This is a genomic window from Ruegeria sp. CDSB013 (genome assembly GCF_059611165.1).
The window spans coordinates 112,361-155,985 of sequence record NZ_JBXWPA010000012.1; the positions used below are offsets into that span (position 1 = coordinate 112,361).

The following is a 43,625-nucleotide window of genomic DNA, read 5'->3' on the forward strand; positions in this document are numbered from 1 at the left end:
TACGAATGGGACCGAGATTGTCGTCTTTCTCGCCATTCTCGCGTTTTTCCTGACATTCGCTGAATACAACTCTGCCTTTCCCAGCTTTATCGAGTTCCGCGACGCGCCGCCCGTGAACCGTTTGCGCTTTGTCGGGCTGATGTCGATGGTCACCTTCCTGACGTTGATCTGCAAAAATGCGTATACGCCGACCGGCCTGACGACGACCTTCTATTCCTTTGGCTTGGGCGTCGCAAATGTGGTCGACTTTCCCTATTCGCCAGTACGGCTGATCATCCTAATGCTGCCGACTGATGCAAGCGCACCCTTGATCGAACTTGTCCGTATTTCTGCCAGCGTCGCGTATGTCGCTGCTTTGGTGACGATCGCCAGCTTTGCCTACGCGGTGAAAGTGCGCGGCTGGCCGACCGGAAACGGCGCCTTCAATGTCTGGACCAACCTTCCGCTGTTCGACCCCACCAAAGGCGGTGATGTGGTAACGCGCCTGCAGCGCGACGGACGACTGAACATTTGCATCGGCATTCTGCTGCCGTTCCTGATCCCGGCCCTGATCAAACTGCTGACTGACTATGCCGATCCGATCTCTCTGAGCAATCCTCAGACGCTGATCTGGACGCTCAGTGCTTGGGCTTTCCTGCCCGCCAGCATGATCATGCGTGGCATGGCGACCCTGCGCATCGCCAACTTGATCGTCGAAAAACGGCGCGCTTATTCCACAGCTGAGTCTACCCAGACCGCATGATCCGCATCCTGATCTTGCTGCTGTTGCCCGTTATGGCGCAGGCAGAGACGATCCGTATTGCCACGTACAACACAGAGCTCAGCCGCGATGGCCCGGGGTTGCTGTTGCGCGATATTCGCCGCGGTGATGATCAGGTGATGGCGGTTGCTGCGGTTCTAGCGGAAACCCGCCCCGATATCATTGCTTTGCAGGGGATCGATTGGGATTTTGAGGGGCTGGCGCTGGCGGCACTGGCAAATCGGCTGCGCGAGGCCGGATTGGACTATCCCCACACATTCACAGCCCAACCAAATTCCGGCCTGGAAACGGATCTTGATCTGGACGGAGATGGTCGAACCCACGGCCCCGGCGACGCGCAGGGTTGGGGTCGGTTCACCGGACAAGGTGGGCTGGCCGTGATGTCTCGTTACCCCATCACTTCGGATCAGGTTCAGGACCTGTCCAACGTGCCATGGCTGAAACTGCCCGGCGCTGAACTGCCCCAACATGACGCAGGCCCCTACCCGTCAGAACGGGCGCAGAACGTCCAGCGGCTCTCATCCGTGGCGCATTGGATTGTGCCCATTCAAACTCCGGCGGGGCAGCTGGATTTGATGACTTTTCATGCCTCACCCCCCGTGTTTGACGGACCCGAGGATCGCAACGGCCTGCGAAACCGGGATGAAATTCGCCTTTGGTCCGCAGTCATGGACGGGGAAGTCGGGCGCAAACCCGGTCGTCTGTTTGTTATCGCGGGTGACGCCAATCTGGACCCCGTGCGGGGTGATGGACGTAAAGAGGCGATCCAAGAGTTTTTGAACGACCCCCGCCTTCAGGACCCTTCACCCGAAGACCCCTCAGGCGACTTGGCCACGGTGGTCTGGAAAACCGTTGGTCCAATGCGGGTCGATTACGTCTTGCCATCCGCCCAATGGCAAGTGTTGGATTCCGGGGTGCACTGGCCCGCCGCAGGCACTGAAGAACGCAAAACCGTCGAACGCGCAAGCCGTCACCGGCTGATCTGGGTCGACCTGACACTGCCTCGCTAATACGGCCTTTTGCGCCATGATCTGGCCCGCAAAACAGACCTGACGCAATTTTCAGACGCTAACGGAAACAAACCTGTATTTTCCTTGCCCTCTGGCGGGATCGTCTCATTGACCCGATGCCGCACAGGCGCTAGGGCCTGTGCTGTAAAACGCAAGGAGATCCTTCATGTCCAACCCCTCGCTCCTCATCCTGCCCGGAGACGGAATTGGCCCCGAAGTCATGGCCGAAGTGCGCAGAGTCATCGACTGGTTTGGTGCGAAACGCGGCCTGGAATTCGACGTGAGCGAGGATCTGGTCGGCGGTGCAGCCTACGACGCGCATGGCAAGCCCCTGTCGGACGAGACCATGGCCAAAGCGCAAGAGGTCGACGCGGTTCTTCTGGGTGCCGTTGGCGGCCCGAAATATGACGATCTGGACTTTTCACTGAAGCCCGAGCGCGGCTTGCTGCGCCTGCGCAAAGAGATGGACCTGTATTCCAACCTGCGCCCGGCACAGTGCTTTGACGCGCTGGCCGATTTCTCGTCGCTGAAGAAAGACATCGTTTCCGGTCTCGATATCATGATCGTGCGCGAGTTGACCTCGGGCGTCTATTTCGGTGAGCCGCGGGGCATTTTTGAGGAAGGCAATGAGCGTGTTGGCATCAACACCCAGCGCTATACCGAATCTGAGATCGAGCGCGCCGCGCGCTCGGCATTTGAGCTGGCAATGCGCCGGAACAAAAAGGTCTGCTCGATGGAGAAGGCCAACGTCATGGAATCGGGCATCCTATGGCGCGAGGTCGTGGATCGCGTATCCAAAGACTACCCCGAGGTCGAGCTGAGCCACATGTATGCCGACAATGGCGCGATGCAGTTGGTGCGTGCGCCCAAACAGTTCGACGTCATCCTGACAGACAACCTGTTCGGCGACATCCTGTCGGATTGCGCGGCGATGCTAACCGGCTCGCTGGGTATGCTGCCGTCGGCAAGCTTGGGTGCCCCGATGGCGAATGGTCGCCCCAAAGCGATGTACGAACCGGTCCACGGTTCGGCCCCGGATATCACCGGTCAGGGCAAGGCGAACCCAATCGCCTGTATCCTCAGCTTTGCCATGGCGCTGCGCTACAGCTTTGATCAGCTTGAAGAAGCAGATCGTCTTGAAGCCGCGATCGAGAAAGTGCTGGCCGACGGTGTTCGCACAGGCGACCTGCTGGCCGATGAAGGCGTTACGCCAGTTTCGACCACAGAAATGGGTGATGCGATTTTGGGCGCCCTTGACGACAGCCTCTGATCAGGCGCTCTTTCAATTCAAAAGGCGGTGCCCAGCGCACCGCCTTTTTTAATTTCCACCGAAAATATTGTTCAGCAGGTTGTTGATAGCCCGGTCCAACCCGGTTTGGTTCTTACGGCGCTGTTGCTGCGGTTGCGCTGTTCTGACCGGTGGGTCCGGGGCGAGCATCGGCAGCGGCGTCGGCGTCATGCCTTCGGTCACGCGCAGCATGGTTTCTTTCCAGATTTCAGCCGGCAATCCGCCTCCGGTCACACCGGATAATGGGGTGTTGTCGTCATACCCCATCCAGATGCCCGTGACGTAATCTGCCGTGAAGCCGATGAACCAGGCATCCCGCGCAGCCTGCGTCGTGCCGGTTTTACCCGCCACCTGCCAACCGGGCAGTTGTGCACGCGCACCGGTGCCTTCGGACACCACACGCTCCATCATCCACGTCAGCTGCTTGGCAGCTTTGTCGTTGATGACCCGCTCACCAATGCCCGTTGTCGTCACCATGACCGGGGTTTGATCGCCCAACAGCTTCAATTCGGTCAGACCATAGGGTTCCACCGCCGAGCCACCGTTCAGGATGCCGGCGTAAGCCCCCGTCATCTCGATCAGCGTGCTTTCCGACGCGCCCAGCGCCAGAGCGGGGCCTTGCGCCAGATCACTATCGATGCCGAATTCGCTGGCGACCGTGCGGACATTGTCCAGCCCTGCGATCTCAGCCACCTTCACCGCCGGGATGTTTAGCGAGTTTTTCAATGCATCTGCCAGTGTGACGCGCCCGTAAAACTTGTTGGTGTAGTTCTTGGGACACCATTGGCCAGAGCCCGGAATGTTCACGCAGTACGGCTCATCCACCACCGTATCCAATGGCGAATAGCCAAGCTCAAGCGCGGTGGCATAAACGAAGGGTTTGAAGGAAGACCCCGTTTGCCGCAGCGCCTGCGTGGCACGGTTGAATGCACCGGACACGCGGGTCTTGCGCCCGCCAACCATGCCGCGCACAGCCCCGTCCGCCGACATCACCACGATCGCGGCCTGCGCCTTTGATCCTTCGCGGACCTTCTCCTGAAAGATGAACTGCAACGCCTCTTCGGCTGACTTTTGGATACGTTGATCCAGCGTGGTGCGGATCACCACATCTTCGGTCGTGTTGCGTGTAAAGAACTCGGGCCCGCTGGCCATCACCCAATCGGCGAAATAGCCCCCCGCCCGCGCAGCAGCGGCTTCGGACAGTTGCGCGGGATTGCTGCGCGCACTGCTTGCTTGTGCCGAGGTCAGATACCCCTGTGCCTCCATCAGGCCAACCACCAGCCGCGCTCGATCCTGCGAACGTTGAAGGTTATTCGTCGGTGCATAGCGCGTCGGTGCCACCAGCAGACCAGCCAGCATAGCAGCCTGCGACGGGCTGACCTCAGCCGCCGAAATCCCGAAATAGCGTTGGCTTGCGGCCTCGAACCCGCGCGCACCCGCGCCCAGGAAGGCCCGGTTCAGATAGATGGTCAGGATCTCGTCCTTGGAATACTTGACCTCCATCGCCATCGCATAGACCGCCTCTTTGGCCTTGCGCCAAAGCGAGCCTTGACGGCAATCGGACTCGTAGGCAGCTTCGGATTCCCATTCACTGGGCTCATAAGGCACACCCAGACACAACAGCTTGGCCGTCTGCTGCGTGATGGTCGACCCACCATGCCCCGACAGCGGTCCGCGCCCTTCGCTCAGGTTGATGCGCACAGCGCTTGCGACACCGCGCGGGCTGACGCCGAAATGGCGATAGAACCGCTTGTCCTCGGTCGCGACGACGGCGTTCTTCAGATGCGGCGAGACGGTATCGGCCGTGATCACCCCACCAAATTGGTCCCCACGCCAGGCAAAAACTTTGCCATCCCGATCCAACAGGGTCACCGACCCGCGCGCGCGACCGTCTAGCAAGGCATCGACGTCAGGCAGAGAGGAGTAGACAACCCCAACCGCCAAAGCCAACAGCATGGCAGCCACCGCGCCCACACGCCAGGTCACGCCCCAGATCAGTCGCCACAACCAACGGAAAAGACGTCGAAAGAAACCGCCGCCACCGCCGGACGTCTTGCGGGTTTTCTTCCGGGCGGCTTTGCGAGTCGACGTCTTGCGCGCCGTCGCCTTCTTGCCGTCGGGCTTTGTCGTCCGCTTTGTTGCAGCGGGTTTACGCCCCTTTGAAGGGTATCTTTTGTCTGCAACAAGCGATGTCTTGCGACGCCTGGACTCAGTCATGCTCAAACTCTGCCCGGTTATCATTTTGAGGCACCATACCCTGCCACCGGCGCGAAGTAGAGGTATGAAATTCCGCTAACCGGCCTCAATAGTTCGCCTGATTTTTGGGCATCAACGTTTTTTTGTGCAAAAATTGTGCACCTCACCCCCCTTTTCCCCTGCGTTCTCCCACCCTGACCGTTTCTTACTGCGGTCAGTCACGCTCTCTTTCTGCAGGTGCAAACAAACCGGTTCCGCCGGAAAGGAAGAGGGGACAGACGTGAAACTGATCATTGCGACAATCAAGCCGTTCAAGCTGGAGGAGGTGCGCGAGGCACTGACCGAGGCCGGCGTGCGCGGCATGATGGTGACCGAGATCAAGGGCTTCGGCTCGCAATCGGGCCACACCGAAATCTATCGTGGGGCCGAATACGCGGTGAATTTCGTGCCCAAGATCAAGCTTGAAATCGTGGTGCCCGCCACGATGGCCGACCAGATCGTCGAGACCATTACCAAAACCGCCAAGACCGGCAAGATCGGTGACGGCAAGATTTTCGTCCTTGATGTCGAGCAGGCGCTGCGCGTGCGGACCGGGGAAACGAACGAAGAGGCGCTGTAAGCGCCGCCACTCCAAAGCATTCGAGGACTGACAATGAACCTGATGAAATCTCTCATCCCAGCCGCCGCGCTAGTCGTGATGCCGCAGATGGGTCTGGCGCAAGAGGTCGCCGAGGGCGAAGCAGCGCTGCACACCCAGTATATTTTTACCACCCTGCTGTTCCTGATGGCAGGCTTCCTTGTCTTCTTCATGGCAGCAGGATTTGCCATGCTCGAGGGCGGTCTGGTGCGTTCCAAGAACGTTGCCATGCAGATGATCAAGAACATCGCGCTGTTTTCGATTGCCGCGATCATGTACTGGCTGGTCGGCTTCAACACGATGTATCCGGGCGACTTCAATGGTTTCTTTGCCCTTGGCGGTCCGACCGTACTTGATGCCGTGGGTGTTGCGCCCGCAGACGCGGCGTTAGACTACGCGTCTATCGGTTCGGACTTCTTCTTCCAGCTGGTCTTTGTAGCGGCAACCGCGTCCATCGTGTCCGGCGCCGTGGCCGAGCGCATAAAGCTGTGGCCCTTCCTAATATTCGTGATCGTTCTGACTGGTATCATGTACCCGATCTCCGGTTCCTGGAAATGGGGCGGCGGCTGGCTGGATGCCATGGGCTTTTCCGACTTCGCTGGTTCGACAGTTGTGCATTCGGTCGGTGGCTGGGCCGCTCTGGCGGGCTGCCTGATCCTTGGCCCCCGCATTGGCAAGTACAAAGACGGCAAAGTTCACCCGATGCCCGGCTCGAATCTGGCGCTGGCAACCCTGGGTACGTTCATCCTGTGGCTGGGCTGGTTTGGCTTCAACGGCGGCTCGCAACTGGCGATGGGCACCGTAGGTGACGTATCCGACGTGTCCCGCATCTTTGCCAACACCAACATGGCCGCCGCATCTGGTGCTATCGCAGCCCTGATCATGACGCAGGTGTTGTACAAGAAACCTGACCTGACCATGGTGCTGAACGGCGCGCTGGCCGGTCTGGTCTCGATCACCGCAGAACCGCTTGCCCCGACCTTGTTCGGAGCGCTGTGGATCGGCGCAGTTGGCGGCATCATCGTGGTCTTCGCGGTTCCGATGCTGGACAAGTTCAAGATCGACGACGTTGTCGGTGCCATCCCGGTTCACCTGTTCGCAGGCATCTGGGGCACCATCGCCGTGATCTTCTACGGCGAAGCAAACCTGATCACACAGCTGACCGGTATCGTAGCTTATGGTGTGTTCACATTTGTTGGCGCGTTGATCCTGTGGACAATTCTGAAGGCGACGGTCGGCATCCGCGTCAGCGAAGAAGACGAGATCAACGGCCTCGACATGGCAGAACTGGGTATGGAAGCTTATCCAGAGTTTTCGAAAGGCTAAGAGCCTGCCACTCGAAAACAAAAAAAACCCGGGCGTTCGCGCCCGGGTTTTCTGATTTATTGGCTTGAATCAGACACCGACGTCAATGATCGCCTTGGCCAGAATCGGAACTGTCGTCGCGTTCAAGCCGGCAATGTTCAACCGGCTGTCACCGACCATGTAGATGCCGTGGTCCGCGCGCAGCTTTTCGACCAGTTCCGGTGCCGCCCCCAGACGCGAGAACATGCCGCGGTGCTGGGCGACAAACCCAAAGCGATCGGACCCACTTTGGGCCTGCAGCTCGTCTGCCAGTTGTTGGCGCAAGCCCAGCATGGACAGGCGCACCTCTTCCAGCTCAGCCGCCCAGTCAGCGCGCAGGACTTCATCATTCAGGATCGTCGTCACCACCCGTGCGCCGTGATCCGGCGGGAACGAGTAGTTCTGACGGTTGAGGAATGCCAGCGTGGACTGGTTCAGAGCTGTCTGCGCCGGGTCATCACTGATGGCCATCAACAGGCCGGTCCGCTCGCGGTAGACACCGAAATTCTTCGAGCAGGACGCTGCAATCAGGCAGCGCTTGACCGACGAGGCCACCAGTCGGGTTGCCTGCGCATCCTCTTCCAGTCCGTCGCCAAAGCCCTGATAGGCGATATCGATCATTGCCACGAGGCCGCGCTCGTTAATCAGGTTCACGACCTCCTGCCACTGCACCATGTTCAGGTTGGCGCCTGTCGGGTTGTGACAGCAGCCGTGCAGCAGGACTACGTCGCCCGCATTCGCGGTTTTCAGGTCCTCGATCATTCCGTCGAAATCAACGCCACGGGTTTCGCCGTCGAAATACCGGTATTGGACCGTCTCCATCCCCAGATAGTTCAGGATCGACAGATGATTGGGCCATGTCGGGTTCGACACGAACACGCGGGCCGAGGGGTTGGCCATGCGGATCATCTCGAATGCCTGACGGCAGGCACCGGTTCCGCCGGGCGTCGCCACGGCAGCGATGTTGCCGCGTGGAACCGAGGTGCCTAGGATCAGGCCAATCATCGCATCGGCATAAGCCGGGTCGCCCGCCAATCCGGTGTAGGCCTTGCTTTCTTGCTCTTCCAGGATGCGCTTTTCGGCCGCTTTCACCGCACGCATCACCGGGGTCACGCCCTCGGCATTTTTGTAAACACCAACTCCCAGGTCGATCTTTTGATCGCGCGGGTCTTCGCGATACGCCTGCATCAGCGCCAGAATCTTGTCGGCAGGCTGCGGTTTGAGGTTTTCGAACATCAGTTCTCTCCGGTTGCGACGGGCAGGGTCGGGAAGGCACCCCATTCGGCCCAGGAGCCGTCATAAAGCGAGTGGTCTTTCTTGCCCATGCGCTCAAGCGCAAGGCTGAGGATTGCGGCGGTCACACCCGACCCGCAGGATGTGATAGCCGGTTTCGACAGGTCCACACCTGCGGACTTGAAGATGGCGCGGCATTCCTCGGGGGATTTCATCGTGCCATTCTTGTTCAGCAAAGTGCCAAAGGGCACGTTGCGCGATCCGGGAATGCGGCCCGTTCGCAGACCTTCACGCGGTTCTGTTCCGGTTCCGGCAAAACGGTCAGCAGAGCGTGCGTCGATGATCTCATGATCTCCCAGCTTGGCGGCGGCAGATACCTGCGTGACGTCACGGACCAGATGGTTCTGGACCCGGACGGTCATGTGGCGGTCGCGGATCACCGGCGGCAGATCTTCGATCTCATGCCCCTCGGCCTGCCATTTCGGCAGACCACCATCCAGAACGGCGATGTTTTCCTGCCCCATCAACCGGAACAACCACCAGACGCGGGCGGCAGACATCAAACCGGCCCCATCATAGACGACAACCTGATGGCCGTCGCCCACGCCCATCGCCCTCAGGCGGGACATGAACTTTTCGACCGGGGGCGCCATATGCGGCAGGTCCGAACGGTGGTCCGAAATATCATCGATGTCAAAGAACCGCGCGCCGGGGATATGAGCGGCGTCGTATTCGGCTTTTTCGTCGCGCCCTTGCTGCGGCAGATACCACGACCCGTCCAGCACCCGAAGATCCGGGTCCTTGAGATGGGCAGCAAGCCATTCGGTAGAAACGAGGGTTTTCGGATCGTCCTGCATAAAAGCCTCCCCTAAACGCGTTTGGTTTTTCCCTATACGCGCGCGCATGCGGGTTCAAGGCTGGATGGGATGATGACACTAACGGACGCCTCTGAACCTGCATGTGCGAATGATTGGGACTATGTTGGGCAAAACCAACTGACGCGAGCGCTCTCAGGAACCAGACCTGTGCGCGCACCCGTTTGACCACATGCATACTCTGGGTTGCAAACACCCCAAATAGTGATGCGTGTAAGACTAAAGCCCCGCTTATCGGGCTTATGTCCGTGTGTAATTTATCACTCCACCAAGGGTTGAACCCAAAAAAACGCACTTTCCGCCCCAAAAAGGTCGGTTTTCCCTACGTCAATGTACCCCGGAGTATCTGTGAAAGCGCCCGAACTCAGGCCGTGGAAACAGCCAATACAAATCGGCGCTGAAGCAAAGGAAACGGGCAATCAGGAAAAGAAAAAACGCTTTCCCCCGCAGTCTGTAAAATTTTGATCGGCGCGGAACATCTTTCCTACCATTTTGTAAGCGAAAGAAAAAACACAACGTCACTAGGGTGATAGAACAAAAAACCGGGACCCTGGTGCACGTTGAAAAAACTCACTCTACAGGAGAACGAAATGAACACCCCTGGAATTAAGTTTGGCCTCATGACCCTGGGTCTGGCTGCCTTGATCTCACCGATAAGTGCTGCGGCGCAGGTCGCGTGCGAATCGTACACAGTAGAAGCAGGCGAAACGCTGGCGACTATTTCCGAAACGGCATATGGCTCTCGGGATTACCAGATCATCTTCAACGCAAACAGAAACGTCATTGCCGGAAATCCGAACAATCTGACCCCTGGTACAATTCTGAACTTGCCATGCGCTGACGGCCGACTGACCGCCACATCGCAGTTCAACGAAGTTGTTGAGCGAGAGGAAGAAAAAGCCGCAAAAATTAAACCCAGAAACGTTTACGAGCCGCCGATTCGTCTTTTGGCCGGTAACGATTGGGCACCCTATACGGACGAAGGTCTTTCGGGTGGCGGCTTTTTGATGCGGTTGTCGACAACGGCCCTGCATCGTGCGGGCAACAAGCGCGAATACAACCAGGGTTGGGTGAACGATTTCAACTCGCATCTTTACACACTTCTGCCCGCCGGAGCGTATGACATCGCCGTTGCCTGGGTTGTGCCAGATTGCGCAAAAAACCCCGATGCCATGGGTGAAGACAGCCTTTATCGCTGTAACGGGTTCTACGCATCACAGCCATTGTATGAATCGGTCGTTGGGTATTTCACACTGCCCGACAGCAAATATGCTGGCGCAGCCTCCATCGAAGAGCTGGAAGGGGCCGTATTTTGTCGTATGGACGGGTTCTTTACCAATGACCTGGAAGAGGCCGGCCTGGTCGAACCCAAAATCACGCTTGTTCGCCCCCGCACCCCGGAAGAGTGCATCGAGGCGGTCATGAACGGAACCGCGGACGCCACCGGGATGGCTATTCAGCAAGCCAATGGGGCAATTGCGGCTTTGGGTATGGAAAACGAGGTGGTTCAGAATGAGAACTTCACCCATCTGTCCACCATTCGCCTGCTGGCCCATAAATCCAACCCATACGGGCTGCAGTATATCTCGATGCTGAACAATGGCCTGAACGAAATGCGGCAGTCGGGCGAGTGGTACGATATCGTTTCCAGCTCGCTGTCCGAGTACAGCTCTAAGCTGCAATCTGCGTCGAACTGATCGGTTCGTGCAAAAGAACCCGTACACAGCGCGACCCGCGCTGTGTGCCACCTCGACATAAAGTCATAGCTGTGTACTTGGGTCACATACTTGTTTCATGTCGCCCAACCTTTCCAGCGTGCGCGTTGCCTCAGGTGACTTCGGCTGGTTGTGCATAATGATGCATGTTCAAAAACGCAGCGCCATTCGTCCCCGCCCTGTAACCATGCGGCAGATCGGCTGCAAAGCGCAGGCCCTGCCCGGCCTGTAGCGGTACCCAGTCACCATCACGGAGAATCTCAAGCGATCCGTTCAGCACAAACACTTCTTCGGTCACCCCTGCGGCATGGGCTGCGGATTCGTGGCTTTGGTTTGGGGCAAGGTCGACGTGAAACGTTTCGGCGCCCAGCGCAGGATCGAAGGGAAAGACGATCTTGACCTCAATGCTGCCGGGAAAGGTCACCGTGTGAAACACGTCGGGCATGGCGGTATCCCGCAGGGCCGCCGTTCCGATCAACGCACTCAGCGGCAGTTGAAACCCTTTGGCGATTTTCCACAGCGTTGCGATGGTCGGGCTGGATTCGCCTCGTTCGATCTGACCCAGCATGGCTTTGCTGACACCCGTCATCTCGGCCACTTTGGACAGGCTCAACCCCGAGGCTGCCCGCACATCGCGTAGTTTTAACGTAATTTCGTCCGGTGCCATCTTGATCGTCTCTCGAATCCTCTTGTGCGTTATAGCGCACATGTGATACGTGCGCTATAACGTACGCATCCCGAATATCGCAACCGGGGCAAAAGGGAAACAGCATCATGCCAATGTACCGATCCAGAACCTCAACCCACGGCCGCAACATGGCCGGTGCCCGCGGCCTGTGGCGTGCCACCGGTATGGGCGACGACGATTTCGGCAAGCCGATCATCGCCATCGTCAACTCGTTCACCCAGTTCGTACCCGGCCACGTGCACCTGAAGGATCTGGGCCAGATGGTCGCGCGCGAGGTTGAGGCCGCTGGCGGTGTTGCGAAAGAGTTCAACACAATCGCGGTGGATGACGGTATCGCCATGGGCCATGACGGGATGCTGTATTCCCTGCCCTCGCGCGAAGTGATCGCGGATTCGGTCGAATATATGGTCAACGCCCACTGCGCTGATGCGATGGTCTGTATCTCGAACTGCGACAAGATCACTCCCGGCATGCTGATGGCCGCGATGCGCCTGAACATCCCGGCGATCTTTGTCTCGGGCGGTCCGATGGAGGCCGGCAAGATCGACATCGCCGATCTGGACGCCAAGAAGATCGACCTTGTGGATGCGATGGTCGCTGCCGCCGACGACAGATTCACCGACGAGCAGGTCCAGCACATCGAAGAAAACGCCTGCCCAACTTGTGGGTCATGTTCCGGTATGTTCACCGCAAACTCGATGAATTGTCTGGCCGAGGCGCTGGGTCTTGCTCTGCCGGGCAACGGCTCAACTTTGGCCACACACGCCGATCGTAAAGAGCTGTTTCTCGAAGCCGGGCGTCGGATCGTTGAGATCACCAAACGGCACTATGATCTGGACGAAAAAGGCTTCCTGCCCCGTGAAATCGCCACGTTCGACGCCTTTGAAAACGCGATGAGCCTGGATATCGCCATGGGCGGTTCGACCAACACGGTGTTGCACCTGCTGGCCATCGCGCATGAGGGCGAAGTGCATTTCACCATGACCGACATGGACCGCCTGAGCCGTCAGGTGCCGTGTCTGTGCAAGGTCGCGCCCAACACTGAGAATGTTCATATGGAGGACGTTCACCGCGCCGGTGGCATCTTCTCGATCCTTGGCGAGCTAAGCCGCGCCGGGCTGCTGCACGAAGATTGCAGCACCGTGCATTCGGCAACCATGGGCGAAGCGATTGCCAATTGGGACATCAAGGTCGCCAACAACCCCGCAGCGCAGGACCTGTTCAAGGCCGCGCCCGGCGGCGTACGCACGACGCAGGCGTTCAGCCAGTCGAACCGGTACAAGGAACTGGACACCGACCGCGAAGGCGGTGTGATCCGGTCCAAGGAACACGCGTTCAGTCAGGATGGCGGTCTGGCAGTCCTGTTCGGCAACATCGCGCGCGAAGGCTGTATCGTGAAAACGGCAGGCGTTGATCCCAACAGCCTGACATTCACCGGCTCTGCCTATGTCTGCGAAAGCCAGGATCAGGCCGTGAACGACATCCTAACCGGCAAGGTCAAAGAGGGCGACGTAGTGGTGATCCGCTATGAAGGCCCGCGCGGCGGTCCGGGGATGCAGGAAATGCTGTATCCGACATCCTATCTAAAATCCAAAGGTCTGGGCAAAGCCTGCGCCCTGCTGACTGATGGGCGTTTCTCGGGTGGCACCTCGGGCCTGTCGATTGGCCACGTTTCACCTGAGGCCGCTGAGGGTGGAGAAATCGGGCTAGTCAAGCAGGGCGACAAGATCGAGATCGACATCCCCAACCGGACCATTCATCTGGCCGTGTCTGACGAAGAACTGGCTGCCCGCCGCGAAGAGCAGGACGAAAAGGGATGGGTTCCGGCCGCACCGCGCAAGCGCAAGGTGTCAACCGCGCTAAAGGCCTATGCCAAGCTGGCGACAAGTGCCGCGAAAGGTGCCGTGCGCCAAGTCTGAAGAAGCGGTTTCCAAACCACCCAAACTGCAATAACTTCAAAGGTCTCGCTAGTTCGTTTAGCGAGACCTTTTTCTTTTGTATTCAACGACATCCATGGCCCAATCGGTGACAAGTATGACATTCTGGCGCCCGCATAACGGTATCCGTGTCAAAGCCATCGGCTTGCATTGGCGGTGGGACCGCCTTCTTGCTGCCGAAGTCCCAAATGACGACGGTCGCATCAAGGGTGTTCGCCCTTTGGGCGGATCGGTCGAATTCGGCGAAACATGGCGTGACGCGCTGAAACGTGAGTTCCGGGAAGAGCTCGATGTGACAGTTGAAGTCAGTGGGCAACCGCTGGTGATCGAGAACCTGTACCAGCATGAAGGGCATCAGGGACATGAGATCATCTTTGTGGCCGAGATTCAGTGCCCCGAGCTTTTGAATTGGCCCGACGCGCCCATTTCATTCACCGAAGACAATGGCCTGAATTGGACGGCAGGATGGTTCAGTCTGGATGCTCTGGATATCGGCGGTCCAGAGCTATACCCGACCGGCCTGAAAGAGCGCCTGATCGATCGCTGATCCGTTCGTCTAATCGCCCAGCTTGGCGTGAACTTCGTCCAGATCAATCTCACCGATTGGCATCTTGTTGCCCGGGTTTTCAAAATCGTATTTGAACAGCTCGAAATCGTGTTTGTAGATCTCGTAGACCAGGTGCATCGAAAGATCGTCAAAGTAGTCCTCGACCGGATGCGCACGTTTGGGCCCGTGGCCTTCGGATTCATTGAATCGCGGGATTTCGGACAAATTCACAGCGTGCGGTGTCTCTAACCGATCAAGGACACTTTGCATTCCTTCATTGAACTGCTCAGTCCAGAAAATCTGATCGTACTGCCCACCATTCACGATGAAGGTCGAGACATGGCCGGACATGGCCGACCAGTGAATGTCAGGGTCCATCGGACGGCGCCAGCGGATCGTATCACGTGCAAACAGCAAAAAACGGCGGAAACTGGCGATCTGATCGAACTCACCCTTGCCATCGTCGCCGCCAACTTCGATCCCGTAATTATAGATAAGCGTCGGCACCAGATTGCCCCGATACCGCTTGCCATTGCGCTGAATGCCGCAGATCTTGTCAAAGAATGAGCTTAGAATTCGGGTGTAGGGGTTGCGCACGCACGTAAAGGCCAGGGATTTGTGGTCCCGCACATTGCCCGAGATCTGATCCTGACTTGGGCCGAAGGCCCATTTGTGCATCCCGTCCTTCGCGTCATGGATATCACCGTCAAAAAACTGCCCGTGATCCGAATAAAACATGATCTGACCAATGGTCGAACAGGCGCATTTCGGCACCACACGGTAAACCATGCTCTCGCTTTCGGTCATCCATGTTCCGGGAAAACCCATCTGCTGTGCCTCCTTTGCTGATCTGGTCTCAATATTGACGCGCCAGCATTTGAAACCAAAAAACCAAAAATATTCTATTTATTCAATCGCTCATCCTCAGTATCACGGTTGGAAACGGGCAGAAACGGAAAACAATAGGCCAATATGGCAAGAATTGCCTACATTTTGCTATGTCACAAAGACCCTGACGCGATCATCGCGCAGGCAGAGCAATTGACCGCAGCCGGGGATTGCATGGCGATCCACTTTGACGCGCGGGCCAGTGCGACTGCTTACGCACGCATTCGCGAGGCTTTGAGAGACAATCCAAATGTCACCTTTGCCGCCAAGCGAATCAAATGCGGCTGGGGCGCGTGGTCACTGGTTCAGGCCACGCTGAATGCCCTGCAGGCCGCTGTGGATGCGTTTCCCCGCGCCACTCATTTCTACATGGTGTCGGGTGACTGCATGCCGATCAAATCGGCTGAGTACATCCACGACTTTCTGAACCAGCACGACGTTGATTTCGTCGAAAGCCATGATTTCCTGGAAAGCAACTGGATCAAGACCGGCATGGTTGAGGACCGGCTTATCTATCGGCACTATTTCAACGAACGGACACAGGCCAAGCTGTTTTACGGGTCGTACAATCTGCAAAAACGGTTTGGTCTGACGCGCGAGATTCCGTCAGACGTTCAGATAATGATCGGCAGCCAATGGTGGTGCCTGCGCCGCAGGACCATCGAAATGATTCTGGATTTTCTGCAAAAGCGCCCCGATGTAAAACGGTTTTTCTCGACCACCTGGATTCCGGACGAGACCTTTTTTCAGACTTTGGTGCGCCATCTGATCCCCAAGACTGAGATCGACAACCGCACGCCCACATTTCTGATGTTCTCGGATTATGGCATGCCTGTGACGTTCTACAACGATCACTATGACTTGCTGCTGTCCCAAGATTACTTGTTCGCCCGCAAGATCAGCCCCGAAGCCCATGAACTGAAGGACAGGTTGGGTCAGATGTACGCAACCGAAGGGATGACGTTTCACATCTCGGACGAAGGCCGCAATCTTTACAGCTTTCTGACCGGGCGCGGCCGGGTGGGGCGACGTTATGCGCAGCGGTTCTGGGAGGCGGGCAATTCCCTGGGCCCTGAGCGCGAAGTGTTTCTGATCGTGAGCAAGAAATGGCATGTTGCCAAACGGTTGGTGGACCAGATCGTCTCGGAAACCGACATTCCCTGCGTCGAATACCTGTTCAACGAAGAAGACACTTCTCTGCCTGATCTGGGTGGCATTGAATCGTCTCTGGCCAAGCGCACGCGGCACCGGCGCGCGGTGGCTCGCATGCTGTTTGAAAGCTTTGGTTCCAACAAGCTGGTCTTGTGCGTGGATCCCGCAGATCTGGATATCATTCAGGATTTCTGCTCGGTTCAGGCCCGCAGCCATGTTCTTGAAATCGAGTGCGAGTATTCCGACGACTATCTGATCGGTCACGCTCGCCGGGTTGGGTTGGCCGGGGACAGCAGTCCTCGGGAAACCGTGGCCCGTCTGATCCCGGCGCTGCGCAGTTCACTGGTGCACGAATCAGAATTGATCCGCGAGGCAGAGTTTGACGGATACCTGCGTATCCGCGAGACCAACTCAAATATTGAGAATGAGACCGCGATTGCCGAGTTTCTGGGCGTGTCGCTGGACAAGGCTCAAGCCATCATGAGCCTTGATTATCTTTTTGCCGATTAATCTGAAACGTCAAGCCGCGCTTTAAGGCGCCGCTGGATAACTGGTTCAGATGTCGAACTTGACGCCCTGCGCCAAGGGCAGCTCAGCCGAGTAATTCACAGTGTTCGTCTGACGACGCATGTAGGCTTTCCACGCGTCCGAGCCGCTTTCGCGCCCACCGCCAGTTTCCTTCTCACCGCCGAAGGCTCCGCCGATCTCGGCACCTGACGGGCCGATATTGACGTTGGCGATGCCGCAATCCGACCCGGCTGCGGTCAGGAACTGCTCGGCCTCGCGCATGTTCAAGGTAAAGACGCAAGAAGACAGGCCTTGCGGGACGTCATTCTGCAGCTCAATCGCATCATCAAAATCGTCATAGCCCATGACGTAGAGGATGGGCGCAAAGGTTTCGGTTTTTACCACCGCCGTCTGGCCTGGCATTTCGACAATGGCCGGTTCCATATAGACACCCGCAGGCACACCCTCGGTTACGCGACGTCCACCGTGCACGGTGCCACCTTCGGCCTTGGCAGCCTCAAGCGCTGCGGTCATGGCCCTGCCCGAGGCTTCGTCTACCAACGGGCCAATCAACGTGCCTTCGACCAGTGGGTTGCCGATGGGCAATCCCGCATAGGCCTTTTTCAAACGGCCCACTAACTCCTCGCGGATCGAGTTATGTACGATCAGGCGGCGCAGCGTGGTGCAGCGCTGACCGGCCGTACCGACGGCCGAGAACACAACCGCACGGACAGCCATTTCCAGATCGGCCGAGGGGCCAACGATCATCGCGTTGTTGCCACCCAGTTCTAGAATGCACTTGCCAAAGCGTTGCGCCACGATGGGCGCGACGGCGCGACCCATACGGGTGGACCCTGTGGCCGAGATAACCGGAACGTCTTCGCTTGCGACCAAAGCCTCGCCCAGCGCCGCACCACCGATCAGGGTTTGCAGCAGATTGTCCGGCGCATCGCCAAACCGGGCCAGCGCGCGTTCAAAAATCTTCTGACACGCCATCGCGGTCAGCGGAGATTTCTCGGACGGCTTCCAGATCACCGGGTCACCACAAACCAGCGCCAATGCCGCATTCCACGACCACACCGCAACCGGGAAGTTGAAAGCCGAGATCACGCCAACCGGACCTGCCGGATGCCACGTCTCCATCATTCGGTGCCCAGGACGCTCGGACGCAATGGTCAGGCCGTACAATTGACGCGAAAGACCAACGGCAAAGTCGCAGATGTCGATCATCTCTTGCACTTCACCCAAGCCTTCCGAGGTGATCTTGCCAGCCTCCCAGCTGACCAGAGCACCCAGATCGTCCTTGGCGGCGCGCAGTTCCTCTCCCAACAGGCGGATCAGCTCACCCCGGCGCGGGGCCGGTACTGTCCGCCATTCTTTGAACGCCGTTTTAGAACGGGCAAAGATGGCTTCCATGTCGGCAACGGGCGTCTCATGCACGTCGGCCAATACGCTGCCATCAATCGGAGACGTCACTTTGAGCGTGCCGCCGGTCAGTTCGGCCTCGGTCAGATCCAGATTGGCGAGGGTTGTTTGGGCTGTCATCACGATGTCTTTCATATCTCAGGCCGCCTTGTTCTGTTCGGTTACGTCGCCGGCGCGATAGAGCCGGCCAAATTCGGTGTTCAGGAAATCGGACAGGTTCACCTGTTCCTGCCGGACAAAGCCCTTCGCAGGCAGCGCGCCGGTCCGCATCAAATCAACCACACCCAGAACGCCTGCGGCTGTGGTGACCTGAATGGCGCTCCAGACCTGTCCGTTGATCGTGCGGGCAAAGCTCTTGTTGATCAGGGATTTCTCGCGCAGCGCGCCGTCGATCATGCCCTTTGCGGTGCAATAGACCAGCACCACATCCTGATCGGTGCGCGGCAGCGCGGTCTCAAAAATATCCTTCAGCAGATCGCGGCGATGTTCCAGGCCAAGGTCCTTGAGAAGCAGTTTCAGGATATCGCAATGGCCCGGATATCGGATTGAGCGGTAGGACACCCCCCGCGCCTTGCCGTCCAGTGTTTCGGGCAAAGTGCCCAAACCGCCTGAGGTGTTGAAACATTCGTACTCCACCCCGTCATGGCCAAGCAGCTCATAATCCTCCAACGGAGCGGTTTTGACTCGTTCACCATTCACAATGGCATCGCAAGGGTTGCAGTATTCGTTGATCAACCCGTCCGTGGACCAGGTCAGATTGTATTTCAATGCGTTGGTCGGATAGAGCGGCAGCGCCCCCACCCGCATATGCAGGCTGTCGATTTCATCGAACTCTGCTGCCAGCGATGCCCCTGCGATACCGACAAAACCCGGAGCCAGGCCACATTGCGGCATGAATGCAGTTTCACTGTCCTGCGCCAGTTCGCGCACGGCATTGGTGGCCGCGACATCTTCGGTCAGGTCAAAGTAATGCGCGCCAGCGGTCTTGGCCGCCTTGGCAATCTTCGGCGTCAGAAAGAACGGGGCCGCCGAGATCACGGCATCGAACTCACCCAGACCTTCGGTTAGTTGCGCTTCGTCGCTCACATCGATTTGCCGGGTCGAAATGCCCTGCTTGTTCAATGCTGATAACGCAGCCAAATCCCGATCCGCCACCGTGACCGAGTAGTTGGCCGATGACTTCAGCAAGGTCGCAATCATCTGACCGATCTTGCCTGCTCCGATGACACAAATGTTCCAGCTCAAAACGCGCCTCCTCTTTCATTTTTAAAAGTATGAGGCCGCTTCTGTCCGAAACGCAGGGGCAATCTTGACGAAATCGCGGTCATACCTGTCATATTGACGGAGATCTTGTCAATTTGCCGTGTTACCTGTGCGACCCTCCGCACTTGGCGGTACGATGAACGACGTGATCACCCCATGGCAGCAACGCAATTGGTCCAATCAACAACGTCAGTGATTTTTATATTCAGATATTATACAGTGCGCTCAATTGGACCCTTTTGTTCGCGCATATCAATGTGTTCAATCGGTCCGCCCAGCGCGGGAAATTACGTCAGGCCGGTTTTCTATTCTGTATGACCGATGGGTGCCTGACCCAAAAACAAGCTACTGCGTTGGGTCTTTGACAATTTTCACGCCGAAGTTCAGGGGGGACAAGACGTGCCTAAAGATCCAATTGAAAGCTCTCAATCATTCAATCCATCCCAAGACGATCTGAAATTGATAGATGAGGTCCTGCCATCCAAAGATCCATCAGTCATTCATTCGAAATTAGAATTCTACGAAGTATCCGAAGAAACGGTCCTGCCCTCAGAGGGTATGTTTGTGGTCCTTGGCGGCATGGTTCAGCTAAGGCAGGACAAAGCGGTTTTGGCGACCGCAGACAGCGGGGATTATTTTTACGAAGAACATCTCGAAATCGAGGACATTCCCGTCAGTCTTCAGGCGCTGGCCACCCCGGGCACCCGATTGGCCTATCTGCCCAAACACCAATGGAAGGCAATCCCGAAAAAGATCAAAGACGCCTGTGAAGATACGCTGTTTGGCGATCTGGTCAGTGTGCATCTGAAGAACTATCAACAGCCGATCAATTGCTGCAGCGTGACCGCCGCAGCCCTTAGCATGTCGGCGCTTGGATTCAGCTACGAAGTCAATGACATCTTTCGCGAATGCGGCTTGCCGACCTCGTTTGTCGTGAACGACGGAATATCGCTGGGCGAGCTATTCGATGTCGCCTGCACATTCATCCATACCCAGGACCTGCGCGATGTCATTCAGGTGCAGGCCTATTTCATGGATGAGGCCACGACATCCGTGGATCTGTTGCTTGAGGCAATAGACGAATCCAATCGGCTGGGGGGGAAAAACGATATCCTTGTGGCGAACTTTCAAGTCGGTGTCGCACATGGCAAGGAAAATATGCCGGGCGGCCATTTTGCCATTATCGCAAAGTGCAACCCCAGCACCGGCCTTGTGCATATGATGGACGTTCACCCGGAAAAGTACGGCAAGCTATGGGTGACAACCATCGATCGGTTGTGGGCCGGGATGACGGACCGCGATGGGACCTCGATGCGATCACGGGGGATGCTGCGGTTTTCGGCACGGGACGCTGTCAAAACATACCTGCAAACCCTGAAGCAGGACTGCAATTATGTCGACAGTACGGAATACCTGGCCAAGGACCCCAAAAAGCGGCGTAACCTGTTCCGACGGGCCAGCCCGAACATGAACTCGATGGGCGTTCTTGCCGAAAGTCTGGCCATCCTTGGGGATGAACAGGTTGACGAGGATAAACTGCTGAGGGCAACGCAAACCGATCTGGCCGAGGCGCTTAGCCGCGTGTCAACAGCCCGGCAAATGCACGCGATGGCGCAACGGTACCTCAGCCAGGAACCGGACGTGCATCTGGGCAGCACTTTCCGCAGCTACGCCAATCGTTCGGACAAAAGCATCAAATCACCCGAAGACTGGTTCCGCCACCAATTGCTAAGCCTGAACGATGACAAAGGTCGTCACCTGATGATCAATATCGATTTCAACAAGGTACTGGGGTCTGAGGTCATTCGCCCCCCGAAGAATGCGTTCCGCGAAACGGCCCTGTTGGAGGAGTTCTGGTGCCTGTGTATCGCATATAAAGAGGCCACCGATATGGTGACGGTTGTGGACATGAGCCCCGCGACCTCACAAGTCTGGCAAGCGCCACGCGGACATTTGTTCCGCGGTCTTCGGGACATTACGAAACCTGCGTTGCTGGTAATCGAAGAACGTGAAGCCCCAAAAGATCCGTCCGACGTAGACCATATCACCGAAAAAAACCCGCTTGTTCTGTTCTATGCGGATGAAGACCCCTGGTCCTACATGCTGCGCAGTATTCTGGCCAATATCGGCATCACCGACATCAAGCTGGTTGATGTCGAGGGGCACGGGGCAAATGTCATGAAAATGCGCAGGCAATTGATCGCTAGAACCGGCAAGGAAACGGTTCCATATCTGTTTTTCCAGAATGTGTTTCAGGGCACGCGCAAGGACATCGTAGACAGAATTCTTAATGGTCAATTTCAAAAAGACATCAAGAAGGCCGGATTGCCGGTTCTGCTGCGCAATGAATCTCCCAGCCTGGACAAGAACATCTTTGGCTATCCCAAGGGTGGGCTGACCGATGCCCCCAGCGAAAAACGCAACGTATTGCTGTGTGCCTGCGGGTCTTCTGCCGCAGACAAGGTGCCGCAACTGGTAAAGAAAATTACCTCCGCTGGCCACAACGTGAAACTGATCCCGTCGGTTTCCGCTGAGAAGTTCTTTCGCGATATCGAGATCGAAAAGGGCGTCGAGATTGAACGGGGGTACGAGCCGGAAAAGGTCGAGGACTATATCTCGCACAACGACTATTACCGCGACGACGACGAATGGAACTTTCGATACACCAAGTTCGGCATGCCGCTGCGCGCCTCGCACCTTGCGTTGTGTGACTGGGCCGATTGCGTGATCGTGGCGCCCGTGACCTGCAATACAATGGGTAAGATCGCCAATGGGATTGCCGACAACCTTCTGACCTCGGTCTTTGTTGCCTGGCAGTACCGGAACAAACCGGCGATCCTTTGCCCGGCGTGTAACACCAACATGTGGAACAACGTCACAACCCAAAGGAATGTCGAAAAGCTGCGTGATCTGGGTGTTGATCTGGTGGGTCCCCGCAAAGGGCGTCTGTCAAATGGCATGATGGGGATCGGCATGATGGCGACCCCGGACCAGATCATGGAGGTTCTGGACGAAGCGTTCGAAGAACTGGCCGATCAGGAACACAACATCTGCAAATGGGCGCAAGAAGCCGCCGCATCGGATGAGTTCGAACAATGGAATCGTGTGTTCGAGGCGATCGACAATGGCATGGCCGGGATCGACATCGTGGATGACCACAATGGCGACACGCTGTTGCACTACGCAGCAGGCGGCGAAGGCGAGCTGAACGAAAACGGGCAGGACCTGGGCAAACCTGATCTGGAGGCTGCACAAGAGCTGATACGGCGCGGTATCAACGTGAATGCGACCAACGACCATGGGTTTACCAGCCTGCACGTGGCGGTGATGAACAACTCGGTCGAAATGGTCAAAACTCTGCTGGCAGCGGATGGCATTGATGCCAGCGCTTGCATCCATTTCCTGCAAAACGCCCATGACATCGAAGACGCCAAAATATCAAAAGACGTGCTGGCCATGCTGGATGACTGGGCCAACAGCCACACGCTGACCGAGATTGAGGAAGAGGGCGAAGACGATGTGGTTGATGACCGTGAGCGCACCTATCTCTACTTTACCTATGGTTCGTTGAAGAAAGGCTTCCCGAACCACGAAGCCCACGCCGATGTGCTGGATGATTTTGTTGGCAAGGCCGTGACGCGACAGCGAATGCCTCTGATCGTGCCGCATGAGCCGCATTGCGACAATCCGAACTGTGGCTTCCTGCACAGGATGGCCACGCTGGTCGACCAGAAAGGGCGCGGCCATCCAATATGCGGAGAAGTGTATCGGGTGACCTCATCGGGCCTGAAACAGCTAGACCAGCTCGAAGGTTACCACGGACCCGGATCACCCGAGAATGTCTATGTCCGCAAGCGGATCAATGTGCTGATCGACGGTGTGAAAAAACCCGCCTATGCCTACGTGATCGCGCAGCCCACCAAGTATCTGGACCAGTTGGATCAGGGCGTAGCCGGGGTTGTCGGGGAATACACGCTGGACATGGCGACAGGCACACAAAAACCCGGGTGGCAGCCGCCCGCCTAGTTTTGAACCTGTATCCCGGCCTCATCCTTAGGGATGTCCTTGAGGCTGAGGTTATAGGCCGTGATGATCACCATGCACGACAGGACAAAGGGCCAGAAGCAGGCCTTGGGAATCAGGTTGTCTTTATAGTGGATGAACCACAGGGACGGCACGGCCTCGGCCGCAAAGAAGTAGGTGTTTACCGACACCGCCAGCAGCAGGAAATACATCAGGAAAAAGAACGATTCCATGTAGATCACAGGCGATCCGGCAAACCCTTCGCGCAGTTGTACATGCGCCAGCAGGATCACGAAAAACAGGACCGAGCAAGTGCCGATAACACTGGACGTACTGAAATCGTGCCGTTCCACCAGATTGGGGCGTCGCGTGACCGTCATGACGGCCCCGAACAGCAGCATCGTCACAACAATCAGGGGGATCATGTGGACGATAAAAGCATTCGCAAAGTTCCGTTTGATGACGAAATTATAGTGCAGCTCAGGCAGGTTGGTCTGATATTCGTTCTTGCCGATGCCAAGGGTCGTATCCAGATCGGACAGCCGGTAGTCGAAATAGGTGTTTTCACGCTCCCACGTTCCCATGACGATCCGGTTGTCGATGCCAAAGATATCGTTCGGCCCCGTGGCCGGATAGGCCGAAAAGTCAGGGATTAGAGCCACATTTACGTCAAACTCGCCCGGCCAGAAACGGACCCAGACGGTTTTGTGGTCAAACGGATAATTGGTATAGTCAAAGGCCTGGCGCAAGGTCTGTTCAAAATACCAGCCGATCAACTCGGACCCGCCCTGATCTATCCTGTAGGCTTCTTCAATCAGGCCACTCGCTGCCTCGGCAGCTTCCGGCAGGATGAACCCCACTTCGCCTTCGGCTGGTTTGATGGCGTCATGCACACCGTCTTCATAATGCTGCCAGATATAGCCGCTGACATGCACATCACTGGCACCGGTAAAACTGAAGGATTTGATAAATATGCCAGTTTTGACCTGATAGCTTGGCAAATTTGGAAGGTCTTGCAAGTAAGCGTCGACCGACGCCTGATCTGGCAATTGCGTCGGGTCCTCGTCGAAATGGTTCAGTTCAATCCAGAGTTTGAACAGAACAAGGGCCAGACCCAGCGTAACAAAACCCGAGATCAGCCAGACTTTCTTTTCTATGCTCATTCAGCCCCTCACCTGATTAGTCCAGCGGCCCGACCAGCGATTGTTTGATGCCCAGGTTCTGAAACCGCGCCTTCAATTCATCGAAACCCTCATGTGCCGTCAAAGGAATTCCCCAACCCCCACATTCAGCCAGTGTTCGAGCCTGCAGGATCGACAGATCGACCATCGGCAAGGGCTCATCCGCTGTGAAATCGGCCAGGGCATCTGCGTACCGTGTGGCTTCGTCCCACTGCTTGCGCGCCAGCATGACGGCAGCGGCGTCGGTATAGAAATGCAGGTGGCTATGGCCAACACAGCCTTCGGCGATGATCTTCTCGCCAAGCTTTAGGTTTTCATCCTGCGCAGTTGGGTCCTCTTCGGCCATGGCCAAAGCTGACAGCGCTTTTGGTCCGACAAAATTCCGACCGTGCTCAAGGGCAATGTCGACCGCGCGGCGACCGGTTTCGCGCGCCTGTTCCAGCTGCCCGGCATAGACGTGTGTGCGGGCAAGATGTTCAAGCGCCTGCGCCTCGAGGCGTTTTGCACCAACACGGTTTGCGATCTCGGCAGACAGGGTGAAGGCGTCCAGCGCCTGATCTATTTCTCCTAAAAAGGTGTGCGCAACGCCCAAACAGGTCTGCGCAACGCATTCCGGAACAAAGGCAAAATACTTCTGTGACACCTCAATGGCTTCCTGCGCATCCAGCTTTCCTTGCGCTATTTCGCCGGTATAACTACGCGCGACGCTCAGATTGTGCAGGTTTGCGGCCAAGTCACGGACCAAACCCTTTTCCCGCGCCCGTTCGACCGCCTGCGTGTAGAACCCCGTTGCGGTCTGCATCGTGGCATTCATGAAATTGGCGTCGCCAAATCCACTGAGCGCGCCAACTTCAAGTCGTGCGGATTCAAGCTTTCTGGCCAGTGTTAGAGCCTTTTCATTACTCTCAAGCGCCTTTGTCACCTGCCCCAGCGGGAAATATACATTGCCGCGCACATAGTTGATCTGGGCAATGTCGCGGTCAGACCCGCAGCGTTCCGCAGCTGCCTCGGCAATGTCCAGACTTTCCAGTGCTTCCTGGTACAGGCTGGCCTGCCGCGCAGCCTGCGCCAGGCCGATTTGTGCGCGGCAGATTTGTTCATCCGTTTCGGCCAGTTCTGCGGCCTCTTTGAATTCACGCAGGGCATCATTGGACAGACCTTGCAGCCGGTGCGTCTCACCCCGGGCGCAGAACAGATCAAAGCGAACCCCTGCGGGTGCTGGCAGTTCCAGCCCCCGTTCGATCAACGGGCTGGCATCGTCGAACTGAAAAACCTGTATCAGCTTGTCCGCGGCTTCCAGATAAGCCTGGGCTGCATGAGTTGCACCCGCGCGATCCAGATGTTGTGCCCGCAGGGTGGCGTCGCGGTCCTCAAACCAACTCGCGGCCTGACGATGCAGGCGCGCGCGTTCGGATTTCACCAAAGTTGCATAAGATCCGTCGCGGATCAGCGCGTGGGCAAACATCAGATCGGCCTCAGCCTCGCGGATCAGGGCCGAGCGGATCAGGGTCGAGGTATCCAGATGCCCTTCACCCAGAACAAAATTCAAAACTTCGGGCGAGAACCGCTGCCCAAGCACGGATGCCGCCTGAATCGACGTCCGGCTGGTTCGGTCCAGCGAATCCAGACGGGACTGAACAATGCCCTGAATGCTGCCGGGAACGGATTCCTGTTTCAGCACATCGATATTGCGCAATAACTGTTCAAGAAACAGCGGATTGCCTCCGGCGCGTTTCACGCAGGCGTCCAACAGTTCCGGGTCGATCCCGGTGAACTCTTCGACCAGTTGTCGGGCTTGTTCGTCCCCCATCGGCGCCAGTTCCAGCTTGGATATCAGGGCACCATCCGTCGCAAGTTGCCATTCGCGGTCGATCGGATCGCCTTCCACGCGGCTGGTCATTAGCAACACGCAGGGCAGATTGCGCGTCATCGCCGCGATATGGGCGCAAGCTGTCAGGATCTCGGGTGAAGCCCAGTGGATATCCTCGATATGGATCAACAAAGGCGTTTTTTGGCTGCGGGCCGAAATCAGGTCGTCTATAACCTGACGACGCCCCCGCAGACGGGTTGCATTGTCCATCACCGCATAGACCTCGGCCAGACCGGGGTCTTGTTCAAGCTCTAGCAGGGCATTCAGGTGCGCGGCATTCGCCGCTGTTACCCAACCCTTGCTAATTGCATCCTTCGCGACAGATGCACAGGTTTCCGTATCATCCGTCGGCTCCAGCCCAAGAATACTGCGTGTCACGGATTGGATGGCTGAATGCCCCTCGCGCGCGCCGAAATCCATGACCACGCCATTGTGGATGGAATAAGACAGGCTGTCGGCCAGCTCAGCCACCTGTTCCGACAGGTGCGTTTTGCCAATACCCGGCTCGCCCAGTACGATATGGACTTCACCCTTACCGTGCCGCTGGCATCGATCGAACGTTGCCGAAAACAGGGACAGCTCTCGCTCGCGGCCCACAAAGCGATGCCTGCGCGACCGGATGTTGCGCGCCATCCGGTCCAGCCGCCACAACTCAACCGGATCACCAAGGCCTTTGATTGCCTTTTCGCCCATCGACTCACCAACAAAAAGCGGCCCTAACGCACGCTGAATGTCATGTGAAACCAAAGTTTCCCCCGGCGCCGCCATGTCAGTGATGCGCGAGGCCAGGTTCACACCATCACCGGTCACGGTGTATTCCGTATGCGCCTGACTGCCTGTTGTACTGGCAATAACCTGCCCTGATGCAATCCCGATATGGCAGGTCAGCGGAGGGTTCAGGCCAGGCAGAACCGTGTGAATTTCCAGTGCTGCCCGCGCGGCCCGTTCGGTATCATTCGTGTGCGAGATCGGCGCGCCGAACACTGCCATGACCGCATCGCCAATATGCTTGTCGATCCGGCCACCGTATTTTTCGACGACCTTGTCCACCCTGGTGAAAAACGCGTTGAGCAGCGCGTGCATGTCTTCGGCATCCAGTTCGCTGGTCAAACGAGTAAATCCGGTCAGATCGGCGAACATGACCGTTACCTGCCGTTTCGCAGGCTCCAGGGATTCCTGAGGCTGAAATGGCGGGGCAGTTTCGAACGTCTCAAGCTCGGCAATCGCGCGCAAAAGCCGCCGACGGTCGCCGACAGCAGTGACTCCGATTTCGATCAGGTCTTCACCCGTCAAATCGGGTAAAATTCCAAAATCAATTTTGTTATCCAAAAAGGCTTGCGCGTAGTCAGATAATCCAAGTGCGCTTAGCCAGTCCCTAAGGTCCTGAGACATTTCGCCCCTCTGAAGCCCCCAACTCCAAAGACAGACGTAGCACAACAAACCCGGATGAGTCTGCAAAGTTTGAATATTTTAATGTATATGCACACCCAATTGCCCGAGTGACGGGCAATTGGGTCTTTGGAATTAGGTCTCGGCCTCTAGCCCATCCGTCGACAGATCGTCGAGTTTCGGCATCAACCGCAGCAGCTCGCTTGCATATTCGGTCTGCGGGTTGGCGAAGAGTTCGTTGGTTTCCTGCAACTCAACCACCTTGCCCTGCTTCATCACGGCCACCCGGTCGCACATTTGACGTACCACCGGCAGGTCGTGGCTGATAAACAGCAGCGTCAAGCCCAGATGTTCCTGTAGGTCTTTCAGGATGTTCAGGATCTGCGCCTGAATGGACACGTCCAGGGCGCTGGTTGGTTCGTCACAGATCAAGAACCGCGGCTGTGTCGCCAAAGCACGGGCAATCGAAATACGCTGCCGTTGACCGCCTGAGAATTCGTGCGGGAATTTCAGCCCGGCCTCATGGCCCAGTCCCACCTGATCCAGCAATTCGTCCACGCGGCGTTTTACATCGGACCCTTCCATCAGCTTGTGATGACGGATTGGTTCGGCCACGATATCGTCAACCCGCATCCGGGGGTTCAGCGACGAATACGGATCCTGAAAGATCATCTGAATGTTCTTGCGATACGCATCCAACGCGGCCTTGTTGGTCAGATCACTAACCACCTGCCCCTCAAAGGTGATCGTACCGCCATCAACCGGGTACAGCCCCGCGATCATCCGCGCGATGGTAGACTTGCCAGAGCCGGATTCACCCACCACCCCGAATACCTCACCCGCACGAATGTCAAAGCTGACATCGTCAACGGCAGTGAAATAAGTGCGGTCCCACGGCAGCAGGCCTTTGCGCTGCAGGAACTTCTTGGTCAGATTGCGAATCTCGAACACCGGTTTGCTGGTGTCATTGTCCACCTTGGGCCAGTGCCGGGCCATATCGTCGATGGCAAAACGGGTCTCACGCCCGCCATAGCTGATCTGCGGAAAGCGGTGCAGTTTCAACGTGGGGCGCGGGACAGCGGCGATCAGCGACTTGGTGTATTCGTGCGTGGGCTGACCCATGACTTGAGACGTCGGGCCGGTTTCCACCACCTTACCCGCATACATAACCGTCACCTTGTCCGTGGTATCCGCGATCACGCCCATGTCGTGGGTGATCAGGATAACGCCGACCTGCCGTTCTTGCGCCAGTTCCTTGATCAAGTCCAGGATCTGCGCCTGAACGGACACGTCCAGCGCCGTGGTCGGTTCATCCGCGATAATCACGTCCGGCTCGGTGCACAGCGCAAGAGCGATCACAACACGCTGCCGCATCCCGCCTGAGAACTGGTGCGGATATTGGTCCAACCGCGTGTCCGGGTCAGGAATGCCCACCCGGTCGATCAGATCACGGGCACGCTTGTTCGCCTCGGCATCCGTTCCGCCCAGATGGGCCTGGATCGTCTCGGTCAGCTGTTCGCGCACGGTGAACAGCGGGTTCAACGAGGTCAGAGGATCCTGGAAGATCATCGAGATTTTCTTGCCGCGCAGGCCGCGCATTGCGACTGCATCCAGGCCGCTGATCTGGTCACCGCTCAGCTTGATGGTGCCGCTGGCAATCCGGCCAGGCCGGTCCAGCAAACCCATGATGGCCGCTCCGATTGTGGATTTGCCCGCACCGGATTCGCCGACCAGACCGTGGATTTCGCCGGGTTCAACGGACAGGTCCACGTGGTCCACAGCGGTGAACAGTTGGCGGCGCGTCGGGAATTCGACCGTCAGGTCGTTGATCGTCAGAAGGCTCATGTAATCACCGCAGCTTGGGGTTCAGCGCGTCGCGCAGCCAGTCGCCCAGCAGGTTGACAGACAGGGCCAGCGCCAGAAGGGTGCAGGCCGGGAAGAACAGGATCCACCACTCACCCGAGAACAGGAAGCCCTGCCCGATACGGATCAGTGTTCCCAGCGACGGCTGGGTCGGCGGTGCACCCACGCCCAGAAAGCTGAGCGTCGCCTCGGCGATAATCGCCAGCGCCAGCGAAATCGTGGCAATAACCAGAACCGGGCTGAGGACATTGGGCAGTATATGCCGGAACATGATCGGAATTGGCCCGCGCCCGATCAGACGGGCGGCCTGTACGTATTCCTTGTTCTTTTCCACCAGCGCAGCGCCGCGTACGACCCGCGCAAATTGCACCCAATCAGACAGGGCAATCGCGATGATCAGAACATAAATCGCCATCTCGTTGCGGTATTCGGGGGGCGTAACGCCCTTGGCGATACCAAAGATGAGCATCGCAACCAGAATGGCCGGAAAGGTCAGCTGCACATCGGCAATCCGCATGATGAGCGTCTCGACCCAACCGCCAAAATACGCCGCAACCAGCCCAAGGATGACACCGATGATCAGCGCCAGCATCACCGCTGAAACGCCGACAAACAATGAGATGCGCATGCCATATAGAATGGTCGAGAATACGTCGCGTCCCTGATCGTCGGTCCCCAGAAAGAAGGTTTCCTGCGTAAAGGCATTCGGCGTGCCCGGCGGCGTGAAGCCGTTCATCAGGTTCAGTGACGCCGGATCGAACGGATTATAGGGTGCGATAACCGGGGCAAAAACGGCAGCCAGCAAAAGGATCAGCACCACCAGTGAGGCGATCAAGGCAACCGGAGAATGCCGGAAGGACCACGCAAAATCGCTGTCCCAGAACTTGGCAAATCGCGATTTGGTGGGGGCGGTCGGGGTTTCGATGGTATCGGTCATGTGGCCCTCGCGTCGACACGCAGGCGCGGGTCAATGGCATAATAAAGAAGGTCGACGATCAGGTTGATCGAGACGAACATAACCGAAATCAGCATCAGATAAGCGGCCATGACGGGGATATCGACAAACTGGATCGCGTTGATGAACAGCAGGCCAACGCCAGGCCACTGGAACACCGTCTCGGTGATGATGGCAAAGGCGATGATCGAGCCCAGCTGCAGGCCGGTGATCGTGATCACGGGAACCATAGTGTTCTTCAGCGCGTGGCGAAAGTTGATCACCCGGTCCGACAAACCGCGAGCGCGTGCAAACCGGACATAATCGGCGCGTAACACCTCAAGCATTTCCGACCGGACCAGACGCATGATCAGGGTCATCTGATACAGACCCAGCGTAATCGCGGGCAGGATCAGCGCTTTGAGGCCAGAGGCCGTCAGGAAACCGGTGGACCAGTTGCCAATCATAACGGTCTCGCCCCTCCCGAAGCTGGGTAAGAGGTCTAATTCAACCGAGAAAATGTAGATCAACAAGATCCCAATCAGGAAGGTCGGCAGGGACACCCCTATCAGGGAAACGGTCATGATGACATTCGCAGCAATCCCTTGTCGTCGGATGGCTGTGAACACGCCCAGCGCAATCCCCATGGTGATTGCCAGAAAGCCGGAAACAAAAGCCAGTTCCAGCGTGGCCGGCGCGCGCTCGGCTATGATGGTCGAGACAGGACGTCCCTGACGATAAGACACGCCAAAATTGCCTTGAACGGCATTTTTCAGGAACTTGTAGTACTGAACCGGAAAAGGCTGATCCAGCCCCAGTTCAGCCCGCAGCCGGTCGATATCGGCTTGCGTACGCTCCTGACCCAGCATGTTGTCGATCGGATCGCCGACAAACCGGAACATAGAAAATGCGACCAGACCCACGACCAACAGTACGATCACGGACTGAAACATCCTTCGGACGATATATGCGAACATTCACTTTCCCCATTGATCCGCTTCTCTATGCACGCGTCGACCGGATGGTCAAGGTATCGCTAACGGGAAGGTATCAAAGCGATCCTTATTTCCTGCGTCATTGGTTTTAAGCAGGGTTTAATGCGGATTGGCGGTGCCGAACCGGCCCTCGCCAATCCATATTTCAAGCGTCTTCAGTTCACCGTCACCCAGCGCAGCAAAAAGAAATTGTCGGGGCGCTGTGTCAGCTCGATATTGCTGCGTGTCCCCCAGACCAGTGGCTGCACGTACATGGGCACATAGACCTGTTCGTCCTGAATGATCTTAGCCACTTCGTCCAACATCGCCTGACGCTTCGTCTCATCCAGCTCGGACTGGATTGCAGGCAACAGCTCATCCACACGCGCGTTCGAGAACCCACCGAAATTCCAGCTGCCCAGCTTTTTCTCTTCGTTTGGTGTCGCGACAAGGAACCGGACCGGGTGTTCCGCGTCAAATGTTCCGGGGCTCCAACCCAGCAGGTACATGTCATAGTTATCCTCGCGTAGCTCGGGCCAGTAATTGCGCACAGGCATCGCCTCGAGCTCGGCGGTGATCCCGATCTGGGCCAGCATGCTGACCACAGCCTGACAGACGGCTTCGTCATTCAGATAGCGGTCATTGGGGCATTTCAGACCGAATGAGAACCCATCGGCGTAGCCTGCCTCGGCCAGCAGAGCCTTGGCACCCTCGACATCAAATGCGGGACGTTCGGCATGGGCCGCAGAATAACCGCTCATGGCCGGGCTCACCAATTGCGAGGCCGCTTCGGCATTGCCGCGCATGATGGTGGCCAGAATGGCATCGACATTCACCGCCTGCGCCACCGCCTTGCGGACGCGCGGGTCGCGGAACGGATTGGGTTTGCCCTCATCGTCGGTATATTTCAGCGTCTCAGCCTCGTGATCAAAGCCCAGCATGATCACGCGGGCCTCGATCCCCTTGATGACTTCGACATCACTGTCTTCTTGCAGGCGCGCGACGTCCTGGATTGGCACCGGGTTGATCATATCCACATCGCCCGACAACAGCGCCGCAACGGCGGTCGCAGGGTTCTGGATCGGGTTAAACTCGGCGCGGGTGATATTGTGTTCGACATCTCCCCACCAGCCCTCGTGAGGTTCCAGTACGGTTTTCAGACCCGGCTCGCGCTCGGTGACTTTGAATGCACCGGTGCCATTGGCATTGATCGTCGCATAATTGCCGGCCTCTTTGTCTGGGACGGCGGCATCATTCGCCTCGGTCCAGCCTTGATCCATGATCATCCAGTTGGCAATCGAAGACGGGAACAACGGGTTCGGCGCGGTCGTCATGATATCGACAGTATAGTCGTCGACCACGATCACCTCACTGACCGGCGCAAACCAACTGCGGGTATCCGCAGCCTCGCCCGAGGCGCGCTTATAGCTGAACAGAACGTCCTTCGCATCAAAGGTACTGCCGTCGTGGAAGGTCACGCCCTCACGCAGTTTGAAGCGCCAACCGTCGCCTTCGCCAATCGGCTCCCAGCTGACAGCCAAGGCGGGCTGAACGCTCATGTCCTTGTCGCGGCGGACCAGTCCTTCGTAGACGTTGTTAAGAAATCCCAGAACCGGAGCCGAATTGACCGCGTGCGGGTCCATGGTTTGCGGGTCCGTGGTGGAGGCCCATTTAAAATCTGCAGCTTGAACACTGGTGGCAGCCAGCATTGCAATGCCAATGGCGCTGTTCCTGAGGATCATTGTTATGTCTCCCTGTTTCTGGGGTCGAGTTTTCTTGGTTTTTGCCGCATGCGCAAGGAAATCTCAGATCGCAACAAAAAACAGGGCGCGAAAATCGCGCCCTGTCTGATCGTCAAATGTTTTGACTTATTTAATGGTGAAGTATTTGACCTTGGGTTGGTCTTCGGCATCCACTTCGATACCCACACCGTCGGCCATGCCCCAGTTCAGAACCTGGTGATGAATGGGGATGTAAAGCGCTTCGTCCTGCACCACACGCCAGATGTCGGCGATGTCGGCATTACGGGCGTCCAGGTCGGTGTTCGAGGCGAGCGACTTGATCTTCGTGTCCAGCGCGTCGTCCTGATAGCCGGTTCCGTTCCATGTGCCGATGTCGTCTTCGCGACCGTGGACAAGGAAGTTGAAGATGTATTCCGAGTCATATGTCGGAACACCCCAACCCAGCATGTAGAAATCTGTCTTGCCATCGGTGATCAGCGGGAAGTGCTGCGCCTTGGGCTTTGCGTCCAGATTCACAGTCACGCCGATCTGGCCCAGCATCCCAACGGCCGCCTGACAGATCCCTTCATCGTTGATGTATCGATCATTCGGGCAGTCCAACCGGAGCGAGAAGCCATCGGCATAACCTGCCTCTGCCATCAGTTCCTTGGCCTTTTCCAGATTAGTGGCGGATTCGCCGTCCATAGCTTCGGTCCAGCCGTTCACGAAAGGCGGTGCGATCATGCCCGCAGGCTGCGACTGGCCGCGCATAACGACCTGCTTGATCGCATCACGGTTGATCGCCATCGACATCGCCTGACGCACACGCACATCGGCCAGAGGATTCTTGCCGTCTACGTTGTCCGCTTCGATATCGTCCGCACCCTGGTTCATACCAAAGAAGATCACACGGTTCTGCGGGGCTTGCTTTACCATCAGGCCATCGGCGCCATTGACGCGGTCAATGTCTTGCACCGGCATATCCTGCAGGAAGTTCACCTCACCCGACAGCATCGCAGCAACGCGGGTCGCAGCGTTCTGGATGGGGGTATAGACGATCTCGGTCACTTCCATCGGGAACTGGTCGATGCCCCAATAGTTGTCGTTGCGCACCATCACGGTTTTGACGTCAGGCTCGCGGCTCTGAAGGACGTAAGGGCCCGTACCGTTGGCATTGGTGGTGGCATAGGTGATCTCGCCGCCTTCGAAATCCTGCACATTGACTGTGTCATTCGCCTCGGCCCAGCCCTTGTCCAGAATGAACAGGTTGGTCAGGTTCGATGGCAGGATCGGGTTCGGACCGTCTGTGACGATCTCGACGGTATAATCGTCAACCGCACGCACTTCGGTGATCGAGCCGATCAGCTCTTTCATGTCGGAATTAGGTTGCTTGGCCCGTTCAAAGCTGAACACCACGTCTTCGGCGTTGAAGTCTGCGCCGTCATGGAATTTCACACCCTCGCGCAGCTTGAAGACCCAGACATTCGGGTCATCAGCCTTGGGACCCCACTCGGTCGCCAGTGCAGGTTCAAACGCGCCTGTTACGTCGCGGATGATCAGCGGCTCGTACATCTGGTGACGTATTGTGTGTGACGGGCCTTCGTTTTGCGAGTGCGGATCCAGCGTCAGCGCATCACCAGCACGTGCCCATCGCAGCGTTTCCGCCGATGCGGCACCCGCCATCAATGCGGTCGCACTGGCAGCGATCATCAGGTTCTTCAGGATCATTATAATCTCCCCGTTTTTTCGTTAGTACCGTTCCATGAAACGGCAGACCGGTTTTGCCGGTCTTGGTAGTGCTGATCATCCAGATCATTCTGAAGGTTGCAACACCAGATTGTGAACTATTTGGATTTCTGATCAAATTTGAAAAGCCGACATATCGCGAACGCCTGATTCAGCGCAAAATGACCGACCGCTGATGCGGATCATCTGGGAAAACGCGCCCGGATTGGACGCATTGAAAAATATGCCGGAACACAAGGCCCGCCTCGCCACCCGGCGAAACCGGACCAAAATATTTGTGGCCGGTAGGCGTGTCATAGGCCGTATTGATATCGTCGCAATCAACCTGAAATATGTTGTGCGGGGTTCGGTCGATGTTCTCTGGCCCGGTATGACCCAACCGGCGAGACGCAACTTTGTTCTTGAGGTTTGCAGCCTTACTGGCCCGCAACGCCAGATCGTCAGAGGCGAAATAGACAACCACATTCCGCGAAGCATGGCTGACCAGCACACCGGGCTCATTTTCATGCACGGATTCATTAACGACATCTGCAGCGACCATGAAGGTATTGCGGAACAACAGGGGTACGCCCGACGCCAAATCGTACCGATCCCATTCTATCAGCGTTTGGCGCAAAACCCGATTGCCCATCGAATGGGCCAGAAGGTTGATCCGTTTCAGGCAGGGGGCGGTTTCGGGCTCGTTATCCTCACTGTTGCGCCATTCCAGAAATCGCTCCAGCACCCGCGCAAAAGAAAACCCGCTTTGGTCTGCGGACTTCTGGTCATCCCAATGCTTTTGCACGATCCCCTGCTTGGCGTCGCTGGGCCAGATCAGGGGTAACACCATCACTTCACCGGGTTTGGCCTGATCGCACAGACGCTGAAGCTCAGCCGTGGTTTCGAACACATCCTCCGGCAGATTGTTGAACCCGTGAAGATACAGCAGGATCTGGCGGCAATTGTTGTCACGCACACGCCGCAGCAGCTCTTTACTGGTGATTTCGGTGTGATGCTCATCTTCGCCCTTTTCACAGTAAAACACCGAATTTGAAGGCGCGTTATTGTCCAGATCAAAGGTAAAACGGCGTCCTTTACGGGTGCGAATACTCTGGGTCGGAAATCTGTTCGTGATAAAAAGCATGAAACCCCCTCTTTTTCAGGATGGAATCAGCCTAACAAGAGAAGAGACGCTTTGATCATCCTGAATCTCCTAAATCAAGTGTTGGCTGACCGTTATCATACCAGCTTCAACCTGAGAATGCCGAATTCCAGAAAATCATCCATATTTTTATCATTACCACTAAATTGTTTTTTTTCAGTATCTTGATTGATTTAATCTCATTTGGAGTCATGGAACTGACTTGGCTTGAAGCGCCTCAGATCAGAACGAACGCCTTAGATGGCCAGCATTTGGTTCGGACCTGCATCCAACGGATCGGAACCTCGAATAATTTCGTAACGATGGGGTTTTCGGCACACACACCGCATTTACAATCGGCAAGCAATAAAGCAGGTGAAGTACACACCGGTTTGCGAGTATGAGGGCAAAGGAATGAAGATTGCAGTTGTAGGTCTCGGATATGTGGGATTGTCCAATGCGGTGCTATTGGCTCAAAACCACGATGTCACAGCAATCGACATTTCAAAAGAGCGGGTTGAAATGGTCAATTCCGGCCAGTGCCCCATCGTTGATGCCGAACTGGAAGACTTTCTTGCAAACCGAGCCCTTTCGATCAGGGCAACCACAGAACCGGCCTTCGAAGACGCCGAGTTTGTGATCGTGGCGACCCCGACGAATTATGATGCCAAATCCAACTACTTCGACACCTCAAGCGTCGAAGCCGTTGCCCGGCAAGTGAACGCGATCAACCCCAAGGCCACGATCATCATCAAATCGACGATCCCAGTGGGGTATATTCAGGCGCTGCGCGCCGATCTGGACAGCGACAATTTCATTTTCTCACCGGAGTTCCTGCGTGAAGGGCGAGCGCTTTATGACAACCTCCACCCGTCCCGCGTGATCGTCGGCGAACGTTCGGACCGGGCGCGGGTGTTTGCCAAGCTTTTGCTTGAGGGTGCCGTGACCAAAGATGTGGACGTCCTGTTCACTGACCCGGATGAGGCCGAGGCGATCAAGCTGTTTTCCAACACCTACCTCGCCATGCGAGTGGCCTTTTTCAACGAGCTCGACAGTTACGCAATGGCTGGTGGCATGAACACCCGCCAGATCATCGAAGGCGTTTCACTGGATCCGCGCATTGGTGGCCATTACAACAATCCTTCCTTCGGGTATGGAGGCTATTGCCTGCCAAAAGACACCAAACAGCTTTTGGCCAATTACAACCATGTTCCGCAAAACCTCATTCGCGCCATCGTGGACGCAAATCGGACGCGAAAGGATTTTTTGGCCGATCAGATTCTGATGCGGGGCCCGCGCGTCGTTGGTATTCACCGGCTGGTCATGAAAGTGGGCAGCGACAATTTCCGTCAGTCCTCGATCCAAGGGATCATGAAGCGACTGAAAGCCAAGGGAGTCGAGGTCATTGTTTATGAACCGGCGCTGGAGGGGGAGGAGTTTTTCCGGTCTCGTGTCGTGCAGGATCTCGAAGCCTTTAAGTCCGAAGCCGATTTGATCGTTGCCAACCGGCACAGCCCCGAACTTGAGGATGTCGCGGGCAAGGTGTTTACCCGGGATTTGTTTGGCGCAGACTAAACGGTTGTCACTGGCTGCGCGCCTTCGAACCTTGACTTGATTGACCTGCGTTTAGGCCAATACCATCGCATGGATACCGGGCGCTGTAGTTCCGGTTGCATGTACACGCGTTGTCCCCACCGGCAGGATCGAAAAGTCCGACACCTGAACTGTACGGGTTTCGCCCCGAACGGTGGTCAGAACAATCGCTCCGCCGGATTCGACGTAGAGACCGATTGCTACATCGGCCAGATCCGAATTGTCCGAAGCGACAACGGGAACAATGTCACGCGCAGGGCCGGACAGGCTGGAGGCTCGGTTGCTGAATGGGTTGGTCATCTTGATTCATGTCTCGCTGTCTGTGTCAGTCAGCGGCACGTTAGGATTATCCATTTAACGATCCGCCAGCGCACCGCGCGTTGCGCCGTCAGCCCCCCCCACACAAAGAAAAATTGCGCGGCGGCATACTTGATCCCTGCCGCGCATTTTTGAATCAACGTCACACTGAAACTTCAGGCGCGGTTCAGCCTTTGGCCCCCTGCCCCCGCGCGTATTTGTCTTCGTAGCGCACGATATCATCCTCACCCAGATATGTGCCGGTCTGCACTTCAATCAGGACCATCGGAACCTTTCCCGGATTCTCCATCCGGTGCGTGGCCCCGAGAGGGATATAGACAGACTGGTTTTCGGTCACCAATTGCTCACGATCATCGATTGTCACACGGGCGGTACCCTCGACAACAATCCAGTGTTCGGAACGGTGGAAATGGCTTTGCAGGCTCAGCGATGCACCAGGGTGCACATGGATACGCTTCACCTGAAACCGCTCGCCAACCACCAGGCTTTCGAACCACCCCCACGGGCGGTGGTCCTTTGGGAATTCCGTCGCCTGGGGCGCGTTTTTTTCCTTAAGCGCGCTCACCGCCTTTTTGACGTCTTGCGCCCGCGATGCATCGGCAACCAAAACCGCATCATTCATCGCGACAGCGATGATATTGTCCAGTCCGATACCCACGATTTCCAGCTGCTCGCTATCCGACCGCAAAAGGGTGTTGTGGCAATCAATCGCTGTTGCGCCCCCGCTGGTCACCACGCCTTGTGCGTCAGGGCCGCTTTCACGCCATACGGCGTCCCAGCCGCCCAGGTCCGACCATGCAGCGCCGAAAGGCACGACCGACAAGTTTGTTGCTTTTTCCATTACGGCATAGTCGATCGAAATGTCTTCGGCCTGCGCCCAGCTTTCAGGGTTGAGGCGCAGGAACCCCAAGTCCGGCGTTGCTGTTTCAACCGCTTCCTTCACCGGTTTTATCAGATCGGGCGCGTGGGCCTGGAAGGCTGCGATGATATCTGCCGCACGAAACAGGAAAATGCCCGCGTTCCATTTGTAATTCCCGGCCTCCAGCATTTCGGTCGCACGGGCCAAGTCCGGCTTTTCGACGAATTTCTTCAACGGAACAGGCGCTCCGTCACCGCCCGAACCCGCGGCCAGCTCAAGATATCCATACGCCGTTTCCGCATGTGTAGGAGTAATGCCAAACGTCACCAGTTTGCCTTGTGCAACCGCCTCCAGACCACGGGCAACAGCAGCCTGAAATTCAGCAGCATCCGGTACGACGTGATCGGAAGGGGCAACCAGCAATACAGCGGCCTCATCCTTGGCATAAGCATACAGTGCCGCCGCAAGAACCGCTGGCGCTGTGTTGCGACCCTCAGGTTCGATCATGATTGTTCCAGGATCAATTCCGATTGCCTGTAGCTGTTCCGCAACAATGAACCGAAAGTCCGAGTTGGTCAGAACCACCGGCGATTCAAATTCCAATTCCGCGTTTGTTCCGGACAACCGGCGGGCAGCCGCCTGAAACAGAGTCTCTTCGCCGACCAATGGAACGAATTGCTTCGGGTAGCTCTTTCGGGACAAAGGCCAGAGGCGTGTACCGGAGCCTCCACAAAGAAGGACAGGACAGATCAACATAAAAAGCTCTATAATTTAACGCGGTTCCTAATTTTCCTATTGAAACCGTCATGACCTGACAAGGCCCGGCTTGGTTTGGTCGGAAAAAAGGATGCCCGGCGCCACGAACGCCGGTGAGGGTCCGAAACTGCGCACCTTCGAAATTTTCGAGTTTTTTCAACTTTGTATTTGCGTCAAACCCGCTAAGCGCCGGCACTGATGAATGTAGGCTCACCACCGTCCAGGCAGACCGCGCTCAATACGCCAGTGGCAAAGGCGCCGGTATCCACGGCAATCCGTCCGCGCCGGGCTGTGGGTTGATCGACAATTGTGTGTCCGTAAACAACCCAAACGCCGTCCCGCCTGTCGGTTGTCCGAAATTCTGGGTCGCCCCATATCAGGGTTTTTTCAGTTTGCTGATCGGCGGGCGTATTCGGATTTGCACCAGCATGTGTCACAAGAACGTTTCCGGAATAGTCAAAGGCCCTTAGTTCCGTGATCCATTGGACCAGTTCAGGTCCCATTTCCGCCAACAGATTGTCACGGCAGGCGACGAGCTCGGCAGCGGCCATTTCGGCGCGCACGTTCCGCACATCAAATGAAGCCAGCGTCTGCAGACCGCCATAACGCAGCCAGCGCGGGCCATGTTGTTCAGGGTCACGCAGGAAATTCAACATCATGTCTTCGTGGTTTCCCTTCAGACAGATGAAGTCCGGGCGGTTTTGGATCAGACGCAGAACGTCAGCGCTGTTTTCGCCGCGATCGACATAATCTCCGACAAGGATGACCCGATGATCCCTTGGAATCTGAGGTAACAGATTCTGCAACTGCCTTATGCAACCATGCACGTCACCAATGACACAGGTCGGCTTGTCCGGCATCGCGGCGGGAAAGACCGCGCGTCGCCCGAAACGTTGAATCAGCGATGACAGCACGTTAAGGGGGCCTCCTGAGTGGCTACTGCGACCGGCTAGCACTGAATTCAAGGGCCGGTGGTCAAGACCCAAGGCGTCTAACATTTGCGCGCTGGTCTAAGCAAGCTTCATTCAGGCGGTCCGGCAGGCAGGAATTCCCATTCTGATGATCTCGGCGCCTTTTATCCTGAAAACGCCGTTGATGCGGTTACGCCCTTTTTCCAAGAACCACGTCCTCAGTGGTTCTGGATAGTACGCGGCCATGACCTGACTGAAATAGTCAAAGTCTTCTGGAGCAAGCCGCCGACCACTTCGCGAAGGTCCATGGAATCCAAATGTCGTGTCAGGATCCACACAGGTTCCAGGAAGGCCCAGAAACATCGTGCAGGTCGAAAAGCAGACACGTCCCCGAATTTCGACCTGAATGCCGTTTTTTTGCAGGTTTTCGATCTCGATCAAACGGTCATGCAGATATCCGCCTCGGTCGCTGCCAACAACCATCAGCCCGTCAGCTACCGTGGGCGAAGGGACAGAAGTCACCGAGGTCAGTACTCCTGCAAACAGCACCGCCACCATAGCTTTGATTCCGCGGCGCGTAGGTTTGCAATTCGCTCTGGCTGGCGCTCGCTGAGGGCGAAAGAGATTCCTTTTATCCAGCATTTCGAAGCCTCCGATTCCATTTGCGGACCGGATCAGAGGTAAAACTGCGTGGTGCGTTCCCTGTGAGCGGGAGAAGTCAAAATTATGTTTTAAATCAAAAGTTTAGTTATAGTTTTCTTAAACTTTTTGATTTCCGGCTGCTCTATCACCGGAGTTTGTTCAGCTGAAAGCAGTTCTGACCGCAAGCCTATCCAATTAGCATACAACCGTGGTTCAGCTCTGGTTCACAAATGCAGTGGGGACTTCGTTCGTATCGGCAAAAGCGGCGCGGCAACTCGAACCCACATTGCACTTGGAGGACAAATTAGCAGAAATTTTCAATCGCGTCCAAAAGCCGGATGGGATGAAATGGGTTTTACCGCCTAAGCGGTGATCAAGCGATCCTTCGGCAGCGGCCTCAAATCTCAAAAGTGACGTAAACGGGTTTGAGACAGATGATCAACTATAAAGTGGCTTGTTGTTCACCTGATGCCGTTCCACCAACTTACGCATATGCTTGCCCTTTTTGGGAATGTAGCGTGCGGAAGTCGCCTCGAACTGCGGATCGCAACATTCGGGAAACAAGTCTTTGATTTCTTGTCGGGCTTCTGGAGATACAGTCCTGAGTGCCTCAGGGCCGGTAAACAAGCTTTCCGTCAGCGCCCCGTTGGACCAGATGAGCTCATGCCGATCGAACAGTATGTGAAAGTATTCGACGCTACCCGCGGTGTCGGGCAGAAAGTCGATGCCATCCAAAGGCAGCAGCTTTTTTGCCGGTATCAGAACATCCTGACATTCAAACATGCGCATGGCGACAGCTGATGACACCAAAATGCGGTGCTGCTGGGACACAATTAGGTCCTGCTTTGGATACCCATCACCCAAGGCATTCACTCGGATTAGGATAGGCCGAAGCCGTGGCTGAGCTTCAAGCTCTTCACGGCTCAGTTTACGCGATCCGACCCAACGAACCGGTTTAAATCCGTGATCCTGGGTGAGAACTTGATCGCCTCCCCGCAGATCCTCTATCGGAACTGGCCCTTCCTGTGTTTCGATCAGTGTTCCGGCCGCAAAGCACAAAACGTCCACAAACTCGCCGTCTGCATTTGTGGGGCCGGTCACGGACTGGTCGATGGTAATGGTGTTCGATCCGGTATCGTTCCAAGCGTCTGCAATTGCGGCGGAATTTACCGTCATTCCGTTGAACAATTCCAGCGGTACAAGCGCGCCGTTATCCGCTTTCACGCCAAAGAGCTGGATTGTTCCGTCCGGCTCAACGACCAAACGAACAACTGGTTCACCGTTGGTGTTTCCAAGCTGCCAAACAGCTGGTGTATCGATTTCGTACCTGTCCCCGTCAGCAAAGCGAACAGTTTGACCCTCGGTACCATTGACTTGTCGTTGGAATTGCAGCTCATTCGGCGCCCCTGCGGGTCCACCAACAAACAAATCCACACCATTGATCTGCAGGCTAAAGCTGTTGTCGAGAGAGTCGAAATCAATAACAAAACCGCCACCAGGAGAAGTATCGGTGAACGTAGTACCAACGCCGTCAGAGATGTTGAAGTTTGCCATGTTGCTTGCGACCTGCCCCAAAAGTTAACGGTTTTCACACCGCTTACGTCGACTTATCAGATCGAGATACTGGCTTGTTTCTCATCATTCGGGAAGAGGTTTCTTCGGAATTCTGTTGCCCCCTCGTTTTGGTCGCGGACTGCAACAGAGATTCAAGTATCGATTAGATTTTGTTCAGAACCTTTAGCCGGGACCACGCAAACGCGCATCACAAAGTATTTTCGTGCCCATTTGCGTCCTCAGTGCTTCCTGTTGTGATAGCCGAAGGCAAAATCGACGCTTAACTCGAGGCTAGATGATGCTTAATATATTGTTTTTACGCTTAGGATTTGTGTCATTGACCTTACGGTTATTCGACTAACGGGGTGCAGATGTTAAACGATTGATTCATTTGATCAACTGCAGTCTGACCGTGGTATTTTGTACTATCTGACGCTGGTTGCGGGAGTAGGATTTGAACCTACGACCTTCAGGTTATGAGCCTGACGAGCTACCGGGCTGCTCCATCCCGCGTCACTTTGGTGGTCTACCGCCTATTCGGCTACTTGAGACCGTTTTTCGGCCTGTTGCTTACGCTACTTGAGGCCGGGGTCGAATGAGTTCGATATCGTAAGAGAGAAGTTTGATTGTGGGATTTTTCTAGGTTTGGCGGTGACCTACTCTCCCGGGGCTTAAGCCCAAGTACCATTGGCGCGGCAGTGCTTAA

Annotated in this window: 32 protein-coding genes and 1 tRNA gene (1 of these 33 cut by a window edge); 12 read left to right on the top strand and 21 right to left on the bottom strand. The window is 56.5% G+C overall.

Annotated elements, in window-relative coordinates:
- The 3 genes from AC2FJF_RS18940 to leuB all read left to right on the top strand — a co-directional run.
- Positions 1–742, top strand: partial view of a hypothetical protein gene (locus tag AC2FJF_RS18940; RefSeq protein WP_496726728.1) — the 3' portion only. The gene continues 89 nt to the left of window position 1, outside the view; only the last 742 of its 831 coding nucleotides appear in the window; its start codon lies beyond the left edge, outside the window; the stop codon is at positions 740–742.
- A complete protein-coding gene (locus AC2FJF_RS18945; protein ID WP_496726729.1) occupies positions 739–1,770 on the top strand; it encodes an endonuclease/exonuclease/phosphatase family protein in 1,032 nt (343 codons plus the stop codon). Before AC2FJF_RS18940 ends, AC2FJF_RS18945 begins: the two co-directional genes overlap by 4 nt.
- Before the next feature lie 166 nt (positions 1,771–1,936).
- Entirely contained in the window at positions 1,937–3,040 is a 1,104-nt protein-coding gene (gene leuB / locus AC2FJF_RS18950; RefSeq protein ID WP_496726730.1) for a 3-isopropylmalate dehydrogenase, read from the top strand.
- A gap of 48 nt (positions 3,041–3,088) precedes the next feature.
- Here the strand turns inward: leuB and AC2FJF_RS18955 are convergent, their stop codons facing one another.
- Positions 3,089–5,275, bottom strand: coding sequence for a transglycosylase domain-containing protein (locus tag AC2FJF_RS18955; RefSeq protein WP_496726731.1), 2,187 nt, complete (start codon positions 5,273–5,275; stop codon positions 3,089–3,091).
- Positions 5,276–5,534: 259 nt separating this feature from the next.
- Between AC2FJF_RS18955 and AC2FJF_RS18960 the strand changes: the two genes are divergently transcribed.
- On the top strand, positions 5,535–5,873 hold the full coding sequence (locus tag AC2FJF_RS18960; protein WP_058273036.1) for a P-II family nitrogen regulator: 339 nt from the start codon (positions 5,535–5,537) through the stop codon (positions 5,871–5,873).
- Positions 5,874–5,906: 33 nt separating this feature from the next.
- Positions 5,907–7,217 (top strand): ammonium transporter, encoded by a 1,311-nt coding sequence (locus AC2FJF_RS18965; RefSeq protein ID WP_496726732.1) that lies wholly within the window; start codon positions 5,907–5,909, stop codon positions 7,215–7,217.
- 69 nt (positions 7,218–7,286) lie between these two features.
- On the opposite strand, the gene AC2FJF_RS18970 is transcribed toward AC2FJF_RS18965, so the two are convergent.
- Both AC2FJF_RS18970 and sseA read right to left on the bottom strand, forming a co-directional pair.
- A complete protein-coding gene (locus AC2FJF_RS18970) occupies positions 7,287–8,471 on the bottom strand; it encodes an amino acid aminotransferase (RefSeq protein WP_496726733.1) in 1,185 nt (394 codons plus the stop codon).
- Complete coding sequence (sseA, locus tag AC2FJF_RS18975) at positions 8,471–9,325, bottom strand: 3-mercaptopyruvate sulfurtransferase (RefSeq protein ID WP_496726734.1); 855 nt, start codon at positions 9,323–9,325, stop codon at positions 8,471–8,473. The genes AC2FJF_RS18970 and sseA overlap by 1 nt, the downstream gene beginning before the upstream one ends.
- Positions 9,326–9,933: 608 nt before the next feature.
- Between sseA and AC2FJF_RS18980 the strand changes: the two genes are divergently transcribed.
- Positions 9,934–11,040 (top strand): peptidoglycan-binding protein LysM, encoded by a 1,107-nt coding sequence (locus AC2FJF_RS18980; protein ID WP_496726735.1) that lies wholly within the window; start codon positions 9,934–9,936, stop codon positions 11,038–11,040.
- Positions 11,041–11,170: 130 nt separating this feature from the next.
- Here AC2FJF_RS18980 and AC2FJF_RS18985 read toward each other — a convergent pair whose 3' ends face one another.
- Positions 11,171–11,725, bottom strand: coding sequence for a helix-turn-helix domain-containing protein (locus tag AC2FJF_RS18985; RefSeq protein WP_108861682.1), 555 nt, complete (start codon positions 11,723–11,725; stop codon positions 11,171–11,173).
- 107 nt (positions 11,726–11,832) lie between these two features.
- On the opposite strand from AC2FJF_RS18985, the gene ilvD reads away from it, so the two are divergent.
- Both ilvD and AC2FJF_RS18995 read left to right on the top strand, forming a co-directional pair.
- On the top strand, positions 11,833–13,665 hold the full coding sequence (gene ilvD / locus AC2FJF_RS18990) for a dihydroxy-acid dehydratase (protein WP_108861683.1): 1,833 nt from the start codon (positions 11,833–11,835) through the stop codon (positions 13,663–13,665).
- 115 nt (positions 13,666–13,780) lie between these two features.
- Positions 13,781–14,230 (top strand): NUDIX hydrolase, encoded by a 450-nt coding sequence (locus AC2FJF_RS18995; protein WP_496726736.1) that lies wholly within the window; start codon positions 13,781–13,783, stop codon positions 14,228–14,230.
- Positions 14,231–14,239: 9 nt separating this feature from the next.
- Here AC2FJF_RS18995 and AC2FJF_RS19000 read toward each other — a convergent pair whose 3' ends face one another.
- Positions 14,240–15,058, bottom strand: coding sequence for a sulfotransferase family protein (locus AC2FJF_RS19000; RefSeq protein ID WP_109311313.1), 819 nt, complete (start codon positions 15,056–15,058; stop codon positions 14,240–14,242).
- 144 nt (positions 15,059–15,202) lie between these two features.
- Between AC2FJF_RS19000 and AC2FJF_RS19005 the strand changes: the two genes are divergently transcribed.
- Positions 15,203–16,780 (top strand): DUF5928 domain-containing protein, encoded by a 1,578-nt coding sequence (locus AC2FJF_RS19005; protein ID WP_496726737.1) that lies wholly within the window; start codon positions 15,203–15,205, stop codon positions 16,778–16,780.
- A 45-nt stretch (positions 16,781–16,825) separates the two neighbouring features.
- Here the strand turns inward: AC2FJF_RS19005 and amaB are convergent, their stop codons facing one another.
- Both amaB and AC2FJF_RS19015 read right to left on the bottom strand, forming a co-directional pair.
- Positions 16,826–18,322: an L-piperidine-6-carboxylate dehydrogenase gene (gene amaB / locus AC2FJF_RS19010; RefSeq protein ID WP_496726738.1), complete on the bottom strand. Its 1,497-nt coding sequence runs from the start codon at positions 18,320–18,322 to the stop codon at positions 16,826–16,828.
- An 18-nt stretch (positions 18,323–18,340) separates the two neighbouring features.
- Positions 18,341–19,447, bottom strand: a complete 1,107-nt coding sequence (locus AC2FJF_RS19015; RefSeq protein ID WP_496726739.1) for a saccharopine dehydrogenase family protein — start codon at positions 19,445–19,447, stop codon at positions 18,341–18,343.
- A 417-nt stretch (positions 19,448–19,864) separates the two neighbouring features.
- On the opposite strand from AC2FJF_RS19015, the gene AC2FJF_RS19020 reads away from it, so the two are divergent.
- Positions 19,865–23,491 (top strand): flavoprotein, encoded by a 3,627-nt coding sequence (locus AC2FJF_RS19020; protein WP_496726740.1) that lies wholly within the window; start codon positions 19,865–19,867, stop codon positions 23,489–23,491.
- Here AC2FJF_RS19020 and AC2FJF_RS19025 read toward each other — a convergent pair.
- The 8 genes from AC2FJF_RS19025 to AC2FJF_RS19060 all read right to left on the bottom strand — a co-directional run bounded on the left by AC2FJF_RS19025 (position 23,488) and on the right by AC2FJF_RS19060 (position 36,289).
- A complete protein-coding gene (locus AC2FJF_RS19025) occupies positions 23,488–24,651 on the bottom strand; it encodes a hypothetical protein (RefSeq protein ID WP_496726742.1) in 1,164 nt (387 codons plus the stop codon). The genes AC2FJF_RS19020 and AC2FJF_RS19025 overlap by 4 nt on opposite strands.
- Positions 24,652–24,667: 16 nt before the next feature.
- Positions 24,668–27,931 carry an adenylate/guanylate cyclase domain-containing protein gene (locus tag AC2FJF_RS19030; RefSeq protein ID WP_496726743.1) on the bottom strand — a complete coding sequence of 1,088 codons (3,264 nt, stop codon included), beginning with the start codon at positions 27,929–27,931 and terminating at the stop codon, positions 24,668–24,670.
- 132 nt (positions 27,932–28,063) lie between these two features.
- A complete protein-coding gene (locus AC2FJF_RS19035) occupies positions 28,064–29,773 on the bottom strand; it encodes an ABC transporter ATP-binding protein (RefSeq protein WP_496726744.1) in 1,710 nt (569 codons plus the stop codon).
- Between the two features lie 4 nt (positions 29,774–29,777).
- Positions 29,778–30,728, bottom strand: a complete 951-nt coding sequence (locus AC2FJF_RS19040) for an ABC transporter permease (protein ID WP_058273051.1) — start codon at positions 30,726–30,728, stop codon at positions 29,778–29,780.
- Positions 30,725–31,702 carry an ABC transporter permease gene (locus AC2FJF_RS19045; RefSeq protein WP_496726745.1) on the bottom strand — a complete coding sequence of 326 codons (978 nt, stop codon included), beginning with the start codon at positions 31,700–31,702 and terminating at the stop codon, positions 30,725–30,727. Before AC2FJF_RS19045 ends, AC2FJF_RS19040 begins: the two co-directional genes overlap by 4 nt.
- Before the next feature lie 173 nt (positions 31,703–31,875).
- On the bottom strand, positions 31,876–33,441 hold the full coding sequence (locus AC2FJF_RS19050) for an ABC transporter substrate-binding protein (protein ID WP_496726746.1): 1,566 nt from the start codon (positions 33,439–33,441) through the stop codon (positions 31,876–31,878).
- Between the two features lie 126 nt (positions 33,442–33,567).
- A complete protein-coding gene (locus AC2FJF_RS19055) occupies positions 33,568–35,148 on the bottom strand; it encodes an ABC transporter substrate-binding protein (protein ID WP_496726747.1) in 1,581 nt (526 codons plus the stop codon).
- Positions 35,149–35,317: 169 nt separating this feature from the next.
- On the bottom strand, positions 35,318–36,289 hold the full coding sequence (locus tag AC2FJF_RS19060) for an alpha/beta hydrolase (RefSeq protein ID WP_496726748.1): 972 nt from the start codon (positions 36,287–36,289) through the stop codon (positions 35,318–35,320).
- Between the two features lie 411 nt (positions 36,290–36,700).
- Here AC2FJF_RS19060 and AC2FJF_RS19065 point away from each other — a divergent pair, with 411 nt between their 5' ends.
- A complete protein-coding gene (locus AC2FJF_RS19065; RefSeq protein ID WP_496726749.1) occupies positions 36,701–37,861 on the top strand; it encodes a nucleotide sugar dehydrogenase in 1,161 nt (386 codons plus the stop codon).
- Between the two features lie 51 nt (positions 37,862–37,912).
- Here the strand turns inward: AC2FJF_RS19065 and AC2FJF_RS19070 are convergent, their stop codons facing one another.
- The 6 genes from AC2FJF_RS19070 to AC2FJF_RS19095 all read right to left on the bottom strand — a co-directional run bounded on the left by AC2FJF_RS19070 (position 37,913) and on the right by AC2FJF_RS19095 (position 43,432).
- Positions 37,913–38,179 (bottom strand): spike base protein, RCAP_Rcc01079 family, encoded by a 267-nt coding sequence (locus AC2FJF_RS19070; protein ID WP_496726750.1) that lies wholly within the window; start codon positions 38,177–38,179, stop codon positions 37,913–37,915.
- 184 nt (positions 38,180–38,363) lie between these two features.
- A complete protein-coding gene (locus AC2FJF_RS19075) occupies positions 38,364–39,812 on the bottom strand; it encodes a mannose-1-phosphate guanylyltransferase/mannose-6-phosphate isomerase (protein ID WP_496726751.1) in 1,449 nt (482 codons plus the stop codon).
- A gap of 182 nt (positions 39,813–39,994) precedes the next feature.
- Positions 39,995–40,726, bottom strand: a complete 732-nt coding sequence (locus tag AC2FJF_RS19080; RefSeq protein WP_496726752.1) for a metallophosphoesterase family protein — start codon at positions 40,724–40,726, stop codon at positions 39,995–39,997.
- A 111-nt stretch (positions 40,727–40,837) separates the two neighbouring features.
- Entirely contained in the window at positions 40,838–41,281 is a 444-nt protein-coding gene (locus AC2FJF_RS19085) for a hypothetical protein (RefSeq protein ID WP_496726753.1), read from the bottom strand.
- A 522-nt stretch (positions 41,282–41,803) separates the two neighbouring features.
- Positions 41,804–42,919, bottom strand: coding sequence for a Hint domain-containing protein (locus tag AC2FJF_RS19090; RefSeq protein ID WP_496726754.1), 1,116 nt, complete (start codon positions 42,917–42,919; stop codon positions 41,804–41,806).
- Between the two features lie 436 nt (positions 42,920–43,355).
- A tRNA-Met gene (locus AC2FJF_RS19095) sits at positions 43,356–43,432 on the bottom strand.
- Here AC2FJF_RS19095 and AC2FJF_RS19100 point away from each other — a divergent pair.
- A complete protein-coding gene (locus AC2FJF_RS19100; protein ID WP_496700151.1) occupies positions 43,396–43,518 on the top strand; it encodes a hypothetical protein in 123 nt (40 codons plus the stop codon). The two genes, AC2FJF_RS19095 and AC2FJF_RS19100, sit on opposite strands and share 37 nt — an antisense overlap.
- Positions 43,519–43,625: the final 107 nt, after the last annotated feature.

What these genes read in the sequence shown, in the direction of transcription:
- AC2FJF_RS18995 (WP_496726736.1), top strand. Translation starts at nt 13,781, where the DNA reads ATGACATTCTGGCGCCCGCATAACGGTATCCGTGTCAAAGCCATCGGC.
- ilvD (WP_108861683.1), top strand. Translation starts at nt 11,833, where the DNA reads ATGCCAATGTACCGATCCAGAACCTCAACCCACGGCCGCAACATGGCC.
- leuB (WP_496726730.1), top strand. Translation starts at nt 1,937, where the DNA reads ATGTCCAACCCCTCGCTCCTCATCCTGCCCGGAGACGGAATTGGCCCC.
- AC2FJF_RS19035 (WP_496726744.1), bottom strand. Translation starts at nt 29,773, where the DNA reads ATGAGCCTTCTGACGATCAACGACCTGACGGTCGAATTCCCGACGCGC.
- AC2FJF_RS19055 (WP_496726747.1), bottom strand. Translation starts at nt 35,148, where the DNA reads ATGATCCTGAAGAACCTGATGATCGCTGCCAGTGCGACCGCATTGATG.
- AC2FJF_RS18965 (WP_496726732.1), top strand. Translation starts at nt 5,907, where the DNA reads ATGAACCTGATGAAATCTCTCATCCCAGCCGCCGCGCTAGTCGTGATG.
- AC2FJF_RS19045 (WP_496726745.1), bottom strand. Translation starts at nt 31,702, where the DNA reads ATGTTCGCATATATCGTCCGAAGGATGTTTCAGTCCGTGATCGTACTG.
- AC2FJF_RS19065 (WP_496726749.1), top strand. Translation starts at nt 36,701, where the DNA reads ATGAAGATTGCAGTTGTAGGTCTCGGATATGTGGGATTGTCCAATGCG.
- AC2FJF_RS19070 (WP_496726750.1), bottom strand. Translation starts at nt 38,179, where the DNA reads ATGACCAACCCATTCAGCAACCGAGCCTCCAGCCTGTCCGGCCCTGCG.
- AC2FJF_RS19040 (WP_058273051.1), bottom strand. Translation starts at nt 30,728, where the DNA reads ATGACCGATACCATCGAAACCCCGACCGCCCCCACCAAATCGCGATTT.
- AC2FJF_RS18980 (WP_496726735.1), top strand. Translation starts at nt 9,934, where the DNA reads ATGAACACCCCTGGAATTAAGTTTGGCCTCATGACCCTGGGTCTGGCT.
- AC2FJF_RS19005 (WP_496726737.1), top strand. Translation starts at nt 15,203, where the DNA reads ATGGCAAGAATTGCCTACATTTTGCTATGTCACAAAGACCCTGACGCG.
- AC2FJF_RS19050 (WP_496726746.1), bottom strand. Translation starts at nt 33,441, where the DNA reads ATGATCCTCAGGAACAGCGCCATTGGCATTGCAATGCTGGCTGCCACC.
- AC2FJF_RS19100 (WP_496700151.1), top strand. Translation starts at nt 43,396, where the DNA reads ATGAGCCTGACGAGCTACCGGGCTGCTCCATCCCGCGTCACTTTGGTG.
- AC2FJF_RS19075 (WP_496726751.1), bottom strand. Translation starts at nt 39,812, where the DNA reads ATGTTGATCTGTCCTGTCCTTCTTTGTGGAGGCTCCGGTACACGCCTC.
- AC2FJF_RS19085 (WP_496726753.1), bottom strand. Translation starts at nt 41,281, where the DNA reads ATGGTGGCGGTGCTGTTTGCAGGAGTACTGACCTCGGTGACTTCTGTC.
- AC2FJF_RS19025 (WP_496726742.1), bottom strand. Translation starts at nt 24,651, where the DNA reads ATGAGCATAGAAAAGAAAGTCTGGCTGATCTCGGGTTTTGTTACGCTG.
- AC2FJF_RS19060 (WP_496726748.1), bottom strand. Translation starts at nt 36,289, where the DNA reads ATGCTTTTTATCACGAACAGATTTCCGACCCAGAGTATTCGCACCCGT.
- AC2FJF_RS18970 (WP_496726733.1), bottom strand. Translation starts at nt 8,471, where the DNA reads ATGTTCGAAAACCTCAAACCGCAGCCTGCCGACAAGATTCTGGCGCTG.
- AC2FJF_RS18955 (WP_496726731.1), bottom strand. Translation starts at nt 5,275, where the DNA reads ATGACTGAGTCCAGGCGTCGCAAGACATCGCTTGTTGCAGACAAAAGA.
- amaB (WP_496726738.1), bottom strand. Translation starts at nt 18,322, where the DNA reads ATGACAGCCCAAACAACCCTCGCCAATCTGGATCTGACCGAGGCCGAA.
- AC2FJF_RS19090 (WP_496726754.1), bottom strand. Translation starts at nt 42,919, where the DNA reads ATGGCAAACTTCAACATCTCTGACGGCGTTGGTACTACGTTCACCGAT.
- AC2FJF_RS19000 (WP_109311313.1), bottom strand. Translation starts at nt 15,058, where the DNA reads ATGGGTTTTCCCGGAACATGGATGACCGAAAGCGAGAGCATGGTTTAC.
- AC2FJF_RS18985 (WP_108861682.1), bottom strand. Translation starts at nt 11,725, where the DNA reads ATGGCACCGGACGAAATTACGTTAAAACTACGCGATGTGCGGGCAGCC.
- sseA (WP_496726734.1), bottom strand. Translation starts at nt 9,325, where the DNA reads ATGCAGGACGATCCGAAAACCCTCGTTTCTACCGAATGGCTTGCTGCC.
- AC2FJF_RS18945 (WP_496726729.1), top strand. Translation starts at nt 739, where the DNA reads ATGATCCGCATCCTGATCTTGCTGCTGTTGCCCGTTATGGCGCAGGCA.
- AC2FJF_RS19030 (WP_496726743.1), bottom strand. Translation starts at nt 27,931, where the DNA reads ATGTCTCAGGACCTTAGGGACTGGCTAAGCGCACTTGGATTATCTGAC.